General features: G+C 71.2%; 45 protein-coding genes (1 of these 45 only partly in view). 21 read left to right on the forward strand and 24 right to left on the reverse strand.

All coding sequences use genetic code 11. The annotated features are described in order from the left end of the window. The 3 genes from K7472_RS14640 to K7472_RS14650 all read right to left on the reverse strand — a co-directional run. A protein-coding gene (locus K7472_RS14640) for a hypothetical protein (RefSeq protein WP_222977948.1) crosses the window boundary here: on the reverse strand, positions 1 to 119 show its beginning. 280 nt of this gene lie to the left of the window's left edge; 119 of the gene's 399 nt are visible here — the first part of the coding sequence; its start codon is at positions 117 to 119; its stop codon lies beyond the left edge, outside the window. Between the two features lie 433 nt (positions 120 to 552). Next, entirely contained in the window at positions 553 to 1,014 is a 462-nt protein-coding gene (locus K7472_RS14645) for a general stress protein (protein ID WP_308013922.1), read from the reverse strand. A gap of 43 nt (positions 1,015 to 1,057) precedes the next feature. Then, entirely contained in the window at positions 1,058 to 1,834 is a 777-nt protein-coding gene (locus K7472_RS14650; protein ID WP_222977952.1) for an SAM-dependent methyltransferase, read from the reverse strand. Positions 1,835 to 2,191: 357 nt separating this feature from the next. Here K7472_RS14650 and K7472_RS14655 point away from each other — a divergent pair, with 357 nt between their 5' ends. Beyond that, positions 2,192 to 3,175, forward strand: a complete 984-nt coding sequence (locus tag K7472_RS14655) for a phospholipase D-like domain-containing protein (protein ID WP_222977954.1) — start codon at positions 2,192 to 2,194, stop codon at positions 3,173 to 3,175. Here K7472_RS14655 and K7472_RS14660 read toward each other — a convergent pair. Continuing rightward, positions 3,151 to 4,341 (reverse strand): hypothetical protein, encoded by a 1,191-nt coding sequence (locus K7472_RS14660; RefSeq protein ID WP_222977957.1) that lies wholly within the window; start codon positions 4,339 to 4,341, stop codon positions 3,151 to 3,153. The genes K7472_RS14655 and K7472_RS14660 overlap by 25 nt on opposite strands. Before the next feature lie 356 nt (positions 4,342 to 4,697). On the opposite strand from K7472_RS14660, the gene K7472_RS14665 reads away from it, so the two are divergent. Next, entirely contained in the window at positions 4,698 to 4,991 is a 294-nt protein-coding gene (locus K7472_RS14665; protein WP_222978052.1) for an ArsR/SmtB family transcription factor, read from the forward strand. 466 nt (positions 4,992 to 5,457) lie between these two features. Here the strand turns inward: K7472_RS14665 and K7472_RS14670 are convergent, their stop codons facing one another. The 7 genes from K7472_RS14670 to K7472_RS14700 all read right to left on the reverse strand — a co-directional run bounded on the left by K7472_RS14670 (position 5,458) and on the right by K7472_RS14700 (position 12,627). After that, complete coding sequence (locus tag K7472_RS14670) at positions 5,458 to 5,838, reverse strand: ArsR/SmtB family transcription factor (protein WP_222977958.1); 381 nt, start codon at positions 5,836 to 5,838, stop codon at positions 5,458 to 5,460. Between the two features lie 68 nt (positions 5,839 to 5,906). Continuing rightward, positions 5,907 to 7,559, reverse strand: a complete 1,653-nt coding sequence (locus K7472_RS14675; protein WP_222977960.1) for an LCP family protein — start codon at positions 7,557 to 7,559, stop codon at positions 5,907 to 5,909. Between the two features lie 403 nt (positions 7,560 to 7,962). Then, positions 7,963 to 8,112, reverse strand: a complete 150-nt coding sequence (locus K7472_RS14680; protein WP_222977962.1) for a hypothetical protein — start codon at positions 8,110 to 8,112, stop codon at positions 7,963 to 7,965. A 365-nt stretch (positions 8,113 to 8,477) separates the two neighbouring features. Continuing rightward, positions 8,478 to 9,695: a beta-ketoacyl-[acyl-carrier-protein] synthase family protein gene (locus K7472_RS14685; RefSeq protein ID WP_222977964.1), complete on the reverse strand. Its 1,218-nt coding sequence runs from the start codon at positions 9,693 to 9,695 to the stop codon at positions 8,478 to 8,480. Continuing rightward, positions 9,692 to 9,943, reverse strand: coding sequence for an acyl carrier protein (locus tag K7472_RS14690; RefSeq protein WP_222977966.1), 252 nt, complete (start codon positions 9,941 to 9,943; stop codon positions 9,692 to 9,694). Before K7472_RS14690 ends, K7472_RS14685 begins: the two co-directional genes overlap by 4 nt. Next, positions 9,943 to 11,100 carry an SDR family oxidoreductase gene (locus K7472_RS14695; protein ID WP_222977969.1) on the reverse strand — a complete coding sequence of 386 codons (1,158 nt, stop codon included), beginning with the start codon at positions 11,098 to 11,100 and terminating at the stop codon, positions 9,943 to 9,945. The genes K7472_RS14690 and K7472_RS14695 overlap by 1 nt, the downstream gene beginning before the upstream one ends. A 21-nt stretch (positions 11,101 to 11,121) precedes the next feature. Next, the gene (locus K7472_RS14700; protein ID WP_222977970.1) at positions 11,122 to 12,627 is read right to left on the reverse strand and encodes an ABC1 kinase family protein; all 1,506 of its coding nucleotides are present in this window, start codon (positions 12,625 to 12,627) and stop codon (positions 11,122 to 11,124) included. Positions 12,628 to 13,644: 1,017 nt separating this feature from the next. Between K7472_RS14700 and K7472_RS14705 the strand changes: the two genes are divergently transcribed. The 4 genes from K7472_RS14705 (at position 13,645) to K7472_RS14720 (ending at position 19,013) form a co-directional block, all read left to right on the forward strand. Further along, positions 13,645 to 16,587, forward strand: a complete 2,943-nt coding sequence (locus K7472_RS14705) for an aldehyde dehydrogenase family protein (protein WP_222977971.1) — start codon at positions 13,645 to 13,647, stop codon at positions 16,585 to 16,587. A 64-nt stretch (positions 16,588 to 16,651) separates the two neighbouring features. Next, entirely contained in the window at positions 16,652 to 16,960 is a 309-nt protein-coding gene (locus tag K7472_RS14710; RefSeq protein WP_222977973.1) for an acyl carrier protein, read from the forward strand. Beyond that, the gene (locus K7472_RS14715) at positions 16,954 to 18,738 is read left to right on the forward strand and encodes a fatty acyl-AMP ligase (protein WP_222977975.1); all 1,785 of its coding nucleotides are present in this window, start codon (positions 16,954 to 16,956) and stop codon (positions 18,736 to 18,738) included. Before K7472_RS14710 ends, K7472_RS14715 begins: the two co-directional genes overlap by 7 nt. Continuing rightward, entirely contained in the window at positions 18,735 to 19,013 is a 279-nt protein-coding gene (locus K7472_RS14720; protein ID WP_222977976.1) for a hypothetical protein, read from the forward strand. The genes K7472_RS14715 and K7472_RS14720 overlap by 4 nt, the downstream gene beginning before the upstream one ends. A gap of 6 nt (positions 19,014 to 19,019) precedes the next feature. Here the strand turns inward: K7472_RS14720 and K7472_RS14725 are convergent, their stop codons facing one another. Beyond that, positions 19,020 to 19,313, reverse strand: a complete 294-nt coding sequence (locus K7472_RS14725; protein ID WP_222977977.1) for a hypothetical protein — start codon at positions 19,311 to 19,313, stop codon at positions 19,020 to 19,022. A gap of 823 nt (positions 19,314 to 20,136) precedes the next feature. Between K7472_RS14725 and K7472_RS14730 the strand changes: the two genes are divergently transcribed. Genes K7472_RS14730 through K7472_RS14755 form a run of 6 tightly spaced genes read left to right on the forward strand, consistent with a single transcriptional unit; the run spans position 20,137 to position 26,327 of the window. Further along, positions 20,137 to 21,141: a 3-oxoacyl-ACP synthase III family protein gene (locus K7472_RS14730; protein ID WP_308013917.1), complete on the forward strand. Its 1,005-nt coding sequence runs from the start codon at positions 20,137 to 20,139 to the stop codon at positions 21,139 to 21,141. Continuing rightward, positions 21,138 to 22,142, forward strand: a complete 1,005-nt coding sequence (locus tag K7472_RS14735; protein WP_222977979.1) for an alpha/beta fold hydrolase — start codon at positions 21,138 to 21,140, stop codon at positions 22,140 to 22,142. The genes K7472_RS14730 and K7472_RS14735 overlap by 4 nt, the downstream gene beginning before the upstream one ends. Next, positions 22,139 to 23,824 (forward strand): AMP-binding protein, encoded by a 1,686-nt coding sequence (locus K7472_RS14740; RefSeq protein WP_222977980.1) that lies wholly within the window; start codon positions 22,139 to 22,141, stop codon positions 23,822 to 23,824. The genes K7472_RS14735 and K7472_RS14740 overlap by 4 nt, the downstream gene beginning before the upstream one ends. Beyond that, positions 23,821 to 24,774 (forward strand): NAD-dependent epimerase/dehydratase family protein, encoded by a 954-nt coding sequence (locus K7472_RS14745; RefSeq protein WP_252395592.1) that lies wholly within the window; start codon positions 23,821 to 23,823, stop codon positions 24,772 to 24,774. Before K7472_RS14740 ends, K7472_RS14745 begins: the two co-directional genes overlap by 4 nt. A 39-nt stretch (positions 24,775 to 24,813) precedes the next feature. Then, the gene (locus K7472_RS14750; protein ID WP_222977983.1) at positions 24,814 to 25,107 is read left to right on the forward strand and encodes an acyl carrier protein; all 294 of its coding nucleotides are present in this window, start codon (positions 24,814 to 24,816) and stop codon (positions 25,105 to 25,107) included. Beyond that, the gene (locus K7472_RS14755; RefSeq protein ID WP_222977985.1) at positions 25,104 to 26,327 is read left to right on the forward strand and encodes a beta-ketoacyl-[acyl-carrier-protein] synthase family protein; all 1,224 of its coding nucleotides are present in this window, start codon (positions 25,104 to 25,106) and stop codon (positions 26,325 to 26,327) included. Before K7472_RS14750 ends, K7472_RS14755 begins: the two co-directional genes overlap by 4 nt. Before the next feature lie 45 nt (positions 26,328 to 26,372). Here the strand turns inward: K7472_RS14755 and K7472_RS14760 are convergent, their stop codons facing one another. From K7472_RS14760 to K7472_RS14780, 5 genes are all read right to left on the reverse strand, one after another. Beyond that, on the reverse strand, positions 26,373 to 27,695 hold the full coding sequence (locus K7472_RS14760) for an aldehyde dehydrogenase family protein (RefSeq protein WP_222978053.1): 1,323 nt from the start codon (positions 27,693 to 27,695) through the stop codon (positions 26,373 to 26,375). A 14-nt stretch (positions 27,696 to 27,709) separates the two neighbouring features. Next, positions 27,710 to 29,299, reverse strand: a complete 1,590-nt coding sequence (locus K7472_RS14765) for a PfaD family polyunsaturated fatty acid/polyketide biosynthesis protein (RefSeq protein WP_222977987.1) — start codon at positions 29,297 to 29,299, stop codon at positions 27,710 to 27,712. Continuing rightward, entirely contained in the window at positions 29,296 to 31,533 is a 2,238-nt protein-coding gene (locus tag K7472_RS14770; RefSeq protein ID WP_222977989.1) for a hotdog family protein, read from the reverse strand. Before K7472_RS14770 ends, K7472_RS14765 begins: the two co-directional genes overlap by 4 nt. Positions 31,534 to 31,561: 28 nt before the next feature. Further along, complete coding sequence (locus tag K7472_RS14775) at positions 31,562 to 37,582, reverse strand: type I polyketide synthase (protein WP_222977991.1); 6,021 nt, start codon at positions 37,580 to 37,582, stop codon at positions 31,562 to 31,564. 160 nt (positions 37,583 to 37,742) lie between these two features. Beyond that, on the reverse strand, positions 37,743 to 38,000 hold the full coding sequence (locus K7472_RS14780; protein ID WP_252395593.1) for a hypothetical protein: 258 nt from the start codon (positions 37,998 to 38,000) through the stop codon (positions 37,743 to 37,745). A 619-nt stretch (positions 38,001 to 38,619) separates the two neighbouring features. Here K7472_RS14780 and K7472_RS14785 point away from each other — a divergent pair. Continuing rightward, positions 38,620 to 40,164, forward strand: a complete 1,545-nt coding sequence (locus K7472_RS14785) for an ABC1 kinase family protein (RefSeq protein ID WP_252395594.1) — start codon at positions 38,620 to 38,622, stop codon at positions 40,162 to 40,164. 297 nt (positions 40,165 to 40,461) lie between these two features. On the opposite strand, the gene K7472_RS14790 is transcribed toward K7472_RS14785, so the two are convergent. Further along, positions 40,462 to 41,154 (reverse strand): DUF5134 domain-containing protein, encoded by a 693-nt coding sequence (locus tag K7472_RS14790; protein WP_222977994.1) that lies wholly within the window; start codon positions 41,152 to 41,154, stop codon positions 40,462 to 40,464. After that, on the reverse strand, positions 41,151 to 42,590 hold the full coding sequence (locus K7472_RS14795) for a PepSY-associated TM helix domain-containing protein (protein WP_222977997.1): 1,440 nt from the start codon (positions 42,588 to 42,590) through the stop codon (positions 41,151 to 41,153). The genes K7472_RS14790 and K7472_RS14795 overlap by 4 nt, the downstream gene beginning before the upstream one ends. A 298-nt stretch (positions 42,591 to 42,888) precedes the next feature. On the opposite strand from K7472_RS14795, the gene K7472_RS14800 reads away from it, so the two are divergent. The 3 genes from K7472_RS14800 to K7472_RS14810 are packed head-to-tail and all read left to right on the forward strand — an operon-like array spanning position 42,889 to position 45,892. Then, a complete protein-coding gene (locus K7472_RS14800) occupies positions 42,889 to 43,113 on the forward strand; it encodes a hypothetical protein (protein WP_222977999.1) in 225 nt (74 codons plus the stop codon). Further along, positions 43,113 to 45,392, forward strand: coding sequence for a heavy metal translocating P-type ATPase (locus K7472_RS14805; protein ID WP_252395595.1), 2,280 nt, complete (start codon positions 43,113 to 43,115; stop codon positions 45,390 to 45,392). Before K7472_RS14800 ends, K7472_RS14805 begins: the two co-directional genes overlap by 1 nt. Positions 45,393 to 45,394: 2 nt before the next feature. Beyond that, a complete protein-coding gene (locus tag K7472_RS14810) occupies positions 45,395 to 45,892 on the forward strand; it encodes a copper chaperone PCu(A)C (RefSeq protein WP_222978001.1) in 498 nt (165 codons plus the stop codon). A gap of 15 nt (positions 45,893 to 45,907) precedes the next feature. On the opposite strand, the gene K7472_RS14815 is transcribed toward K7472_RS14810, so the two are convergent. Further along, positions 45,908 to 46,123, reverse strand: a complete 216-nt coding sequence (locus tag K7472_RS14815; RefSeq protein WP_109449231.1) for a hypothetical protein — start codon at positions 46,121 to 46,123, stop codon at positions 45,908 to 45,910. Between the two features lie 306 nt (positions 46,124 to 46,429). On the opposite strand from K7472_RS14815, the gene K7472_RS14820 reads away from it, so the two are divergent. Continuing rightward, on the forward strand, positions 46,430 to 47,650 hold the full coding sequence (locus K7472_RS14820) for an MFS transporter (RefSeq protein WP_308013919.1): 1,221 nt from the start codon (positions 46,430 to 46,432) through the stop codon (positions 47,648 to 47,650). After that, positions 47,647 to 48,699: a sugar ABC transporter permease gene (locus K7472_RS14825; RefSeq protein ID WP_222978003.1), complete on the forward strand. Its 1,053-nt coding sequence runs from the start codon at positions 47,647 to 47,649 to the stop codon at positions 48,697 to 48,699. The genes K7472_RS14820 and K7472_RS14825 overlap by 4 nt, the downstream gene beginning before the upstream one ends. Before the next feature lie 2 nt (positions 48,700 to 48,701). Here the strand turns inward: K7472_RS14825 and K7472_RS14830 are convergent, their stop codons facing one another. After that, positions 48,702 to 49,856, reverse strand: coding sequence for an acyl-CoA dehydrogenase family protein (locus K7472_RS14830; protein WP_252395639.1), 1,155 nt, complete (start codon positions 49,854 to 49,856; stop codon positions 48,702 to 48,704). A 260-nt stretch (positions 49,857 to 50,116) separates the two neighbouring features. Between K7472_RS14830 and K7472_RS14835 the strand changes: the two genes are divergently transcribed. Beyond that, entirely contained in the window at positions 50,117 to 51,871 is a 1,755-nt protein-coding gene (locus tag K7472_RS14835; RefSeq protein WP_222978005.1) for a CoA transferase, read from the forward strand. A gap of 50 nt (positions 51,872 to 51,921) precedes the next feature. Then, complete coding sequence (locus K7472_RS14840; RefSeq protein WP_222978058.1) at positions 51,922 to 53,577, forward strand: class I adenylate-forming enzyme family protein; 1,656 nt, start codon at positions 51,922 to 51,924, stop codon at positions 53,575 to 53,577. A 77-nt stretch (positions 53,578 to 53,654) separates the two neighbouring features. Here the strand turns inward: K7472_RS14840 and K7472_RS14845 are convergent, their stop codons facing one another. Genes K7472_RS14845 through K7472_RS14855 form a run of 3 tightly spaced genes read right to left on the reverse strand, consistent with a single transcriptional unit; the run spans position 53,655 to position 55,928 of the window. After that, the gene (locus K7472_RS14845; protein ID WP_222978012.1) at positions 53,655 to 54,452 is read right to left on the reverse strand and encodes a metal ABC transporter substrate-binding protein; all 798 of its coding nucleotides are present in this window, start codon (positions 54,450 to 54,452) and stop codon (positions 53,655 to 53,657) included. Then, the gene (locus K7472_RS14850) at positions 54,410 to 55,273 is read right to left on the reverse strand and encodes a metal ABC transporter permease (RefSeq protein ID WP_222978014.1); all 864 of its coding nucleotides are present in this window, start codon (positions 55,271 to 55,273) and stop codon (positions 54,410 to 54,412) included. Before K7472_RS14850 ends, K7472_RS14845 begins: the two co-directional genes overlap by 43 nt. Positions 55,274 to 55,313: 40 nt before the next feature. Beyond that, positions 55,314 to 55,928, reverse strand: a complete 615-nt coding sequence (locus K7472_RS14855) for an ATP-binding cassette domain-containing protein (protein ID WP_222978016.1) — start codon at positions 55,926 to 55,928, stop codon at positions 55,314 to 55,316. A 156-nt stretch (positions 55,929 to 56,084) separates the two neighbouring features. Between K7472_RS14855 and K7472_RS14860 the strand changes: the two genes are divergently transcribed. Beyond that, on the forward strand, positions 56,085 to 56,906 hold the full coding sequence (locus K7472_RS14860) for a hypothetical protein (RefSeq protein ID WP_252395596.1): 822 nt from the start codon (positions 56,085 to 56,087) through the stop codon (positions 56,904 to 56,906). The last annotated feature ends 21 nt before the right edge of the window (positions 56,907 to 56,927 follow it).

The following is a 56,927-nucleotide window of genomic DNA, read 5'->3' on the forward strand; positions in this document are numbered from 1 at the left end:
AACTCGACGTGGTCCGCGGTGTAGCTGTCCGACGCCGCGTCGGCGGTGCCGGCGGTGCCGACCGTACCGGCCAAGGCGAGCGTCCCGCTCACGGCCAACAGCACAAGAGCCTTCTTCATCTCCGACCTCCTGGTCCACACTTGGGAGATGCCCCTTTGGCTCTTCCCCCTGTTGCCGCTTGGCCCAGATGCGGGCGAAGCGGCGGGACCAGACTGCCCCCGAGGCCCGTGTGGAGTCCCGTTCCCCACACAAACCCACACGGTCCACTCCTGGACTCTCGCTGTGAAGAACACAGTGGTGTGGGGCGGGGCGTAGTGGCCGAGCAGCGGTGCGTGATGTCGGATCGGAACGGCGCTGCCGATCGGCCGAGTTCATCGGCTTACTCAGTGACCTGCCCGGGCAGGCGGCCCCGCCGTCCTGCCGCACTTCGCTCCAACGCGTCGCCGCAGGATGCGGATCACGGTATCGGCCGAGCCTTGACCGATGTTGTCGCGGGGAGCAGACGGACGTCCTTCGGCTCGGGACGGGTCCGGCTTTCGCGCGCAACTGTGGTCAGGCCGTGCCTACCGGGGCCGCTACGAGGTCGCCTTGGTGGTCGACCTCGGTGGCGGCTGTCCGGTCGCGCATCAGGACGGCGTCGGCCTGGGCCGACGATGGGGTGTGACGCAGCACCAGGTACCTTCCTTCCGCCAGGTGGCGGCTGTACTTGGGCACGTGTCGCTTGCTGATGAAACGCCCGAGCGCGGCGCCGATCCCACCGCCGCCGACAGCGCCCTCGGCCGCCGCTACCGCCCCCGCGGCCAAGGGGCCGAGCACCAACAGCGGCCCCACACCAGGGATGAACAACAGGGCGGTCCCCGTCGGCACCCCGAACAGACCGCCGACCCACGCGCCGGTCCTGGCACCGGACTTGGCCACATCACCGGTGGTGACGAAGCCGTGGACCCTGGTCTCGCTGTGCAGATCCTGACCGATGATCGAGATCTGTTCAGCGGGCACCCCACTGTCCAGCAGCTGACTCGACCACGGTGCCGGGAAGCCCCGCGGCCATGGTTCCTCAACTCACGGGGACGAGGGTCAAGTAGGCCAGGCCCATGACGCCGCGATAGCCACGGAGCCACATACGACGATGGCGGTCCACACGGTCGCGGGTCTCCTCCGCGAGGGGGTGATCGGGATGGGCGGCGAGCCATTCCTCGACGTCGGACTGGTAGGTGGACTCGAAGTGATCCCATTCGTCAGGGCTCGCGGACTCGATCCAGGCGGGGCGGAAGCCCGCGGCGACGGCCAGGTCGACGAGGCCGCAGAGGTCGTGGAACTCGGAGGCCGAGGCTTCCGGCCACATGGCCGACAACTCGCCCGGAGCGGGTGGACGCTCCCAGAAGCCCTCGCCGAGAAGGACACGGCCGCCGGGCTTCACCAGGCGGCGAAGGACGTGCAGTGCAGCGGTGGTGTGCTCCGGTGGCCGGGCGTCACTGAGAGCGTGGCTGGCGCCGAAGCACAGAACGATGTCGGCGGGGCCCCGGGCGGTGTCGACAGCGGACTCACGGACGAAGTCGACGCGCTCGGCCAGCCCCCGGGCCTCGGCGCTGGCGCGTCCGCGGGCGAGGTCCTGCTCGTTCAGGTCGATACCGGAGCCGGTCGCGCCGGGCGTGGCATCGAGGAGACGGAGCATGAACTCTCCCCAGCCACAACCTATATCGAGCACCGTAACCGGGGCGCTCGGCCTGACCCCGTCGGTGAGCTGACGGATCAGTCCGGCGGCTCGCTCCTCGGAGAGGGGACCGTGGAAGGTGAGCCGGGTCAGCCGCGGCGGGCCGGTGGTGTCGTCCATGAGCCGGACAGTAGGGACGGCCGGCTGTCGATGCCACCGGTTTACCGTTGGGCTGGGCGGCCGGGTGGCGACAGCCTCGCGCCACCCCACATGACGAGTTCGCATTCAGCAGGTGTTCGCGTCACCGGTGGGACGCTCCGCCGTCGCAACGCGCTCGCCGTTCACCTGTCCGAGGCTGGCTGACCGGGTCGCCCGAAGCCCACTTGGCCGGTGGCTCACCGCGATCGCATTCCCACCCCGTAAAGGGGTGTACATGACAATTTTACCTGCCTGTGCCTTTGGGGTTGTCTACGCGCGTGGTGTCATGACTGACGGGCCATCAAGACCCCATCACCCCCAGACACCAGGGAGACCCCCATGGTTCGCGCTACCTTGCGGCGTGCCGCCCTTTCCGTGACCGCCTGCGCCGCCGCGCTGGCCCTCACCGCCCCCGCACACGCCGCCGACGCGTACTCCGCGTTCACCTTCTCCCTGGGTACCAGCGAGCCGACGATCTACAACTTCATCAACTCCGCCACCAAGACGCTCGACATGACGATGTACGAGCTGAACGACTCCACGGCGGTGTCGGATCTCGTGTCGGCGCAGAAGAGGGGCGTGCAGGTGCGGGTCATCCTGGACGCGAAGGAGACCACGACCAACAAGTCCGCCTACAGCACACTGCAGAAGGCCGGCGTGGGCGTGGTGTGGTCGTCGTCCCAGTACGTCTACACCCACCAGAAGACCATCACGGTCGATGGCGACGAGTCGCTGATCCTCACGGGCAACCTCACCTCGAAGTACTACCCCACCAGCCGCGACTACGGAGTCTTCGACACCGATGCCGCCGACGTGGCGGCGATCGAGCAGGTCTTCGAGGCCGACTACACGGGAGCATCCGTGACGCCGAGCGACGGCGACAACCTGCTGTGGTCTCCCACCGACTCCCGCGACCGGCTGCTGTCGGTCATCAACGGTGCCACGACCTCCCTCGACGTCGAGGAGGAGGAACTCAGCGACAGCGCCGTGGTCGACGCCCTCGCCGCCCAGGCGGAGGCCGGGGTCACCGTGCGCGTGGTCGTCGAGAACCCCTCCTCGTACAGCTCCGAGATAGCGGAGATCGAGCAGGCGGGCGGCACTGTCGTCGGCTACTCGTCGAGCACCGGCTTCTACGTCCACGCCAAGACCATCGTCGCCGACTACGGACTGCCCACCGCGAAGGTCGAGGTGGGATCGATGAACATCAGCTCCAACTCCCTCGACAACAACCGGGAACTGGGCATCATCCTCACCGACAGCGGTGTCGAGTCGGTCGTCGAGAACAGCTTCGACAGCGACTACGCCGGCGGCAACCCCGCCTGACGCGAGCCCCGTCCCTCCGAGCGGTCACCCGGCTGCGTCGGGGACCGCAACGAGGGATCCGGGTTCCGGGCAGCCGCCACACGCGACGCGATCGAGGAAGCCACCGCTACTCCCACAGCCGCTGACAAGGCGTCCGCGGCCACACCCTCGGGCAGACGGGAACCATTGACCCCGAGGTTCAGCAAAGCCACCGTGAAGGGCAAGCACGCACACGTTTCCGGACGGAGCACAAAGGAGCGGGTCAACGGCCGCCTGACAGAAAGGGACTTGGGCCACGAGGCCTGACTGCCCAGTCCGGCCGGCGCCAGAAGCGGAGCCCACATCAGGGCCTGCCAAGAGGGCAAGCCCAGTTCCAGTCCGGTGACCACGCAGGCTACAGAGATCAGCATGCGGCAGATGGCGCTGTCCAGATGGTGATGCGGCGACGTCGCACCGCTGCCGCGGTTCACCTGGGACAACACACCGACAGGGAACGCGGTCCATACGAACGCCGGTCCCATCAGCGGGGTGGCTGCGACGACGAAGGCCAGGGACAGGGCGGACCACCAGGCCGCCCTGTCGCCATCGGCCGACGCCGACGCATCCGGCGACCACTTCACGAGAAGCCCACGCGGACCGCCGCGAAGCGGTAGCAACAAGGCGCCCACGGTAAGGCCGATACTCGCAGCGACGACAGGTACCGACGGCTCGGTGAGAACCTCCGCGAGTAGAACCGCTTCGGCCACGGCCACGAAACACCACGCGGTCCGCTGCCCCTCCGCACGCCCAGAACGCGACAGGCGGCAGCCGAACACCACCGGGCTGAGGGCGAGCGCCAGCAGGACGGCTGATCGCAGTCCCGCCGGAGAGAAGACGATCGCCACCGCGAGGAGGCCGAGCACACCGACGGCCCGAACGACGAGCGAGCGCGGTCGTGGCCGCGAGAGGGGCACTGTTCCGACGTACGCCCGACCTGCCTGGTACGCGATCAACGCCAGACCTGCCTGCGCGGCCAGGTCGAGCAGGTCACCGTCCCAGGCCCATCCGTAAAGCGGGCCGATCACCATTCCGCCGACCGCTTCGAGCACGCCAGGCGGCACGACGACCCACCTTCGGAGAAGTCGAGTGACCGCCGACCCGGCCGCGACCACCGCGAGGACGAGCAGCAGGGAGTGGTCCGACGACATACCGCTACCATCACCCGAGCCGACCCGGCTGAGCCTCGAAATCGTCCTGACCAACCCGGGTGGCCCAATATCGCGCGGGATGTTCCGGGGTGTCGCTTGATCGTCCCCGCAGAGCAGGACATCGCGCGATGCGGCTCACCGTCACCGTCGGGACAGCGGCGGCGGCCCCGGTGCGGATCGCTCGTGCCACGGGCCGGTCCCCGAGGCCGCGGCGGCCTAAGCTTGCGACACCGTGAACCAGGTTGGGCTGCGGTGTCCTTGGCCTGAGAGCAAGGCATGACGAGAAGGTGGACGAGGTGACCCTTCGGGTCGTTGGGGGAGACGATCCCTCTTCCGTGGTGCTGCGACAGGCCGCGATGGGCTTTGGCCTGCTTGCCTCGCCGACCCGTCTGCACATGCTGTGGGTGCTCACACAGGGCGGTTGTGATGTGACGACGCTTGCCGACCGGGTGGGCGGGACGGTGTCATCGGTGAGCCAGCATCTGGCCAAGTTGAAGCTCGGCGGGGTGGTCGAGTCGCGTCGCGAGGGGCGTCGGCAGATCTATCTGGCCAGTGATCCGGCCGTGGTGACGATGGTGCGATTGCTGGTGGGGCGTCACAGGGATGAGTCCTGGAACGCGGTGCGACAAGTCGGCGGTGGAGACGCCTGACGCGGGACGGCGTCAGGCGCACGTGACCCGGTCGACTTTGGCGGGTATCCGACCTCGCGTTTTCCTGGCGGGCCCAGGGGGCATACCCTCGCCACTTGCTGCTTTGCGCAACTGACAGGCACGGCTCGGCGAGGATCCGCCGGGTGGACCTCTGCCCACCTACTGCCGCTTCGAACGGGGGAGTTGTCACAGGTGCCGTATCGGCCCAATCGCCGCTTCGACGAAGCGGACTTACGTATCGGTGCTGTCGTGGCTCAGATCGAGGGCCTGCACGCTGTGCTTGTGCGGACTCGTTCCGCCGAGCGACGCCGGCAGATCCTGGCTGATCTCGCGATCGCCGGTCACCGTTTGAACCAACTCGCCGCCTCCCTGACCGGCGTGTCGCTGCCTGCCCCCGCACCTGGGTCCCGTCGTAGTCGGCGCCGCGCGGTGGCTGCCCGTGGGGCTGCCTGGCTCGAGCGGCGGCTCACCTGTCGGTAGCCCCCTTTTGCCAACCGTTGTTGACGGCCCGCCCGATGCCCGGAGAGTCGTGATGGTCGGGTTCGGTGGTGGTAGCTGTGGTGAGGGCGAGTTCGGCGATGGCTCCTATGCGTCGGTCGGTGAGGGAGTAGACGTGGTGGCGGCCTTGGCGGTGGCGGCGGACGATGCCGGCCAGTTTCAGTTTGGTCAGGTGTTGGCTGACGGTGGGCAAGGTGGCGTCGACCCGGTCGGCGATACGGGAGACATCGAGGTCCGCTTCCAGGAGGCTGTGCACGATGTGCAGCCTGACCGACGCCGCGAGCAGACCGAGCGTCTCGGCTGCCCGCTGCACTGTGTCCGGGTGCAACGTGGTGCGTTGCTGGTGCACGGTCCTCCTCTTTGTCGTCGACGTGTGGTCGCTGTGCCGGACGGCAGGAAGTCGCCCGGCCTGGCGGGTCAGGGGGCCGAGTTGGGGATGTCGGGGCTGTCGGCGTAGGCCTGGCTCGGTGTCATCGGGACGCCGTTGACCTCGACCGTCTTGAACGTGCTGACCTGGGCGCACGAGGAGGAGTTCGCGTTCTGTGCGTTGGCGCCCTGGACGGCGGCCTTGGTGTCGGCGGGGGCGGGTTTTCCTCCGCCTGCGCCGGCGGGGTAGGTGGTGCCGCTGCTCCAGTCGGAGCCGATCAGCACGGTCACCCCGGACGCACCGCTGTCCTGGTGCAGGGCGCTGCTCGGGATGCGCAGCGCGCTCGCCACGGCTTGGGCCTCGGCCTGTTTGCCGGCCGGGTATCGCACGGTGGTGGTGGGTGCGGGGGCGTTGGCGGAGCCGGTCTGGGGGCTGAAGCCGTCGCCCACCAGTGCGGTGGCGATGTCGGAGGCGCGGCCGGTGATGCCGCCGCCGTTCTCCACCGTGACGGCGATCTGTGCGTCGGGTACGGCGGGCGGGGTGGTGGGCGCGGAGGAGTTGGTGGACCCGGCGGCGGCCGACTTGCCACCGCTGCCCGTGGTCAGCGACTGGTCGTTGGCGATGGCACTGAGCAGGTTCTGCGCGGCAGGCGCTATCACCACGCGGTTCTGGTCCGACGGGGACGGCTCGGTCTGCATGGTGGTGAAGGTGATGCGGTCGGAGGGGACTTTGTTGAGGTCGTCGGCGAAACCGAGCAGCTTGGTGATGCTGTCCAGACCGGTGTCCACCGTCAGCGCCTTGGTCGCGGCGTTCGCGAGGCCGTACAGGTCAGAGGGGTTGGTGAGGGTGCCGGCGCTTTTGAGGGTGCGGACCATGGAGGAGAGGAAGATGTGCTGGGCGACGGTGCGGCCCAGGTCGCTGCCGGTGCCGAAGCCGTGGCGGGAGCGCAGGAACTCCAGGGCGGAGACGCCCTTGAGGGTGTGGGTGCCCTTGGCCAGTTTCAGGTGGGAGTAGGTGTCGTAGACGTTGCTGTCGACGCAGACGGGTACGCCGCCGATGGCGTCGGACATGTTCACCACGCCGCCGAAGTCGACCATCATGAAGTGGTCGATGGGTATGCCGGTGAGCTGGTGGACCGCGGCGACCTGGCACGAAGGGCCGTGCTCCAGCGCGCTGTTGATCATTCCGGTCTGCGCCGGGACCTGCTGGCCGGTCTTGGAGTCGGTGCAGGAGGGCAGTTGGGTGACGGTGTCGCGCGGCACGCTCATCACGGTGGCGTTGGAGCGGTCGGCCGACACGTGCAGGACCATTTCGACGTCGGCGTTGGCACCGCCGTCGTTGCAGTCCCCGCCGAGCTTGCAGTCGGCCGCGGTGTCCCGCGCGTCCGAGCCGATCACCAGCACGTTGATGGGGGTGCGGCCGAAGGCGTCGGCCTTCTCCGCGCCGCCGCCGGATATCGCCACGCCCTTGATGTTGCCGTTCAAGTGCTCGTAGAACGCCGCACCGAGACCAGCGACTACCAGGATCAGCGCTGACAGCGTGATCGCCAGACGCCTTGGCCAGGTCCGCCGTCCGGACTTGTCCCGACCGCCTCCCCCGGAGCCGCCCGACCGGTATCCGGACGGCTGGGGCCGCCGCGCCGCGGGAACCGCCGCGCGCCCGCCCTTGCCCGTCGAGCCGCGGCGGTGAGATACCTCGCTCATGCCCCACCCTCACGTGATCAGCGCCGAACCCTGTCGTCCGGCGCCAGCGGATGCCCGCCGCCCGCGCGAAGTGCGCGGTGCTCGCGAGTTCACCCAGGTGGTAGACGACCGCATCGGAGCAAAGGTTGCACGATCGCGCAACTAAATTGAGTATCTGCGCAATCGGCTGTCGCGTACCTGCGGCGGCCCGTTCGGCCGGGCTTCTGAGGCTATGACGTGAGGGCTGCGGTCTTCCGGGGCGTTCTTCGAGAACCGCGGGTGCTTCCCCGGCCTCCGTGAATCCGGTGACAAGGTGGTTGCCGTGCCGTGCCGTGCCGTGCCGTGCCGTGCCGTGCCGTGCCGTGCCGTGCCGTGCCGTGCCGGCCCGGGTCGGCTGGCACCTGCTGCACCGGGCACCGCGTCCTCAAGCCAGTGTGCACAGAGGCAGCGCCTCGTCCTTGCTGCCCGGGGTCTGGGCCGAGCCGGACAGGCACTTGACGCGGTGGAGGGGGAGGCCGATTCCGGCGCACTGGTTGACGGGCGCGGACAGGGGGACGGCGGCGGATCTGTTCAACAGGCCTCCTCCGGAGCTGGTGGTTCCGTGAGCGACGGCAGCACCGGTGTTTTCGCAGTTCTCGCCGGATGTGGTGTTTCCGGTCCCGATGATCGATGTGGCGCAAGCGGTGCTGGCTACTGTCCAGTCGACCGCGAGTACGGCCGCGACGACGGAGCATGCGACGAGGGCACTGCCGGGCTTCATGAGTGGCCTTCCCCTGGGAGACGTTCCGGTCTGTCAACGTCACGAGGCCGACGAGGACACCCTCACCGGATCGCGCCACTCAGCTGTGGGCGCGGCGCCGAGGTGGAAGGCTTGCCATGACGGGTTGCGGCGTCGAGGTGCGACGGGTGTCTCTCGCAAGTGATCTCCCGATGCGGGTCTCAGGCTGAGGTGAGGACGAGGACCGCGTTCTGGCCTCCGAAACCGAAGGAGGTGCTCACGACGGTCTTCAACGAGTCAGCGGTCCGGGGGACGCCGGTGACGAGGTCGATGGCGATGCCGGGGCCGGGACGGTGGTGGTTGGCGGTCGGGGGGATGGTGTGGTGTTTGAGGGTGAGCGCCGCCCCGGCGGCCTCGATGGCGCCGGCGCCGCCGATGGAGTGCCCGATGGTGCCTTTGAACGAGGTGACGGGTGGGTTGTGGGGGAAGAGCTTCTGGAAGACGGATGCTTCGGTCTGGTCGTTGAATTGGGTGCTGGTGCCATGGGCGTTGACGTGGTCGACGTCGCCGGGCTGAAGACCGGCATCGCGCAGCGCGCTTCGGATGGCATTGGTGACGCCGTGGGCCGACAGGGCGGTGATGTGGTGGGCGTCGCAACTGGCTCCGTATCCCGTCAGGTAGGCGTAGGGCGCGTGCCGGCGAGCGGTCGCGTCGGCGGCTCGTTCCAGGACGAGGATGCCCGCGCCCTCGGCGAGGACGAAACCGTCGCGGTCGGCGTCGAAGGGGCGGGAGGCCGTTTCCGGATTCTGGATCCTGGTGGACAGCGCCCCGAGTTGGCAGAAGGCGGCGGACGACATCCGGTTGCAGACGGATTCGGTGCCACCGGCGAGGGCCACGTCGCACTGCCCGGTGTCCAGGAGGGTCTTCGCGGTGCCGATGGCGGTGGCGCCGGACGCGCAGGCGGTGCAGGTGGTGAGACAGGGGCCCTGGGCGTGCAGGTCGATGGCGACTTCACCCGCGCTGATGTTGGGGATGCTGCGCGGTATGCATAACGGTGAGATCTTCCGGTAGTGCCCGTTGAGCAGGTGGCCGTAGTAGCTCTCGTACCGTTCGAGACTCGTGCAGCCGGTTCCGATGACGACAGCGATGCGAGTGGGGTCGTAGCTGGCCGGGCCGAGGTCGGCGTCGTGTGCGGCCTCCCGTGCGGCGATGATGGCCATCTGGGTGAAGCGGTCCAGACGCAGCGCCAGCTTGGGGGTCAGCCGCTTGTTGGCGTCGAGGTCGGGGACGGCGCAGCAGAAGTCGACGGGCAGGCCGGCGAGCCCGGGGTGGCGTCGTGCGGTGGAGCGTCCCGCGAGCAGGCCTCGCCAGGTCGCCCCGGTACCGGTTCCCGCCGGGGTGACCAGGCCGATGCCGGTGATGGCGATGGGATCGTTCATGCGCTGTCCTTGTGCGGTGTGGTGATGGTGTCGAGGAAGGCGCTGACTTCGCCGAGGGAGGAGCCGATGTTGATGTTGTCGTCTCCCACCGGGTGGCCGGTCCGCTCCTCGCAGATGACGGCGAGTTCGGCGAGGGCCAGGGAGTCCAGTTCGAGGTCTTCGAAGGTGGCTTCGGGGGTGATGCTTTCGCTGGGGACGCCGAGGGAGTCGGTGAGGGCCTCTTTGAGCAGGTCGTTGATGTCGCTCATCATGGACTCCTGTGGAGGGGAGGGCTGTTGGTGGTCCGGCAGGCGCAGGGGCTGGCGTGGGTGCCCAGGGCGGCGAGCAGGTAGGGGTGGGTGAGCCGTGGCGGGTCGGGCAGGTGCCACAGGACACGGTGGTAGTTGGTGCGGTCGTAGGTGTGCCGGAGGTGGGTGTAGAGGTGCGCTCCTCGGCTCAGGCGCCGCATGGCGTTCTCCAGCGGAGTGGGGTGGTCGAGGTGCTCGGCCATGGTGAGCCGGACGCACGGCAGTTGCGGGACCAGGGCGTCGAGCAACCGCGGAACGGGCGTCCCACGAGGGTGCACGAGGTGGATGACCTCGGGGCCGGCGCGGTGGGGGAGCGCGGCGTCGGTCAGCTCGACGAGTGCCTGGGCGGCGTGCTCCACCTGGAGGATGTTCAGGCTTGACTCGGGGCTTCCGTGGACGCGTGCGGTGACAGGGTGCGTAGGCGCGAAGGGAGTTGCCTGGGTGCCGCGTGCTGTGGCGAGCTGGAGCTGTCGAGCCGCCGCGCCCAAGGCCTGAAGAGGGTGCCTGGGCGCGCTCGGCTGCCGGAGGCTGTCGGTGGCGAGCACGCTCGGACGGATGATGACGGTCGTCCGGCCCGTGCGCTGGGCGTACCTCCGCACAAGGAGTTCTGCTTCGTGCTTGGTGCGCTCGTACCGGGTCAAGGATGGTCCCGGCGTGGCCTTGACGGCCTCGCGGACGACACCGGTGGTGCCCGCACCCGCGACGTAGGCCGTGCTGATGTGGAGCAGTCGGATATGACGGCCGGCGGCTTCGGCCAGGCGCAGGATGTGGCGTGTGCCGACGACGTTGGTCTCGTTCAGTTCCTCCGGTGATGTGTCGAAGGCCATCAGGCCGGCGAGGTGGGCCAGCCGTGAGGTCTGGGAGGCCAGAGCGGCGTAGACGCGTCCGTCGAGCGCCAGACCCGGATCAGCGAGATCGATCTGGACCGGCTTGACGCGGCGCAGGTGCTGTTCGTCGATGGGCCATCTGGTCGCGGTGAGAGCCGATTTGAGACGTTCGCGAGCCACAGCGGGGCTGTCGCGTCCCAGCGCGACCACGCGGTCGTGGCGGCGCTGGACGAGGTACGCGGCCAGGTAGTGCGAGCCGAAGAAACCTGTGGCTCCGGTGAGGACGAGCATCGTCGGCGGACCCCTTCCGTGTCAGTTGCGGTGAAGGTGACGCCAGACGGCCGCGGCGACGAGCGCGCTCGCGCACATCCGCAGTCGCCGGTCGGTGCGGTGGTCGACCAGGGAGAAGCGCCGTCGCACGGGGAAGTGCTGAAGAGTGAGTTCGCCCGCCGTCAGGCTCCGGCCGAAGGTTCGGGCATCCGCCAGTCCGTTCTCGACGGCTGCGGTCGCGTGCAGCAGGCCGTATCCCAGTCGCGCCGGAGAGATGGTCTCCTCCAGGTAGTGGGCGACGATGCGTGGCGTGTGTCGCACGAGGACATCGGTGACGGAGACCTGCGGGGCGAGGTAGCGGGCGGCTCCCTCGACGTTGGAGAACGACTTGCCCAGCAGGCCGACCATCGGGCTGGTCTGGATGCCGCGTCTGGTGGAGTAGCGCAGGAGAGTCGACAGTGACGCGCCGAAACGCAGGTGCTCGAGGGAGAGACCGTGCAGGGTGGGTACGAGAGAGGCCATGTCCTGTTCGAAGCCCGAGATGTCGGCCCAGGGCGTGGGGCGTCCCATGTCGGTCCATGAGCGGGCGACAGCTCGCGCGTCGTTGTGGGCGAGTCCCAGGAGCGTCATCATCAGGGACATGCTGAGCTGCCGGTCGATGCGGCCCACCATCCCCCAGTCGATCATGGTGGTGGGACCGCCCGGAGTCACGAAGATGTTGCCCGGGTGGGGGTCGGCGTGGAAGAACCGGTGCGTGAAGTAGCCCCGGTACATGAAGGCGATCAGATCCGTCCCGATCCGCTCGCGCTCCTCCTCCTTGAAGTCCGCGGGGTCCGCGTCACGGATGCTGGTACCGGGGGCTCTGGTCTGGATCAGGATGTGGGGGGTCGCGTGGACGACGCGCGGGACCTGGATGTCCGCGGGGGAGCGGACCTCTTCGCGGGCGCGTTCCATGTTGGCGGCCTCGAGGGTGAAGTCGAGCTCGTGTCGCATGGCGTCGAAGATGACCGCCAGCATGGCGTCGAAGTCGATGGTCGCGTTGAGGACGGGGGCACCCCGGGCGAAGAGGCGGGTGATCCGCCGTACCAGCCTCATGTCCGCGGCCATCGTCTGCAGGACACCCGGCCGTTGTACCTTGACGACCACGGGCAGGCCGTCGTGGAGGGTCGCGCCGTAGGCCTGGGCGAGCGACGCGCTCCCGAGAGGGCGCGACGTGTCGAAGTGGGAGAAGCGCTGTGGCCAGCCGGACCCCAACTCGTCGTCGAGTACGGGCCGCAGGCGGGGGAAGGGGATCGCCGGGGCGCTGTCGTGCAGACCTTCCAGTTGCGACGCGACGGCCGGCGGGATGAGGTCCGGACGGGTCGACAGGATCTGTCCCACCTTGATGTACAAGGGCCCGAGGCTCTCCAGGGCGGCACGCAGCCGCGGGCCGCGATCAGCCGCACCAGGTTCCTGGCGCCCCCGCAGAACGCGTAAGCCATCGCTGAGCTCGTCACCGACGAGCTCGGCGAGCACCCGCAGCAGGAGACGACCGCGTCGAGGCAGCACTCTTCCTCCTTCCTGGGCGTAGCCACGTGCTTCCTGGGCGTAGCCACGTGACGGGCGGCCGCAAAGGCGTAGCCACGTGACGGGGCGGCCGCAAAGTCCTTCGGCAGCGGCTTCGATCCGCCGACGCGACCTTCCTCCTGATCTCTTGGTGCCGTTGCCCGAGCCGGTTTTCGTTCTCTGCGCGCCGGAAATCCCAGCGACGTGACACGGCGCAAGGGGATTCATGGCGCCGTCGTTTCCGGTTACCTGTCGGGCGGGGAAGTTCTTCGTCCTCGACCTTCCGGGCGTAATTATCGTCCTCGACTATGCATACCACTCGGGGGCCGGGCCAGCCAGTGGCCAGGGGGCGCACGGAAGCGCTCAAAACAAATACGCGCCTCGGGCGGTAATCCGGCACTACTCGGAAAGAACAAGCGTTCAATTGCCGTATGGCAACATTTGAAAGTCGAGATCATCTGTGCACCGTCCGTCACAACGGTTCCCCGCTCGGACGGCACTGCGGGGGGGGGGCACAACAGGGTGACCGACCCCTCCGAAGGGCCTTCCTCATGGCTGCTGCCTGGCGATGTCCCAGTCCGGTGCTTCCTGAGATGCCGAACGAGCCGGTCTCGCCGCCCGTCTTCTCAAGGCGGGCAGCCCCCGGCCTTCCGTCTCGGTGCCGGTGTCCATCGCCCTCAGTGACACGGATCGGGGAGGTGTTTCTGCGTCGAATGCGAATGGAGTTTCTTCCGTGACGACCAATAGCGTGCACGACATGTCAAACGTTATTTATCGGACATGTTGGTCAAGGTCTTGCCGGGGTGCCTCAGGAAAGCGCACGGTTGAATCTGGCAAACCGGAAAGGGCTCGTGCGGCGACGTATGCCTCCCTGTGTCGCGCGAGCCTTCGGTAACTCCCTCAAAAGGGTCCGCAGCAGTCATGGGCCGCTCTTCGCGTCTCCCCATCGCGTCTTTTCCACGTCGACTTCCGAGTGCGAACCCCCCTTTCTGTCTCTCTTCATTGCCAAGGAGGAAGAGCATGGCTGTGTCCGACGGCTTTCTCACCCGCACGCCGGTGACGGAGGCGATTCCCTACGACTTCGCCTCCTACGTCGCCTGCCGCGAGATGCCGGCCGACGAGGGCTGGGCGTACGCCGTGCGTGCGTCGGCCCTGGTGGACGATCCGCTCGGCGCGACCGCCTATCTGCGCTCCCTCAACGCGGGAAGCATGTCCCCGCAGGAGCTGCCGGAAGTCGTGCTCGGCAGGTGCGCGCTGGCCTCCGGGGCGCAGATGGAACAGGCCCTGCGGGAAGCGTCGCTGGCGGCGCCCACGTGGGCTGCCGTGCCGTTCGAGGAACGGTCGCGCTTCGCGGCCCTGTTCAGGAAGGCCTTCACGGAGCACGCGCCCGAACTGGTCCGCCTGCTCGTCGGAGAGGGGCACCCCCTGCGGCTGGCCATGTCGGAGGTCTCCAACATCCTCGCGTTCTTCAGTCCGGAGACGACCGGCTGGTGCGCCCGCCAGATGCACACGGAGATCGCGGACGGACGGCGGCGTCTGGTACTCCGACGGCAGCCGGACGGAGTGGTGTGCGTTCAGCCTCCCCAGAACACCCCGCTGGTGAGCGTGGCGGCCGCCCTGCAAGCGGTGATCGCGGGCAACTGCCTGGTCTTCCGCCTCTCCCGGCAAGCTCCGTTGGCGGCCATGTACCTCGTCCAACGCGTCGCAGGCCCGGTGCTGGCCGCTCTCGGCGCGCCCGCCGGGGTGCTGTCGGCGCTGTGCGGTGAACCCGCAGCCACCTTGCGGACCTGGCTGGACAGTCCGCTGGTCGACGACCTCTTCTACTTCGGGGACAGCACCCGCGGCCTGCGGCTGGAGGCGGACTGCCTGGCACGGGGGAAGAAGCCCGTCCTCGAACTCGCCGGCAACGACGTGGTGGTGGTGTGGCGCGACGCCGACCTGGACCGTGCGGTCGAGGCCTTGAGCGAGTCCTTCTACGCGGCCGGCCAGATCTGCTGCGCGCCCAACCTGGTCGTGGTGCACCCCGCCGTGGCCGACGTCCTGCTGCACCGCCTGCTCCAGGCCGTCAGCGGCATCCGCCCCGGATACCCGGAGGACCCGGAGGTGGTGCTGGTTCCCTCGTTCAGCAGCGCGGGATACGACCGCGCGCTGGCCGATGCCCGAGGGCAGGGCGCCCACGTGCTGTGCGGAGGACGCCACCTCGACGTCCACGGCGAGGAGCGGGACACGGGGGTCTTCCTGGAACCTGCCCTGGTGCGGGTGGACGGCTTCGAGAAGGCGGGACGGCTGCGGTCCGTCCAGGACGAGACCTTCTTCCCCCTCCTGACCGTCATCGTCCCCGACCCCCGCGGTGACGGCTCTGCGCTCGACGGCGTCCTCGCCTTCGCCGGGGCCAACCCGCACGGCCTGCGCTGCTCCCTGTGGAGCGCGGACGCACAGGTCCACGAGCAGTTCATGCGGCGAGTGACCCGCTACGGCCAACTGCGGATCAACGACTCGCACCTGGTGTGCGGCCCCTACCTGTCCAACCACGGCGGCACGGGCCGCAGCGGCGGAGCCTTCGGCGAGGCCAACTACCCGATGCTGCGCACCAGTCACCTGCAGACCGTCTCCGTCGCCGACGACGTCTCACCGCTGGCGGCTCTGACCGAGGCCTTCGACAAGGAGATCGGCGTCGCCCGCGCGCAGTGCGGACCGCGCGCCGCGGGGCGCGCCACCCACAACCACCCCCGGGGCTGGCCGCCCGAGGACCTGCCCGGAGGACTGCCCGCCCCCTTCACCGAGCGATTCCAGCAGGACCCGCACCCCACGCTGCGCTGGTTCCGCGAGAACCGCCCCGTCAGCCGGATCGCCACCCCCGACGGGCCCGGGTGGCTGCTGACGCGCTACGACGACGTACGCCAGGCCCACCGCGATCCGCGGGTCAGCTGCGACAGCAAACGAACGCCGGCCGGCATCCTGTGGGGCGGCGAATGGCCCGAGGAGCTACGGCAACGCCTCTTCACCCACCTGCTGGACACCGACGATCCCCGGCACGGCGAACTGCGCCGCCTCATGGCGCCTTTGTTCACCCCGAAGCGTCAGACGGAGTGGCAGCGGCACATCGCCCGGATCGTCAACGAGCGCATCGACGCGATGGCTCCCCGGGGCCGGGCGGACCTGCTGGCCGAAGTCGCCTATCCCCTCGGCGCGAACGTGCTCTTCTCCGTCCTGGGCGCACCCGTCCCCGACCTCGTCCAGCTTCGCTCCGTCACCTGGCGCCTGGTGGACTGGAACACCACCGTCCCCTACTTCCGCGCCATGGCGTACCAAGCGGCGGCCATGATCGGCGAGGTCATCGCCGACAAACGGCTGCGTCCCGGCGAGGACCTGCTCTCCCTGCTGGTGCGCGCCCGCGACGACGAGCACCTCATCACCGAGGACGAACTGCACGGCATGTTCCTGTTGATGCTGGTCGCCGGACAGGATCCCAGCATCAACAGCGTCGGGAACAGCATGCTCACCCTGCTGACCCACCCCGAACAGGCCGCCGCGTTGCGTGCGGAACCGGAACTCATCTTCTCCGGAGTCAACGAGCTGCTGCGCTACAACAGCCCTCTGACGTTCACCAGTTGGCGGGGCACCCTGGAGCCGGTCGAATTCAGCGGCGTCACCGTGCCCGCCAACGAATCCCTGATCGTCTCCCTGGGATCCGCGAACCGCGACGCCGCGCAGTTCCACGACCCCGACGCCATCGACCTGCGGCGCAGCCCCAACCACCACGTGGCGTACGGCCATGGAGCCCACTACTGCCTGGGCGCGCAGATCGGCCGGCTCACCGCCGAGACCGCCATCGCGACGCTGCTGCGTCGTCTGCCCGACCTGCGCCTGAACGGTCCGGTGCGCTTCCGGCCCGGCCAGTTCGAACGCGGTCTGGAAGCCCTGCCCGTCGCCTGGGACCCGACCGCCGTCCAGCCCGGCTGACAGCGGACGCCCACCCCGGTGACGGACAGAGGATCGCGTGAACGTCCAGCGAAGGAGACAGGCCGTGGACCGGGAAACCATCCTCACCGAACTGACCGAGATCGTGCGCGACACCCTCGACCTGGCTGTTCCCGAGATCTCCGAAGGCATGTCCCTCGAACGCGACCTGGAACTGGACTCCTTGCGGATGGTCCAGCTCGCCGTGGCCGCTGAGGACCGCTTCGGTGTGATCATCGCCGAGGAGGAGACCTGGGACCTGCACACCATCGCCGACGCCGTCACGCTGATCCAGCGTGCCCTCAGGCGGCAGCGGCCCGCAGCCCCTGACCACGCCGGCGGGCAGACCCGGGCCGAGGACGGGGTGCGATGGTGAGGACCTTCGTGGACTGTCTGCACGAGCAAGCCGCACGCTACGGCCGCACCCGTTGGTACGCGTACGTGGAGGACCACCGCGGGGTCCTGACCGAGACCGGTCGCGTCACCTACCGGGAGCTCGACGGGCGCGCCCTGCACCTCGGCTCGGCGCTCACCGCGAACGACGCGACGGACCGCGCGGTACTCCTGCTCTACCCGGCGGGCCCGCAGTTCCTGACCGCCTTCTTCGGATGCCTCTACGCACGGGCCATCGCCGTCCCCGCGCCCCTGCCCGCCACGGACCCCCGGGCTCTGGAGCGGGCCGAACGCATCATCCACGACGCCGACGTCCGGCTCATCCTGACCGACGCCGCACACCGGGACCGTATCCGGCGCTGGCTGCGGGCAACGGGCCTGCACCACACGGTGCGGTGTCTCGCCACCGACGCCGCGCATCTGCCGCCCCCGCGTCCCCGGACCGCCTTACCCGCGGTGACGCCGGCCACCACCGCGTACCTCCAGTACACCTCCGGCTCCACCAGCGAGCCGCGAGGAGTGGTCGTCTCCCACGGCAACCTCACGCACAATTCCACCCAGATCAACGAACTCATCCGCGCACCCCATGAAGGCACGGGAGCCGGGTGGCTGCCCCACTACCACGACATGGGTCTGGTCGGTCAGCTCCTCCAGCCGCTCTACACCGGCGGCAACATGGTGATCGCGTCCCCGCTGGCCTTCGTCGTCCGCCCGCGCCTCTGGCTCGAGATGATCAACCGGTACCGGGCTCGCGCCACCATGGCACCCAACTTCGCCTACGAGTGGCTCCTTCGCTCCCTGCGGGACGACGATCTGAAAGACCTCGACCTGTCGTGCCTGGAGTGGGCGCTCAACGGTGCCGAGCCGGTACGCCCGAACACCATGCGCCGACTCACCGAGCTCCTCGAGCCCCGGGGCCTCGACCCCCGGGTGTGGGCCCCCGCCTACGGCATGGCCGAAGCCACGCTCCTGGTGACCGGCACGCCGCGGGACGCCGGATCCCATCTCCAACGCTTCGACATCGCCCGACTCGAGCACCACCACGCCGTACCGGCGAGTGGAGCCCACACCACGGAACTCGCCTCCAGCGGCCGTCCGGTGGGCAACGACGTACGCATCGTCGACACCACCACAAGGGCACCCCTGCCCGACGGCCGCGTGGGCGAGATCTGGGTGGCGAGCGCCAGCATCGCCCAGGGCTACTGGCGCTCACCCGAAGCGACCCGACAGACCTTCCACGGCCGACTGGCCGACGGCAGCGGCCCCTACCTGCGCACCGGCGACCTCGGTTTCAGCCTGAAGGGAGAGCTCTACGTCACCGGACGACTCAAAGAAGTGATCATCGTCCACGGACGCAACCTGTACCCGCACGACATCGAGGAAGCCGCCCGGCACGCACACCCGGCAGCCGGCACCGCGGCAGCCTTCGGCCTCCAGGCGGACGGCGAACACATCGTCGTCATCCAGGAGATCCGTGACCAGGACCTCGGCGCGCTCACCGAGTCCGAACTGGCGCAACGCGTCAAGAAGGCCGTCGCCCGGTCCACCGGGGTCCACCCCAGCGTCCTGCTCGTGCCCCGCAACACCATCCCCCGCACGACCAGTGGCAAGATCCGCCGCTCACACCTGAAATCCCTCGTCCTTGCGGGGGAGGCCGCCATCCGTCACGCGGACACCCATCCCCGCGTCGCGGCGGCCCTCACCCCGCAGAACCCTCAAGGCCACATCACACAACCTCAACCGAACGGACGAACGCCATGACCCTGCACAGGATCCACCTGGGACGTTTCCTGCACGAGATCGTCGACGACACCAAGGAGTTCCTGGACGACATCATCGACGCCTTCCAGGACCTCGACCACGACGGACCCGGGCGCAACGGCCTGCGGAGCGGCTCCGCCGGCGAGCGGACCAGGACCGCGCGGCGAGCCGACAGGACCGAGGACGAACCCCTCGAAGCCCAGCTCCAGGAGATCCGCGGCCAACTCCAGCAGATCAGCCGGGCTCTGCCGAAGGCACCCGCCAAGCCCGCCTGAGCGGACTCAGGACCGTCTGCGGCGCGGCTGCACGATGAGCCCTCCGGCGTCGGCGGGCCGCTCGTTCCCCACCACCGACGGGTACGGGGGACACGCCGAGCGGCGGTCAGTGGGAAACGCTCCTGGGGACAGCGCGGCGACTACCCGGGCCCCTTCCGCGCCCACCCGCGCAGGGGCCCACATGCCGACGACGTACAGGGTTCCCCTCTCGGTCCAGACCTCGGCCATCGCGGCGGCGTCATTTTCCGCGGTCTTCATCAGGCCGAGCATGAGGGCCCATGCTGACGTGTCGATCGACATTCCTCGCCATTCCTCAGTCGATGAGCCGTGATCCTGAACCCGGGGCCACGAATGTGTTTCCCGAATGAGGATCGGCGTGAAAGGCCCGGTCGGCGGAATATCCGCGACGCGTGAACGCGAGGACGTCTCTTCCGGTGGCCGGGCGTTCTTCGGCGGTGAAGTCACCGCGGGAAGCATTCACGAATGCTCACACCGGGATCCGCTTCCTGCACCAGAAACGCGCGGGGGCGCGGAGGCGACTTTTGCTACCGACGGTTCGGGAAATCGTTGCGACCGGGTCCGCCCTCTCGCCATGTTTTCGGCCTCGCCGGTGAAATTCGGTTCTGATGTGACCGTATTGAACGGAACGCGGAGTCGGCGGCTCCAGGCCGCTGGACCTTGACCGCCACGGGTTTGCCGCACGGAAGCCGGGCGGCGTACAGAAATCCGACCGCGTCGGTCGCGGGCTGAAGAACGCGGAATGTTGGTGAATTCGGTGAGTAGCGGGCTGCCCCGCCTTGATTACTTGCGGCACCCGGGCGGTCTCCGCGTTCACAGCGGACCTCCAGTAATCCTTCGAGGGTGGATGTGAATGTATGATTTAGCGATTCAATTCCTTCCGGTTTGCGATGTGAGCGACTGCTGAAACATGTGGTGCTGATTTTCCGAACACGCACACGGTGTATCTGTTTTTACCTCGCCGATGGATTCAGGATCTGCGCCGCCGGGCACCCCACCTCCAGCCGACCGACAGGAAATTTCTGCTCGTACAGCGGCATGTGATTATCGGAGGTGGCCGATGACTGCCAGAATTCCTCGATCGGATGGGCCGGGTATTCGTGCCGTGCTGGAGTCGGTCGCGGCCCACCTTCCCGACCGCTACCTGTCCGACGTCGAGATCGAAGAGGCGATCAGCAAGGCGAGCTGTGGGTTCAAGCCCCCTTCCGGCATCCTTCGCCAACTCACCGGAGTACGGGGCGTACACGTGTCGCCGGATGGTCAACAAGCCTCCGATCTCGCCGTCATGGCGGCCAGGAAGACTCTGGACGAGTGCGGCGTCCGGCCTGGTGACGTGGACTTGCTGATCTTCGCCGCCTCCAGCCAGGACATGGTGGAGCCCGCCACCGGGCACATCGTGGCCGCCAAACTCGGCCTGGAATGCCCGGCGTTCGACGTCAAGAACGCCTGCAACAGCGTTCTCAACGCGATGGAGATCACTCAGGCGCTGATCGCCACAGGCGGCTACCGCCGAGTGCTGGTGGCCTGTGGCGAGGCTCCCTCGCGGTGTGTGCGATGGTCGGTCAGCGACGCGGCCGCCTTCGCCCGGTCGTTCGCCTCCTACGGGTTCTCCGACGCCGGCGCGGCGTTGCTGTGGAGGGCCTCAAGCGTGGGGGAGCCGCCCGGTCGCGGATTCCTGGGCACTGAGTTCGCGGCCGTGTCGTCCGCGTGGTCGGCGGCGGTGGTCGAGGGTGGCGGAACGGTGCACCCCGATGGTGGCGAGCACCGCTTCTTCCGGATGGACGGTGTCAGGATGCGCCAGGCGCTCCGGCGTCTCGACGCGCACCCCTGGCGGCTGCTCGATCAACTCGGCCTGCGATGGGACGACTTCGCCGTGGTGGGGATCCACCAGGTGTCGGTGTCCGACATCGACGAGGTGTGTTCGCGCCGGGGCATCCCCCGGGACAGGGTGATCGACACCGTGTCCGTCGAGGGCAATGTGGCTTCCGCGTCCCTTCCCCTGCAGTTGGCGCGGGCCATGGAAAGGGGCCGGGCGGCGCCCGGGGACCTCGTCGCGCTGGTCGGTCTGGCGGCGGGTGCGAGCGCCGGAATGGCGGTGATCCGGCTGTGAGCGCGACACCATCGCTGCGCGAGGACGAGGCACGACGACTGCCGGGCTACCCGTTCCGCGGCCACTGGTTCGACCACGGGAACTGGCGTCAGCACTACGTGGACGAGGGCAGGGGTGCCCCGGTGCTGTTCGTCCACGGCAACCCCGCCTGGAGTTACCTGTGGAGGGGCCTGATCCAGGGGCTGCGTGGAGGCTACCGATGCGTCGCCCCGGACCACATGGGCCTGGGCCTGTCCGACCGCGCGCGCGAACACGAGGGGTCCCTGTGCGCCGAACGGCGCGCGGAGGACCTGGCCCGACTGGTGGAGCACCTTGTGGCGAACGAGGGCGCCCCCGAGCGCGGATGGACCCTCGTCGTCCACGACTGGGGAGGTCCCATCGGACTCATGTGGGCCCGATCGCATCCGGGCATGGTCGATCGCCTGGTGGTGCTGAACACCGCGGCCTTCCCCTGGCCGGCCGAATACCGGCTGCCGCTGGGCCTGCGGGCGATGCGTCACTGGCCGGCCGGCCCTCTTGCCCACTACGGCAACGTGATGGCTCACGCCGCCGTACGAGTGGGCGTGTGCCGTCGGCTGCCTCAGGCCGTGCGCGCCGCGTACCTGGCACCGTACCGGCGGCCACGGGACCGGCGCGCTGTCGGCCGGTTCGTGCGGGAGATCCCCCTGCGGCCCTCGGATCCGGGCTGGGCGCGCGCTCAGTGGCTGGCGGAAGGCCTGCACGCCTTCGAAGACCTGCCGTGCTTCGTCGGCTGGGGCATGCGTGACCCGGTCTTCAACGACGTGGTCCTCGCCGAATGGACCCAGCGGCTGCCGCAAGGGCGGTTCCACCTCTACCCGTTCGCCGGGCACTACGTCATGGAGGATGCCGCCGACCAACTGCTGAGTGACCTCACGTCCTTTCTCTCCGCCACCGACCGGGCCGTCGATCGCACGGCGCCGCCGAGATCCCGTCGCACGTATCCGTTCCCGTCCGTGGGGAAGGAGGGGGAGAGCCGGTGAAGAGCGTCACTCAGGCCTTTCTCGATACCGCCTCCGAGCGATCCGATCGGGTCGCCGTGCTGCGGTACGCATCCGCAGGACGCGCGAGGCCGCTCTCGTTCCGCCAACTCGAAGAGCGGACCCGGCGACAGGCCGTCCACCTGGCCGCCAGGGGAGTCGTCCCAGGAACACGCTGCGCGATCTTCGTCCGTGACCCCGTCAACATGCTCACCAGCCTCTACGCGACAGTGCGGCTGGGCGCTGTCCCGGTACTGATCGACGGCCGACTGCCACGTGCCACCGTCGCGCGAGCCCTCGACGCGGCCGAGCCGGCGGCCTTCATCGGCGACCCCCTGACGCTCGCGGCCCGCATCGCCTACGGCTGGGGTCGCGACAGCGTCACCACCCGCGTATGTGCGACCCGCCTCACCGATGGGACAAGGCCCGGGGGAGCGCGATCCGATTTCGCACGGGACGCGTTCGTCCCGCGGCTGGACCATCCCGCGCTGATCGCCTTCACCTCCGGGTCCACCGGGCCCGCGAAGGGCGCGATCTACGATCACCGTCACCTCAGTGCGCACATCGAATCGCTCCGAGGGGAACTCGGCATCACGCCCGGCGCGGTGACCGTGTCGGCCTTCCTCCCGTTCGCTCTCTTCGGGCCCTTGCTGGGTCTGACCACCGTGCTGCCCGACATGGACTTCACCCGGCCGGCGCGGTCCAACCCGCACCGCCTGGCCGAAGCCGTCCGCCTCAGCGGGGCGAGCGTGCTGGTGGCTTCCCCCGCCGTCCTGCGAACCCTGGCGGCTGCGGCCGTCTCCCGAGGCGGAGACGGCCTGCGGACGCTGCGCGCGCTGTACTGCTTCGGCGCCACCCCTCCCCACGATGTCCTCACCACCCTGCACCGCGCGCTGCCCGATGCCCGCATCCACTCCGTCTACGGCGCGACCGAATGCCTGCCGGTGAGTGTGATCGACAGCCGGGAGCTCGTCGGACCTGCCGGTACGGCCACCGAGCAAGGCGCCGGCACATGCCTCGGCCGCCCCTTGCCCTCGGTTCGCGTAACGGTGGTCGCCGCCCTCGAACAACCGGTACCGCGGTGGTCCGACGACTGGCCGGTCGAATCCGGATCCATCGGGGAGATCACCGTGAGCGGCCCCAACGTCAGCCCCGACTACGTCGGAGCGCCGGACGCCACCGCGCGCGCCAAGGTCAGCGACGGCTCCCGCCGCGTGCACCGGACCGGCGACCTGGGACGGATCGACGCCGAGGGCCGCCTCTGGTTCTGCGGACGTGTCGCCCACCGCGTCAGCACCCCTTCGGGAACGACGCCGGCCGAACCCGTGGAAGCCGCCCTGGACCGCGTCCCCGGTGTGCGCCGAACCGCACTTGTGGGACTCGGGGTGCCGGGGGCGCAGGTTCCGGTCCTGTGTGTGGAACCCGAACCGGGCACCAGGCGCGCGGCCCGCCACGAACTCACCATGAGGCTGCTGGCCGCGGCCTCGTCGCTGCCCGAGAGCGTATGGATCGGACCAGTGCTCTTCCGCAAGCGGTTCCCGACGGACGTCCGGCACAACTCCAAGATCGACCGAGCGGCACTCTCCACCTGGGCGGAACGCGCCCTCCGCCTTCACGGGCGACGGCGCCGAAGGGCACTGCCGTCGGGAGGCCCTCTTCCTCCCGGACCGGAGGGCGGCCGATGAACGTCCTGGTGACCGGAGGCACAGGGTTTCTCGGACGCGCCGTGTGCCGCGCACTGGTCGAACGCGGCCATCGCGTCAGGTCCTTCGCCCGAAACACGCACTACCGCCTGGACGCCTACGGTGTGGAGCAGTTCCGCGGCGACATCCGCGACGTCGCAGCCGTTCGCCGGGCCACCGCCGCATGCGACGCCGTCGTCCACTGCGCGGCCATGGCCGCCCATTGGGGGTCCTGGACGGAATTCTGGCAGATCAACGTCACGGGCACGGCGAACGTGGTGGCGGCGTGCAGGACGCAAGGGGTACCGCGACTCGTCCACACCTCGACCGCGAGTGTGGTCTTCGACGGCAGGAGCATCGAGGGAGCCGGGGAGTCGCTTCCCTACGGCCGCTGCCTCGACCGTTACCCGGACACCAAGAAGGCGGCGGAGCAGATCGCACTGCGCGCGAACGACAAGACGCTGGCCACGACAGCCCTGCGCCCCCACCTCGTGTGGGGGCACGGCGACCCGCACTTCGCGCCCGTGCTCGCGGGCCAGGTGCGCGGCAGTTCCATCGTGCTGCCGGGCGACGGACGCAACCTCATCGACACCGTGCACGTCGTCGACGCCGCGAACGCCCACGCGCTCGCCGTGGAGAGGCTGACGTCGTCGAGCCCCCTGGCCGGACGGCCGTACTTCATCACCCAAGGCTCGCCGCGGCCGCGCGACCAGGCCGTGGCCGAGTTGCTGGCCGCGCAGCTCGGACGACCGGTCCGCGTGCGTCACCTTCCCCGTACTCCCGTGATGCTCATGGCAACCGCAGGGGAATTCCTCCACCGGCGCCTCGTGACATCGAAGGAGCCGGCTCTCACCCGTTTCATCGTCGCGGAGTTGACGACCTCGCACTGGTTCGACATCTCCGCGGCCCGACGCGACCTGGGCTACAACCCCCGCCCCACACCGACGTTCTGACAAGCGCCGTCCCACGGGCCAGGCGAATCCGGAGGAGCTGTGACGAAACTCTACGACGAGGTCAAGGGCTGTGTGGCCCGGCACTTCAACCTCGATCCCGAACGCATCAGGCCGGACACCACCTTGGACGAACTGGAGCTGGACTCCCTGGCGCAGGTGGAACTCACCTGCATCCTTCAGGACGAACTGGGCCTGACCGTCCCGCAGGACACCAAGCTCGCACCCGGTACCGCCACCTTCAGCGAACTCGTCACCCTCGTGTCAGGTAACGCGGCACCACGGGAGCCGGAGAGGTCACCAGCCACCCCAGGACCGTCCGGAAACAGCACATGACCGGCCAGCGGATCGCCGTCACCGGAATCGGGCTGCTCACGCCCTGCGGAATGGGAACTCAGCCGTCATGGGACGGGGTCTGCCGCGGCGTGTCCGCCGCGGCGAAGGACCCGGAACTCACGGGCGTGCCCACGGACTTCTCGTGCCGCGTCCCGGAGTTCGACCCCCTCGCGCAGCTGGGGCGCCAGGTGTGGCGCATGGACCGATTCGTGCAACTGGCCTTGGCGGCCGCCCGTGAAGCCGTCCACGACGCCGGGCTCACCTCGACCTCCTGGGACCGCACGAGAACCGCAGCGGTCATGGGCGTGGGATCCGAGAGCCGGGCCGCCCTCATGGAAGCCACTCACCGGTACTTCCAGGGGACGACCGACACCATCTCGCCACTGACGATCCCCCGCATCACCACCAACATGGCAGCCGGCGAAATCGCCATCGACCAGGGTCTTCTCGGCCCGACCCTGGCGGTGAGCACCGCCTGCGCCTCGGGTGCCACCGCACTGGGAACCGCCCGGGACCTGCTGCTCACCAAAAGGTGCGACGTCGTCCTCGCCGGTGGCACGGAGGCACCGTGTCATCCCCTGACGTCCCTGGCGTTCTCCCGGATGAAGGCCCTCTCCCGCAGGGCCGACGACCCCCGGCACGCGAGCCGCCCCTTCGACCGCGACCGTGACGGATTCGTCCTCGGGGAAGCCGCGGGAGTCCTGGTCCTGGAACGGGAAGCGGATGCGCGGGCCAGGGGGGCGTCCGTACACGCCTACCTCGCCGGATACGGCACCGCCACCGACGCCTACCACTACGCCGCGTCCCACCCACAGGGGCGGGGCATCATCCAGGCGTTTCGCACGGCCTTGGCCGATGCCGATCTGGCGCCGGACGACATCCACCACGTCAACGCCCACGGCACATCGACACCGATGAACGACCTGCTGGAAGCGCGAGCCCTCAACCACCTCTTCCCCACGGGCCCACCGCCCGTCACCTCCACCAAGGGCGTCACCGGACACACCATCGGCGCCGCCGGGGCCATCGAAGCCGCCTTCTGCGTCCTGACCCTGCGGGACCAGCGAATCCCACCCACGGCGAACCACGAGCGAACCGATCCCGAGATCGATCTCGACGTCGTGACCGGCGCACCGCGCGAACACCGGATGCGGACGGTCGCCAGCAATTCGATCGGCTTCGGCGGCCACAACGCGGTCGTCGTCTTCCAGGCCCCCTGAGACCCGCCGCGCTCGTCGGGCATCGGATCCCGGTTCGGGGCCGTTTCACAGCGAGCGAAGAGCCGCCAAGGGCAGGCCAGGTGGCAGGCCTGCGCCGGACGGCCGGTTGAGAGCGATGTGGGCTGCGGGCAGGCTCGCGAACTGAGGCCACAACTGGCCGCGCGACGTGCGGGTGTAGACGCTCAGGTGCGGGCCTCCCCGTCGCATGACGTCCAGGGCTTCCGACCAGGCCGAGAAGCGGACGACCAGGGAAGCGGGTCCGGTGGGAGGAGTCGGTGGCGACGCCGCGTGCCCGGGGGCCAGAAGCAGAAGAGGGCGCGGGACGCCGATCACAAGCGCAGGGTGCGGAGCCCTGGGCCAGACGACGTCGGCACCGCCGTCGATGACGCCTCGCGTCCAGGACGCGAGGCGCTCCGACTGTCCGCGTTCCGGCAACGCGGACACGGGCGTGAAGCAGGCCAGTCGACGGCTCAGGTCGGCCAGGAACGCGGGCAGAAGGCTGGTGTGCACCAGGACCAAAGGGGTCGCCGCGCATCCGCGTCCGGCTCGCCCGAAGCACGCGGTGAGCGCCCCTCGTGCGGCCGCTCGCACGTTCCCGTCATGGCGCAGTACGAGGAGCCCGGGCGCCCGACGGCGAGGAGATACGAGGTCCTGGCAGCACTGCGGGACCGCGCCCTGCGTGTGCTCGGCCAGGACCGAGCGAAGGGCTGCCAGGTCCTCGTCCTCAGGGCCGCAGATCGACAGTTGCCACACGTGACGTGGGAGCCCGGCCCCGCGAGCCGCCATGACCGCCGCCAGAGCAGGCACGGCGCTGCGGTGGTCGACGACCGTGACGACCGCGACGCCGCTCAACAGGGCGGGAAGCGCTCCTTCCAGGAGCGAAGCCAGCGGACGCGCTGCGTCGACGGACGAGAACACGACGAAAGGCTGCCCGGCCCGTCGAAGGAGGCTGAGACATGAAGCGTCGGGAGCGGAGCGTGGACCGAGCAGGGCGGCCCGCGCGTGAGCCCGTGGGATCCGGGAGGCGTGCAGGCACTCCGCGTGAGCGTCGGCGGGACCGAGACCGCAGCTCTCCGTGAGAACCGCCACCAGGGCGGTGCGGTGGACACCGAGTGCTCTGCCGAGGCACCGCACCCAGCGCAGCCGTTCGTGGACGGACGTGGCGCCCCACCACCACGACGCCCCTTCGGCCCGGGAGACGGTGGCCCGTACGTCGCGAGGCCCGCAGACCGGTACGGAGACCAGGGGCCGACCGGAGAAGACCCCGGTCACCGGCGTGAACGTTCCGCGCGCGTCCTCGACTCCGGCTTGGGCCAGAGCTCGGGCCAGGGACCTGCCGAGGAGGACCCGGACGCACGGGTCCGGCATCGCCGTTCCGGGGCTCACAGCGCGTGTTCCAGGGCAGGTGGCGCCTCCTGGGAGGCGATCACCGCGTCGAGGGAGGACGCGGCACACCACGACGGGAGCCGCACGCCGGCCAGGCGCAGCTGGGCCAGGCGACCGTGGTGAGCGGCACCGGAGAGGAGGGCTTCGGCCACCATGGCGGCGTGCCGGTTGTCCGGTGTGCTCCACGGTGTTCCGCGCACCCACGCGTTGAAGGCCCCCATCGCGGGCCCGCACCAGATCTGGAAGTCACCTTGCCGGTCCCTGTCGCCGGCCACCGCCCAGCGTGACGACGACCCGAGGTACCAGCGGAAGACCAGGGCCATCCGCAGGCGTGGGTCGTCCCGTGCCCTCTCGGCGCGCTCCGGATCGTGACGGCCGAGGTACGCGGCGACCTGCGACCACACCGCCTCCAGCGGTCGGTGGAAGAGTTCCCCCTCCAGCCGGGCGCGGTCACCGGCGCACAGGTCGTCGAGGCCTCCGTGCTCGCGGTAGAGCCGGTACAGCCAGGCCGCCCGGCCGGCGAACAGCGTGCCGCGCTTGAGCACTTGTACGTCGACGCCCATCTCGAACATGTCGGCGGCCGGTGCCATGGCGCAGTCGCCGATGTCGGCCTGGGCCAGGAGCGCCTTGACCGCCGCGGAGGTGCCGGCCTCGACGCAGGACTGGTTGACCGAGCCGGTGACCACGTAGTCGGCTCCCATGGCGAATGCCCCGAAGGCCGCCTGCGGCGTGCCGATCCCGCCGGCCGCCCCGATCCCTACCACCCCGCCGGGGCGCCCGTCGAGGGCCTCGCGGTCCCGCAGCGCCAGCAGCAGCGGCAACTGCGTGACCAGCGGACGGCGGTCCGTGTGACCCGCGGAATCCGCCTCGACGGTGATGTCGTCGGCCAGGGCCACCATCCCCGCCAGCCGGGCTTGTTCCTCCGTCAGCGCGTCCTGCCGGAGCAACCGTGTGATCAGCTCCGGCGGGGCCGGCCGCAGGAAGAACCGGGCGGTTCCGGCCTGGGAGACCTTGGCGACGACCCGGTGATCGCACACGACGTTCCCGTCCCGCGCGCGGCGCAGTCCGGTGGCCCGGTAGCGGACCAGGTCCACGGTGGGGGCGAGGAAGGCGGACGCCTCGACGCAGGACACACCGTGCCGGAGGTAGAGGTCGACGGCGTCCTTCTCGTTCCGCGGCCGGGCGGGGTCGTGGATGAGGTTGCACGCCCAGGACGCGGTGGGAAGTTTCGTACGCAGTTCGCGCACCGCTCGCTCGATCCGTTCGGAAGGCAGACCGGCGGCGCCGAAGGAGGCAAGGAGTCCCCGGCGGGCGAGGGTGACCACGAGGTCCACGGAGGAGATCCCACCCGCCATGGATCCCGCCATGTAGGCGGCCTTCAGTCCGTGCCGCCGGACGAAGGCCCTCGACCCCAGTTGCCGCGGCCCGGCCGGCGGGGCGACGGCGACCACTTCGTGGCCCGTCCCGGGCTCCGGAGGCTCGTTGCCCGCCCCCACCCGCCCGGCGCGACGGACCACGAAACACGGCCGGTCCAGGTCGGCGATGGCGTCGCGGACGCCTGCCCGGTCGAAGCGCACCGTGCTCATCGTCGTCCCCGTCCACCGGTGAGGCCACTGCTGCGCAGCGCGATGCCGTCCACCGCGTAGATGCGCAGCCCGTCACGCCAGACACTGCCGTCGGCCACGCAGAGCACGTGCTCCCGCTCTCGGCGTACGTCCCTGACGTGGACTTCGGCCTGGATCCGCTGGTGGCACGGCAGGATCTGCCCCCGATAGGCCCACCGCAGCTCCTGTTCGGGTGCCGGGACCAAGGCCCGCACCGTGTCCTCGGGGAGCGCGCCGCTGTGGAGCAGATGCGAGCGGAGCGCCTGGAAGAGCAACTCGACACCGCACGATCCCGGCAGGACCGGATCGTCCAGGAAATGCCGTCCGAAGAACCAGTCGTCCTGCTGAACCCGCTTGCTCAGCAGGAGATATCCCTTCCGGTGCTGGCCGCCGTCCGGGACGCTGAGGCACTCGGTCTCCCTCAGCAGGGCCAGGCGGCCTTCCGCGAACAGGGCTTCGTCCTCGGGGTGGAAGCGGTCTGCTGCCGACGCTCGTTCGGGCTGCTCGAAGAGCCAGGGCAGCACGTGGCGCCCGCCGTCGAGTCCCCGTTGCTGAGCGAGTACCGGCTGGGTGAAGAACCCGTGGACCGTCTCACCGCGCTGGAAGACCTCGTCGTCCACGGCCAGTTCGAACCGGTAGCGCTGGAGCAGGGCTCCCGGCAACGGGGTGTGCGAGAGCAGCGTCGTGCGTTGCCGGACCGTCCGGCCCTCCAGGGGCAACGGGTGCAGGAGCTCGGCGTGCCCTTCCAGGTTGCGGACGGTGAGGTTCTCCCCGGGGTGTTCGAGACTGCTGCCGAGCGCGGCGCCGACGAACGCGGCGGCCTGCAGGGCCATCTCCAGGCGGGCGAACCACGGCACGACGCCGGCGTTGTCGCGCACGTACCACGGGTCCTGCGGGACGTCGTACTCGGTGAGGTACGTCGTGCCGATCGGGTAGCCGCGCCTGGGCGTGGTGACCAGGCGGTTCAGCATCAGCAGGTCTCCCCGGGGCAGCCGTGGACGCACCGCGGCCGCGGTCGCGTGCGCGGCGGGACCGTAGGTGACGGCCAGGTCGCCCTCGCAGGCGTGGGCCATGTGGAGTTCGTTGGCGTAAACCGGCTCGCCGCGGCTGGAACGTCGCCCGGGGCCGTTCTGTCCCGGCATGACGGACGAGTCCGCGGTCTCCTGGAAGACGACTTCCACGCCGCGCAGCCATCCCACCGGTCCGCTCCCGTCCAGCACCTCGACGTCCGCGCGTACGCGTGGACGGGGCACGAGCGTGGAGGCCGTCACCTCGGCCCGCAGGGTCAACTCGCGGGCGAGCCGGCCGGCTCCGGCCAGGCGCACGGCGACCGGGCGGCCCACGGCCGGACGGGCGCAGGCATCGGGAAGGCACAAGTGCAGGCCGTCGTGGAGGACTCGGATCGCCAGGAGCTGCCAGGCGGCACGTACGACCTCCGTCCACGATCTGTCGCCCTCGGACGCCGCCCGCAATCGGCCGGTGGCCGCCCCCGTGTCGGACAGTGCCACTTCTTCGAGCAGATCGGCACCGATGAGGCCGGACCACGTGGCGAAGGCGCCCGGGTCCTCGGGTCCGTTCGCGGCGGCGAAGACGTGATCGATCCTTCCGAGGGAGAGCGCGTCGAGGTCGTCGCGGGAAAGGACGTGGCGTTCGGGGCGCCACAGCGCCTCTCGCCTGATGCTGTCGCCCGGTGTCGGCGAGCCTTCCTCCTCGCCCGGTCGGGAGGTTTCGCGGCGGGCCTCGGCCAGGAGCCGCCCGTTGTGCCGGACCGACCAACCGGGCCTACCGGGTGCGCAGTTCCCATGACCTCGGAGGTCGTCGGCCCGGCGGGGCGGGGCATGGTGCCAGACCAGGGAGACGTTCATCGCTCCGGTCGTGTCGTCCGCCGCGCTGCCGGTGCTCTCGCCGACGGCATGCACCTTTGCCACGACGGCAGCCCCGGTGGAGCCCTCGACGGCATCACCGTTCACGGCCGGGTCACGACCGGCGCCCCGGAGCGCCTGGGCGATGAGCAGGTTCTGGAGCGCGGCATGGGTGCGCAGTACGGCTTCGTGCGCGGTCACCGCCCACTCGGCGAACCCGGCAGGGGGAGCGTCGGCACCGGCGCGGGTCCCGGCCGGGCCGGGGTGCGGTGTCGTCGGCTCCGCGCGGGGTGGATTTCGCGGCGGCCACCACTGGGCGAGGGGGACGGGGTGATCGAATGCGAGGTCTTCCATGGTCACGCTCCGTTCCGGAGGGCGTGGATCACACGTCGGCGGCGGAGGCCGGCCAGGCGGCGCGGCTGCCGAGCTGCGGGGCGGCCACGATGCCCTTGAGCCGGATCCAGCGCTGCAGGACCGTGCCGTCGGGCTCGGTGGCCGTCACCGTGCAGATCAGTTCCAGCAGGTTGTGGTCGTGGAGTTCCACGGTGATGACGAACGGCTTGCCGTCGGGGAGGGCACGGAGAAGTTCGACCTTCTCCACCGCGACGGGCAGACACCGGTGACCGGTGATCCGCCGTCCCAGCAGTGCCGCGGCCTGTAGCAGCAGATCGGCGAGGGCGGGGCTGAACTCCGTGCCCGCGTAGGCTCCACGGGCCACCGTGGGATCGGGCAGGAGAGCCTGGACGACGAGCCGGGTGCCGTCCTCCTGGAGCACCTGTCCGAGGCCCCGCAACGAGGGGCCGTGGAAGAGGAACCCGTCGTCGTAGGCGGGGTGGAGATCGTGGGCGGGCGGTGGCGTGGTGGAAGTGCTCGCGGGGCGGGGTACGCCGTCCGTCGCCGGCCCGGTGACGAAGCTTCCCTCGTACCAGGGGGCGAGGCCGGTCCCGTCGCCGTGGACGGCCACCGCGACGCGTCCGTCGGGACGGGGCCGGACGGAGACACGCGCGCCCTCGGGGTGGCCGTCGTCGAGGACCAGGCCCTTGCGCACCTGGAATGCGTGGACTTCCGTGACCTTCCGGCCGGGGGACGTCTCTTCGACGGTGAAGACGCACCATCCGATCGCCGCCGTCATCGGAAGGACCGGCTGCCCGGCGATGGTGTGGTCACGCAGCACCGGTTCGGCGCCGAGCCCCGTCAGGTCCCGCCGGACCACGACTCCGTCCGGCGGCACGGGGGCCGGACTGAAGACGGAGGCGAGAGGCCCGATGACGCGGACCACGTCCTCCTGACGAGGGGCGGAGAACTGCTCGACGAAGTAGGCGCAGCCCTCTTCCCGGCTGAGCAGCGGAACTCCGAGCTGCTGGAAGAACCGCTGGGTGTCCTCGGTCGCCATCCCTCCGCGCCACGGCCCCCAGGCGAGCGCCGCCACGTGGGTGTGCGGATGGGCTGCCTTCCACGCGCAGGCGAAGCGGTTGAGGGCTTCGTTGGCCATGGCGTAGTCGGTCTGTCGTCCGTTGCCGTAGACGCCCGAGACGGAGGTGAAGACGATCAGGTGACGCAGCCGCTCGGGTTCGAGATGCCGCAGGACGTTGGTCAGTCCCGTCAGCTTGGTGGTGGCGACCCGCTCGATGTCTTCCGGTGTCTTCGCCGACAGCGGCTGGTCGGCCAGGACTCCGGCGCCGTGGACGACACCCGTGATCCGCCCGGCGTACGGGGCCAGCGCCGTACGTACCGCCTCGGCGTCGCCGATGTCCGCGGCGACGTACTCGACCCGGGCGCCCGACTTCCGCAGGACGTCGAGGGTTTCGTGCAACTCCTGGCGTTGGTGGACTTCGTGCGCCCGGGCAGGCGTCCCGGTGAGGCGTGTCCGGCCCAGCAGGACGAACCGGCAGGGGTGGTGTGCCGCGAGGGCGGTCACGCACCAGGCCGTGATGCCACGGGCGCCACCGGTGACGAGCAACACGTCATCCTGGCCGGGGTCGTTCACCGGGGTCCCGGAAGGCGGCACCCCCCTGGACAGCACCGGTGTCCGGCGCCGGGCACCGTCCCAGGCGACTTCGGGCACCCTGGCCACATCGTTGATCTCGTCCATCACCTGTTCCGCCGCCTCGCCCGATTCGCTGTCGGGCGCGATGTCGACGGTCCGGCAGAACAGGTCCGGCTCCTCCACACCCAGGGCCTTGGTCAAGCCGCCGAGACCGCCGAGCAGGGCCGGTCCGAGGCGGCCGTGGGATCCTGCCAGGCCCAGAGCGCCGTCGAGTTGGGTGACGGCGACGAAGGCGCCCCTGCGCCCGCGGGCGACGGCCTCCTTCAGCGTCGGCGCCGTGTGTTTGGCGACGAGTACGGCGTGGCGGAGTCGTGTGACGGCTCTGTCCCCGTCAGCCGCCGTGTGCCGGCCCTCGACCAGCAGACACAGGTCGAGCCTGCCGCCTTCCGACAGGGCATGGCCGATCTCGGCACGCAGCGACTCCTCCCGCCAGTCGCGAAGTCGCCGGGCGCCGGTGGGAGTCGTGTCCGGGCCGGGGGTGATGACGCGGTGCACCTTCCAACCGCGCACTGCGAGCGCGTCGGCCAGGGCGTTCGCCAGAGGGCCGCCGTCCTCCACGAGCACCGCCACCGGGCTGTCGCCGTACGCGCCGAGGAGGGTGTCGACCGCGGCCAGGGGCCTCAGCCCGAGGGAGGCCTGACCCTTGGGCACGTGAGCGGGCACCGCGTCCCCCGAGGTCCTGGGCGCCTTCGTGGTCAGCAGTTCGGCCAGTTCGGAGACCGTGCGGGCCTGGGCGAAACGGTAGATCTCCTCGCGGGGGAGGGACGGGTACCTGCGCCACGCCTCCGAGGCGATCTCCACCTGCTTCAGTGAGTCGATGCCCAGCTCGGTCTGGATGTCGCGTGCCGGATCGACCATCTCGACGGTGTAGCCGGTCTTCTCGGCGATCAGTTCCCGGAGGGCACGTTCGATCTCGGAACGGTCGAGGGGCAGGACACCGGCTCCGTCAAGTCCGGCATCCACGGAGATGCCGGTCAGCGCCTCGGCCGCGGTGTCCTCCTCGATGGCCGGGGACGCGGGTGGCTGCGCGCGGTCGCTGTCGACGAGCGTCTCCGAGGCGTCGAGAACCGCGGAAGGGACCAGAGCTGCCTGGGCGTTCGCCACCCGTGGCAAGGAGACGGGGACTTCTCGCCGTGTCCGGGGGAGGACATCGGCGGCCGCGGCGTCCGCCCCCGCGGTCGTCTCCTCGTCCGTGCCGTCACGGGACATCCGGAGGATGACCTCCTGGCTGCGGACATGGGTGTCGAAGAGCGCACGGCTGTGGTCCCGGACCGCTTCGACGCAGGTCACCAGGGCCGCGTCGGGGGCCCCACCGGCTCGGTCCAGGGCCTGCGCGAGAGAACGGGCGGTCTCCAACTGGCCGGACAGGAAACGGCTGTGCAGTTCCAGTTGGGTCGCCGCGGCACGCATCAGCCTCGCCGAGTCGTCCCTGGCCACGGGAGTCCCGCCGTCGTCTGCCGCGGACATGGGAACCTCGTCTGCCGCGGACGTGGGCACCTCCCGTGCGGACCGACCGGACGGTTCCGCGGTGGCGCGGCGGTAGGGGATTCGCAGTCGGGCCTCGTACGTGTCGCGGCGGGCCAGCACGGCGAAGGACGGTCCTTCGAGGGTCCGGGCCACCGGTGAGGGAGCAGCGGGCGGGGGTGGCGGTTCGGCGGCGTAGCGGTTGATGTCCCTGACGTCGAATCCCAGAACGGCCAGTCGTAGGGCGGCGCTCGTCAAGGTGATCGCGCCGTCCGTGCCCGGACCCGCATCGGTGGCGATGACCTCCACGGACTCGTCGGGAAGGATGCGGCGGACGAGCCGACCGAGAATCTGCCCCGGTCCGCACTCGACGAACACCCGCACCCCCTCCTCGTACAGCTCCCGCACACGGGCCATGAAGTCCACAGGCCTCACGATCTGGCGGGCCAGCACCTCCCGGTTCTCCCGCGGGTCGGCCCCGTACCGTGCTCCCGGGCTGTCGGCCTTGACACGGCAGGCGGGTGGGCGGAACTCGGCGGTGGCCAGGACGTCCGCGAACGGGGAGACGGCGTGGGCGACGCACGACGTGTGAAAGGCCGCCGCCACCGGGAGACGCGTCGCCGCCGGGCCACCGTCGCGCAGGCATTCCGCCACCAGGGCCTCGACGGCGGCGGTGGGGCCGCCCACGACGATCTCGTCCGGCGCGTTGACGTTGCACAGCGTCAGATCACCGTGCCGCTCCGCCCACGTCGACCACTGCCGTTCGGGCATCCGCAGGGCGGCCATCGCTCCGGGGTCGGCCACCTCCGGCGGCGGCCGCATCGCGCGTCCCCGCGCCCGGGCGACACGCAGGCAGTCCTGGTCGGACAGGCAGCCGGCGGCCCACACTGCCGTGACCTCACCGGAACTGTGGCCGAGCACCGCGTCCGGGCGGAAGCCGAGTTCGCGAAGGTAGGTGTACTGACCCATGGCCAGCGCGCCGACGGCGGCCTGGGCGTAGGCGGTGTTCCGCAGGCTCTCCCCGGGCGGCGCGTCGCCGTACCGCGGTTCCGGATACACGACGTGGGCCAACGAGGTGTCCTCGTCCTCCCAGAGGGCGTTGGCCGCGTCGAACGCCCTGCGCACCGGGGGGAGATCCAGGAGGGCGGTGACCCCCATCCAGGGGTACTGGCTGCCCTGTCCGGCGAAGAGGGCCGCGCTGGCCGTCCCGGGAGGAAGCCCCGAGCGCCGGTAGCGCACTCGGTCCTCCAGCGTCCACGCGCCCGCGTCCGTGTCGTCGCTCAGCCGGTCCACGGCCGCGGCGAGGAGACGTTCGCGTTCCGCCGGATCACGCGCGACGAGACCGAGGCGGGCGTGGTCCGGCGGCACGGCCCGGCCGGTGACGGCAGGAGCCCCTTCCCGCAACAGTGCCAGCAACGCGACGGGATCGGGGGCGTGCCACAGAAGGGCCCGCGGCGTCCTGTGCAGTGTCCGCAGCTCCGTCTCCGCGGGCTGGTACTCCTCGAGAACGGCATGGTAGTTCACCCCGCCGAAGCCGAAGGAGGACACACCGCCACGACGCACCCCGTGCCGCGGATCCCGCAGCCAGGGGCGGGCACGGGTGTTGATGTAGAGACCCGTGTCCCGTACGGCTTCGTTCGGAGCGCCGACGTTGATGGTGGGTGGCAGGATCCGGTGGTGGAGGGCCAGCGCGGTCTTGATCAACCCGGCCGCCCCGGCCGCTGCCTTGGTGTGACCGATCTGGGACTTCACACTCCCGACCGCGACGGACGCGGCCTTGCCACCCGAGGTCAGGGCGGTGCTCAGCGCTTCGAGCTCGACCGTGTCCCCGACTCGCGTGCCCGTCCCGTGGGCTTCGACGAACTGGACGGTCTCCGGGGCCACTTCGGCGTCGGCGTAAGCGCGTCGCAGGGCGGACAGCTGCCCCTTGGGGTTCGGAGCGTAGATGCTGCCGCTCCGTCCGTCGCTGGAGCCGCCCAGCCCACGCAGGACCGCGTAGACGCGGTCACCATCACGTTCCGCGTCGGCGAGCCGCTTGATCGCCAGCATGGCGATCCCCTCACCGAGCAGGGTGCCGTCGGCCTCGCTGTCGAACGGCCGTACCGACCCGGACGGCGAGAGCGCCGGGGTCTTGCTGAAGCACAGGAACGTGCTGACCGAGTTGTCGGCGTCGCACCCGCCGGTGATCATCAAGTCGGCACGGCGCTCGACCAGTTCACTCACCGCCATGCGCAAGGCCGCGAGGGAGCTGGCGCAGGCCGCGTCGACGGTGCAGTTGGCGGCACCGAAGTCGAATCTGTTGGCGATGCGTCCGGCCACGACGTTCGCCAGGACACCGGGAAAACTGTCCTCGGTCCACTCGGGGGATTCCTCGGCGAACCGGCGGGCGATCTCCTCGGCAGCACGCTCGTCGACCCCGCAACTGAGCGCCGCGCGCTTGACGGCGGGGGCCCGCAGGCGGGAGGACAAAGGGAACATGGTGGTGTTCTGGCCGCACACCCCGAGAATGACGCCCGTTCGGCTAGGGTCGTACCAGGAGGACTCCGGGCACCGCGCGTCCCTCAGTACCTCGCCGGCGACACGAAGACTCAACAGCTGCACCAGGCCGATGGAGTCCACCACCGACGGGGGAACGGCGAACTCCACGGGATCGAAAAGGACGGGGGGAAGGAAACCTCCTCGGCGCGCGTAGGTCTTGTCCTTCGCCCGCATATCCGCATCGTAGTGGTCCGGCACGCTCCAATGGGCGGCCGGGACGTCAGTGATGCAGTCACGACCGGCGACCACGTTGTGCCAGAATTCACGGACATCGCAGGCCTGGGGGAAAACGCCCGCCACTCCGATGATCGCGATGGGATTCTGTGCCAGTCGGGAACGAGAAGGAGCCGTCACGGGAAACCTCGAATCCGGGCCGAATGACTGCGGGAGGGAAAGGTGCGTCCGCGGGCTCGCCGGGCAGGTGAACCCCGAGAGACGGCCGTGAGCTGGGTCGGGCCCGGCGGGGGAGCAGGACCACCGGGCCGTCGGCTCCGTCGGCGGAGAGGGGGGCGTGTCAGGAAGCCGGTGCTCCGGACCGGGAGGGTTTGTCGCCGCCGTCGAGAATCTCCCGGAGGCGGTTCAGCTCGTTCCGGAGCGCGCTGATCTCGGCCGCCTGGTCCCACCTTCCGGGCTCGGCCGATCCGCTCTTCGGGGTGGTGGGGCGTGAGGCACGCTCCGTGTCCGGTTCGGCCTCCCCGACGCTGTGCTGCGCGAGCACTGCCGAACGGCCGGCACCCTCGACCATCTCGAAGGCGTCGATGACGTCGTCCATGTACTCCTTGAGGTCGGCGACGAGTCCGTGCAGGAGGCGTGCCAGATGGAACCGGTGAGGGGGCATGAAGGTGTCCTTTCCGTTGTCGGGGAGAGGCGTTCAGACTTCCGGGCCCTGAGGAATGGCCACCGATGCGGTTCACGCCGACGATTCTTTCGGGCCTGCCGAACCCGGTCGACCAGCGCCGTGGGACAGTCCAGGGGCCATTTCATGCGAGCAGAGTGATATTCGTGCCGAGACGGGACGCCTACGCGCCTGGTCCGTCGACAACGAAGGCGACGGACGTATCATCGTTTGAACGGAGTTGAGCGTCGAACCTCAGTGGAAGGAAGTCCACGTAAAGGCGGATTCGGCTCCTCTGTCACATTCCTACGGTGAATTGCCGTGCACAAGTCCCCCGATCCGCGTACGCCGTGCACGTGTGTTCCATGCCTCCACGATTCCTGTTGTCCGGGCGGCGCGGAGGCCGCGCGGCAACCGCGGTGAGCTTTTCCGCGGCGCGGGGTTTATGCCCCCTGCGTGCGGGTCATCTCCATAAGGCGCGACATGAAGTGGCCGTTGTGGCATTCACAAGGCGATCCGCCGCCATCTCTCGCCCCGCCCTTCCCGTTGCACCCCCATGGAGGTGCTGGTGATTCCCGAACGTGGTCGGCTACTGCTCGTCGTCGGGAGCGAGTTGCTCGCCGGTGAGCTGCGCGCGGCCGTCGGCCACAGAGGCACCGACGCAGGCGCCGACAGCGAGCTCGGCGCGAGTCGGGAGCGCGCGCGACGCGTTCGGGCCGCTCTGGAACGTCTCGGTCCGCTGTACGTGAAGGTCGGTCAGGTCCTCTCCACACGCGAGGACCTCGTACCGCCCGCTCTGGCCTCGGAGTTCGAGCGGCTGCACGACCAGGCGACCCCGTACCCGTTCGATCGCATGTCCACCGTGCTGGAGCAGGACCTCGGAAGCCACTGGCGCGAGCGCTTCAAGGACTTCGACACGCTACGCCCCCTCGGCTGCGCCTCGCTGGCGCAAGCCTATGCGGCGACGTTGAGTGACGGCAGGCCGGTGGTGGTCAAGGTGCAGCGGCCGGGCATCGCCAGGCTCATGGCCTCCGACATGCGCCTGCTGCGGCTCGTGACACGAGGCGTGTCGAAGCGGTTCCCCTTGATGAGCGAGACCATCGACCTCAACGCGATGTTGAGTGTCATCTTCGAGGCGATGCGGCACGAACTCGACCTGACGCTGGAAGCGGCGAACATGGACGAGGCCCGTACAACAGTGGGCGACATCGCAGGTATTCAGGTGCCGGACGTCGTGCATGCCACGCCGAGAGTGCTGATCCAGCAGCGTGCCCCCGGCACCAGTGTCCGCGACGCCGACCCGTCCGCCTTCGCGGTCGAGGAGCGCGAACGTATCGGGACCAGTCTTCTGGCGTTCATGTACCAGGGCTACTTCATCGACCACCGCTTCCACGCGGATCCCCATCCCGGGAATGTCTTCGTGTGCCCGGGCGGTCCGACCACCTTGATCGACTGGGGCATGGTCGGCCGGATCGACCGCCACTTGAGCAGCAGCCTGATGATGACGTTGCTGGGACTCGCCAACAACGACGCCCATGCGGTGGCGCGCTCCTGGGCGGAGATGGGCCGCCCGACACCATGGGCCGACCTCAGCGGATTCGAACAGGACATGGCCACCGTCGTCCCCAAGCTCGCGTCGATCCCTCTGAACCGTCTCCGCTTCGGCGCCTCGCTGGCCGCACTGCTGCGCCACTCCACACGACGCGGGATCCAGACGAACCCGATGATCGGATTGCTGGGCAAGTCCTTCGCCAACATCGAGGGGACCGTGCGGTACATCGCTCCGCAGTTGAGCGCCACCGACGTCCTGGTGGACCAGGCGGACAGGGTGCTGGCCGCACACGCGCTCCGGTCGCTGTCCCAGCAGCAGCTGAGCTACACGGCCCTGCAGATCCTTTCCGGACTCGAAACCCTCCTGCCACACGCCCGCGCCGTCACCCGAAGCCTGTCCAGCGGCGAGCTGACGGTCCAACAAGCGCCTGTCACACGGGCGTTCTCCCTGGTCGGTCACCGCACGAGCACGCGCGTGAAGCGGGCTGAGCGCCACCTTCTGGGCGCGGCCGCCCTGGCTTGGTACTTCAGCCGGACCGGCCGCCGATGACGGGTGGCAGCCGCGGATTCCGGACGAGTCGTCGCTTGCTCGGACAGCGGGCGGGGCCAGCGCCGACGATGGCCGTCCGGTCCGCCCACAACGACGGTGATTCCCGAGGCCGCAGACGCGCCGGGCACCCTTCGCTCGTCGCTGCGAAGGCGAGGCGTAGGCCAGTGCGCAGGCCGGCGACCAGTGACGAGCCCTGAGGACATGGCCGGTGAGTACCTTCAGCCCGGTCCGCGGCCGGCGGCCGCGGCGCGCGCCGTACGCACCCAGACGTCAGCGCTCGCCGCGCGAACCCACCTCTCACGTCATCGCGAGGAGCATGACCGCCATCCCCAGGGCCATCGCGCCGTGGCATCCGGAGTCCAGGGCGGTGGCCAGGGCTCCGGGATCCGCGGCGGGGGAGCGGGTGCCCGGCGCGGTCGCGCGGGCCGTGTCGAAGGCGCGGGAGAGCCACCACAGGGTCATCGCCACGAAGACGGCCAACAGGGCGACGCAGACGGTGTGTTCCGCACCGCGCAACGACATCGTCATCCCGCCGCCCGAGCCGGACATGGCCATCCCCGGCATGTCCGCCATCGAGCCCGTCCCGCCCCCGGCGGAGGGATGTCCGCCTTTCATCGCGTCCGGCATGACGGCCACCATCCACGCCATCGCGCCCATCATCACGGCGTGCAGGAAACCGTGCAGGCGGGGATGGCCGCCCCCGTCGTGCGCCCACATCCGACGGTCGTTCAGGGCCACCGATGCAACGAACCACACGGCGGCCAGGGAGAAGAGGGCCACCTGCGGTGCCACCGGAAGCCGCGTTCCCCACGGCCACACCATCGCGATCATCGCAAGGCCCATCAGCGCGTGCAGGGTGTGCGTCACCCGTTGCGAGTTCGCCGAGCCACCGTGCCCGGCGCCCGGTCGCACCGCCCGCGACACGCTGAACGCGGTCACCAGCGCGAACACCAGCGTGAGGATCCAGCGCAGTCCCGTCGCCGCGATCACCGCGCCACCTCCGCCGTCGTCGCGCGCCGCCGGACCGCCGCGCCGACGACGAGGTCGGTGGCGAGGAAGACCAGCAGGGGGATGCCGAGCAGCGGCAGGTAGTAGCCGAGCACGGCGACGACCAGGACCGCCGGGGCCAGTACGCGGCCGGGCACCCGCCGCCAGGCGCCACGTGCCGGTGCCCGGCCGAAGGCGGCCGCCCCCGACCGCGTCGGCCTGCGCAGCCACCACATGCGGTACCCCATGAGGATCATGGTGATGAGGCCGAGGGCGAGCAGCGCCAGGGCGATCTGGTTGGCCAGGCCGAACAGCAGGCCCATGTGGGCGTCGATGCCCCAGCGGGTGAGCTTGGCCAGGAGCGGATAGTCGGCGAACCGCAGCTTCGCGGTCACCTTGCCATTGGCAGGGTCGACGGCCACCGAGTCCTGGCGTTCCGGCCAGTGACGGGTGTTCTCCTTGACGACCCACGCCGTGCCCGCAGTAGTGGGCGGCGCGACGACCAGGATTCCGCTCAGCCCTGCGTCGTGCGCGGAGCGGACCACGGCGTCGATGCCGATGCCACCACTCCCGGAGTGTGGCGTCTGGGGCAGCGCGGTCGAGACCGACGGCGTACCGCCGGACAACTGCGAGCGGAACTTGTCGATGTTGGCACCCGCGTGGTCGGACCAGGTCAGACCGGTGGCGGACAGGCCGAGCAGGCCGAGCGAGAGCCACAGGCCCACCACCGCGTGCCACGACAGCAGCCGCCCACGTCCGGCGCCGCGCAGGCGTGGCAGCAACGTGCGGCGTACGCGGTCACGACGGCGGCGTGCGCCCAGCCACAGGGCCAGTCCGCCCAGCACCTCCACCCACAGCCAACTCGCCGCCAACTCACTGTAGTTGCGGCCGAACGTGCCGAGGTGCAGTGTGCGGTGCAGGGTGTCGAGCCAGGCACGCACCGGCAGCCACTGGCCGTCGGTGGTCAGCACTCCGAGCACCTTGCCGGTGTACGGGTTCACGAAGGCGGTGCGGCTGTAGCCCTGCGGCACGCCCTTCGCGGCGAGCAGCACACGGGTGGTGTCCGTGGGGCCGGTGGCCGGACTGACCGACTGGAGGGTGCCACCGGGCACCGCCTTCTCGCCCGCCGCGACCTGGGCCGCCAGCGGCACCGCGTGCGCCGAGGCGGGTGCGGTCACGTGCAACTCGTGCCGGTACAGGGCCTGTTCGAGCTGCGGCGAGGTGGTGTAGATCAGGCCTGTGGTCGCCGCGACCAGCAGGAACGGGCCGATGAGGATGCCGACGTAGAAGTGCAGGCGTATCAGCAGCGGCCGCACGGCCGCCCACCCGCCGGGCGGGGCTGCGGACTCCCGGCCCGCCGCGGCCGGACCGCTCGCAGGGTCGAGGGTGCCCTCGGGCTCGCGCCGCTCCGTCTCCAGGGTGGTGTCACCCAACGCCATCTTCGTTCTCCTGCCGTACGAGCGCGTGGGCGCCGGTTGCGTCGCGCCCGTTGATTCGTCGTGGCGTGGACGTCCTGAGTTCCCGGCGCTTCGGTGACGCGTGCCACAACGGACCGGAACGCCGGAGTGCGCGGGCCGCGACGGCCGGACATGCGCCGGAGAGCCGCACGGCCGCCGAAGCGGATCCTCACGAATTCCGGTATGGCGGGAACCGGAGGCCCCCGTGATGCGACCACCTGGTCCCGTCCGCAGTGGCGGGACAGCATCTGCCCGGTACCGACTCCAGCGGAGCAGCGCCATGCCCCTGTCCTCCAGCCCTCCCCGCCCGGCGCGTCCGCCGGTCGTCGCCCCGGCCGTCCTGGGCTTCGCCGTCCTGCTCGCAGCGCTGTTCGGCCTGTCCTACGCGGTCGGTTCACTGGCCGGCCCCGTCGCCCCCGGCATGCACGCGCCGGGCGTGCCGGGCGGTACCGGAGGATCCAGAACGGGTGAATCCGGCGGCGGTATGAGCGGAATGGGGATGTGATGGGATCGCGGCACCCGGCGGACGGCCGGGAGCAGGCGTCCACGACGACCGACCTGGTCGTCGGCGGGATGACTTGCGCGGCCTGCGTGGCCCGCGTCGAGAAGCGGTTGCGCCGCCTCGACGGAGTCGACGCCACGGTGAACCTGGCGACCGGACGGGCCCGGATCGAGCATCCCGGCTCCCTCACCCCGCAGGACCTGGTGGCCGCCGTGGAGGCGGCTGGATACACCGCGACCCTCCCGGAACCGACGGCGCCCACCCCCGCGTCGGAGCCGGAGCGACTCGCCGAGGCGGACCGCGCCCGCCTGCTGCTGACGGGCGCGCTCGCGGTGCCGGTGATCGCGTTGTCGATGGTGCCGTCCTGGCAGTTCCGCGACTGGCAGTGGCTGTGCTTCGTGCTGGCCGCTCCCGTGGCGACGTGGGGCGCCTGGCCGTTCCACGCGCGCGCCCTGCGGGGGCTGCGGCACGGCGCGGCGACCATGGACACCCTGGTCTCCCTCGGCACCGCGGCGTCCTTCCTGTGGTCGGTGTACGCGCTCTTCCTCACCCCGGCCGGCGACCCGGGCATGCGGATGCCGTTCACGCTGATCCCGGCGCAGACCGTGCCGCACGTCTACCTGGAAGCCGCCGTCGGCGTGCCGTTGTTCGTGCTGACCGGCCGCCTGCTGGAGGCACGCGCGCGGCGCGCCACCGGCTCCGCGCTGCGGGCGCTGGCCGAACTGGCCGCCAAGGAGGTGTCGGTGCGTGAGGGGGGCGTCGAACGCCGCCTTCCCGTAGAGGAGCTGAAAGCAGGAACCCACTTCCTTGTGCGCCCCGGCGAACGGGTGGCCACCGATGGCGTGGTGGTCGAGGGCGGCTCCGCGCTGGACCTGTCGCTGGTGACCGGCGAGAGCGCACCGGTCGAGGTGGTGCCGGGCACCGCGGTGCCCGGCGGCGCGGTCAACGCGGGAGGCGTGCTGGTCGTGCGGGCCACCGCCGTCGGCGCGGACACCCAACTCGCCCGCGTCACACGGCTGGTGGAGGAGGCCCAGGCCGGGAAGGCGCGCGCGCAACGGCTGGCGGACGCCGTGGCGGCGGTCTTCGTGCCCGTGGTGCTGGCGATCGCGGTGACCGTCCTGGGCTTCTGGCTGGGCGCCGGCGCCGATCCGCAGACGGCGGTGACCGCGGCCGTCGCGGTGCTGGTGGTCGCCTGCCCGTGTGCGCTGGGCCTGGCGACGCCGACCGCCCTGCTGGCGGCCACCGGGCGCGGCGCCCAACTCGGCATCCTCGTCAGCGGCCCCCGGGCACTGGAGCGGTTGCGCCGGATCGACACGGTCGTCCTGGACAAGACCGGAACCCTCACCACTGGCCGGATGAGCGTCGAGGCGGTGACCGCGCGCGAGGAGGGTCTCGACGTGGTGGAAGCGGCGCGGCTGGCCGGAGCGGTCGAGACCGCCTCGGAACACCCCCTCGGCCGGGCTCTTACCGCCCACGCCCACCGGGTGTGCGGCGAGACGCCGCCGCCGGTGCGGGACTTCCGCGCAGAGGCGGGGCACGGCGTCACCGGCCGTGTGGGCGACCGAGCGGTGTCGGTCGGCCGCCCGCTGGACGTGGACGGCCTGCCGGAGGAACTGACGCAAGCCATCGCGCAGGCCGAGGCGGCGGGCCGCACCGCCGTCCTGCTGCGGGTGGACGGCCGCCCCGAGGCGGTGTTCGCGCTGGGCGACAGCCTGCGCTCCGGCTGCTACCGCGCGGTCGAGCACCTGCGCAGGCTCGGCGTCCGCCCGGTGCTGGCCACCGGGGACCGGCAGGTCACCGCCCAAGCCGTCGCCGCACACCTGCGGATGACGGAGGTCCACGCGGAGGCCGGCCCTCGCGACAAGGCGGACCTTGTACGGGAGTTGCGCGCCCGGGGGCACCGGGTCGCCGTGATCGGCGACGGCGTCAACGACGCGGCGGCACTGGCGGCGGCCGACCTGGGCATCGCCATGGGCGGCGGCACCGACGCGGCGATCGGCGCGGCGGACGTCACGCTCGTGCGCGACGACGTGCAGGCGCTCGCCGACGCCGTGCGGCTCGCCCGCCGCACCCTCGGCACCGTCCGCGCCAACCTGGTCTGGGCGTTCGGGTACAACCTGATCACCCTCCCGTTGGCCGCGCTCGGCCTGCTCGACCCCATGCTCGCGGCGGCCGCCATGTCGGTCAGCTCGCTGCTGGTGGTCGGCAACAGCCTGCGGCTGCGCACCTGGCGACCTGTCGCCGCGAGCCGCGCCGCCCGACCCGAGTCCTGGGAGCGATGACGATGCCGACGAAGAGCGCGGCAGCGGTGGCGACGAGCCTGCGCTCCGCACTGCCCGCCGTGGCCGCCTGCGCGGTGACGCTCGGCGGGCTCACGGCCTGGACGACGCTCGGCGGCGCCGGGAGCCCGGCGGCCGTCGGCGTCACCGACGCCCGGCTGATCATGCCCGCGGACCCGGGCGGCCAGACGGCGGTCGTCTTCCAACTGCGCAACACCGGGGGCGCGGACGACGACCTGGTGTCGGTCACCTCGCCCCGCACGGGCCCGGTCCGGCTCGCCCACACCGTCGTACGGGACGGGGCCGGGTCGATGGCCATGGTGGACGCCGCGACCGTACCGGCCCACGGCACGCTGACCATGTCGCCGTTCGGCCTGGACGCCATGGTGGACGCGCCGCACGGCCTGAGCCTCGGCCAACTCGTCCCGTTCGTCCTGCACTTCCGCGACAGTCCGCCGCAGCGGGTCGCCGCGGTGGTGGTCCGGCCACAGGACGCCACCTGACACCCGCCGGTCGGCTCAGGCGCGGATCACCGCGTCGAGCCGCCCGGCCTTGGCGTCCTCGACGAGCGACGAGAACTGGTCGGCGCTCATCTGCACGCGCTGGCCGAAGTCGTCGGTGAGGACCACCCTGCGCTCCACCGGCGCGGAGCCGTCCACGAACAACTGCGGGCAGCCGCAGTTGCACTTCCCGCAGAACGACGCGATCGGCTCCAGATTCGTGAACTCCGTCATGTCCTCACACTCCCCGACGTGCCGGCTGGCTCTGTCGGGGAGGAGATACCCCGTGTCCGGAGACGGCACCCCGCCGCCGACGCGCGGGCGGAGGCACGCGGCGCACCGTCCGTGCTCCCACGAGACCGTGTGACGCACCATCAGGAACCGGGGCGGCGGGAACCCCGTCGACGCGTCCCGCGACTTCCTGCGGTGTGGCCGAACGGCTGGCCCGCGACAGGGCGTTCGCGGGAACCCCGGGACGCTCGTACGCGACCGACTGCACGGACGCGTCCGCATCCGAGCGGACGAACAGGGAGGTGCGGAGTGCGCACGGAGAGCGGCACGGATTCCCGGGACATGACGGCGACGGATCCCGAGGCGGGCGGCACGGGAGCGCACCGGACGGTGACGGTCCTCCTGACCGCGGCGATGGCATTCTCGATGCTCCAGCTCTACCTACTGGGAGCGTTGGGGCCTCGGCTCGTGGCCACTCTGGGCCTGTCGCGTACGGTGCTGGGACTGACCACCACCACCGGCTTCGGCCTGGCCGCCCTGCTGTCGCCCGTCGCGGGCCGGCTGGTGGACCGCGCGGGGCCGCGCAGGTGTCTGGTCGCCCTGCTCGCATTGGCGGCGGTGGCACTCGCGTTGATAGCCGCCGCGCCTGGGACCGGGGTGCTGTTGTGTGCCGTGGCGCTCGGCGGCGTACCCCAGGCGCTGGCGAACCCCGCGACGAACAAGGTGATCCTCGCGGTCGTCCCGGCGGCGCGCCGGGGAGCGGTCACCGGGTTCAAGCAGTCGGGTGTGCAGTTCGGCGCGTTCGCCGCCGGGCTGCCGCTGTCGCTGGTGGCGGCGGAATTCGGCTGGCGCGGGGCGGTGTGGCTGGCGGCCGGGCTCGCGGCACTGACGGCCGCCTGGGCGGCCAGGTCGCTGCCGGACGACGTGCGCGTGACGCGCGGCGGGCAGGTCGCGGGGCGCCGGGGCTCCGCCGTGGGCAGGCTCGCGTGCTTCTCGCTGTTGTTGGGCTGCGGTATCGCCTCGGTCAACACCTACGTGGCCCTGTTCGGCACCCAGCGGCTCGGGCTCGGTCCGACCGCCGCGGCGGCTCTGGTGGCGGCCCTGGGGCTCGCGGGCATCGCGGGGCGGGTCGGCTGGGGGCGGGTGGCCGGGCGGCCCGGGCGGGCGGAGGGACTGCCCGCTCTGCTGTGCGCCCTCGCGGTGTGCGCGTCCCTGCTGCTCGTGGCGGCGGTCGCGGTGCCGTTCGCCGTGTGGCCCGGCGTCGTCGCGGTCGGTACGTTCGCGGTCTCGGCGAACGCGGTGTCCATGGTCGTGGTGATGCAGCGTGCCGCTCCCGGTCGAGCCGGGTCCGACTCCGCCCTGGTGTCGGCGGGCTTCTTCGCCGGATTCGCCGTCGGCCCACCGCTGTTCGGGACGCTGGTGTCGGTGGCCGGGTACGCCCCGGGCTGGTCTTTGGTCGCGGCCGAGTTCGGCGCGGCGGCCGTGGTGGCACTGCCGGGCTTCCTGCGCGGGCCGGTGGGGGAGGCGTGAACGCGCGCGCCGACCAGGGCCGTTGGGCGGACGCCGCATTGACCGCCGTACTGGAGCGGGCCGGAGCCACCGCCGAGGAGGTCGGTGACCGCTTCCCGCTGTACGCCGGCCCCGGCGGTCCGTGGACCACCACGGCCCGCGGCTCGTGGACCGGTGGCTGCTGGGCCGGGCTGTTGTGGTTGCGGGCGCTCGCCACCGGAGCTCGGGAGGACGAGGCGCGGGCGCGCGCCTGCACCGGTCGGCTTGAGGCGTGGGTGGACGAGGACACCGCCACCAGGGGCCTGATCTTCTGGTACGGGACCGCTTTGGGCGCGGACGTCGCGGGCGACCCCGGCTCGGCGGCGCTGCGGGAGCGCGCCGCGCGTGCCTGCCTGGCGGCCTACGACGAGGGGGCGGGCGTCGTCCCCTGGGGCGCGGCGTTCGGTGGTGAACGGCTGCTCGCGCGGGCCGACTCCGTACCCGGGCTGGTGCCGCTGCTGTCCTCGACCGAGGACGGGGCCCGCGCGGCACTCGCCCATCTCCGTACCCACCTGCGGCTGTGCGGGGCTGCGGATCCGGCTCCCCCACAACCGGCCTGGCGCCGGGCGGGGGAAGGGTGGCGGCCGTGCGCCGTGCCACCGCAGGGCTGGAGCCGCACCGAGGGCTGGCTGCTGCTGGGCGCGGCCGACGCGTCGCACCACGTGCCGGACGCGGCCGACGACGCGACGTGGGCCGCGGTCGAACGGTTCGCCGGACGGCGGCTCGCGCACGGCGCGCCGCTCGTGCCGCGCGACGCCGGCGGGCCACCGGACACCTCCGCCGCGGCGATCGAGGCGGTGGCCGCGCTCAAACTGGCCCGGCTGCGCGGCGAGACGTGGCTCCTGCGGAGGGCCGACGCCGCCCTGCGTGAACTGACGCTGCGTCATGTCGATGACCGGGCGGCCCTGCTGGACGGCTGCTACGACACGCACGCGGGGATCGCCACACGACACGAACTGATCTGGGGCGACTTCTTCCTCGCCCTCGGACTCGCCGTCCTCACCGGTCTGGTGGACCCGTTCGCCACGTGATCTCAGCCGTCGCGCAGGACCCTGCGGGCCACCGAGGTGATGTGGAGTTCGTCAGGCCCGTCCAGCAGCCGCGCTGCGCGTCCTGAGCGCAGCAGTGCGGGCAACGCGGTGTCGGGCCCGAGACCGGCCGCGCCGTACACCTGGATCGCCGCGTCGGCGACCTGCTGGAGCGTCCTGGCCGCCGCGACCTTCGCCAGACCGGTCTCCACGCGGGCGTCCTGGCCGGCCGCGATCCTCGCCACCGCCTCGTGCACGAGCGGGCGGGTGGTACGGATGGCCAGCAGGGACTCGAAGACGAGACGCTGCACCAGTTGGTGCTCGCCCAGCGGTCCCCGCCCGCCAACGCGGGAGACGGCGCGCTCGCGCATCAACTCGTAGGCCCGACAGGCCTGTCCGAGCCAGCGCAGGCTGCGCAGCACCCGGCCCAGGCGTACGCGCTCACCGGCGATCCGCAATCCCGCGCCGCGCGGCCCGACGAGGTGATCGGCGTCCACCCGCACGCCGTCGAGCGCGATCTCCCACTGGCCGCCCGCGCCCAGCACCGGAAGCTCCCGCACCACCCGGAACCCGGGGGCGTCCGTCGGCACCGCCAGCAGGGACAGGCCGTCGGTGGACGGGCCCTCGCCTTCGGTCCTGACCAGTACCGTGACCAGGTCGGCGGTTCCCGCGCCGGACACGAACCACTTGTGGCCGGTCAGCGTCCACGACCCGTCAGGTTCCTCGACCGCCCGGCAGGCGGTGAGCGCGGGTTCGGTGCCGGGCGAGTCGGGTTCGGTCATCGCGTAGCAGGCCCGTGCCTCGCCGCCGGCGACGGCCCGCAGATACCTGCGGCGCAGTGCGGGGCGCGCGTGCCGGTCGAGCATGAGGACGTCGAGCAACGCGGCGGAGCCGAGCGCGGCGGGGCCGTGGTCGCTGGCACCCTCGGCCTCGGCGAGGTGGGCGTAGTGCTCCAACGGCAGCCCCGCGCCACCGAGTTCGCCGGGCAGGGGCAGTCCCCACAGGCCCTCGTCGCGCGCCTGGGAGCGCAACATCCGCCACCGTTCGGCGGCCTGCGGGCCGTTCGCGTCGAGCACGGGCTCGTACGGCATCACGTGGTCGCGGACAAAGACGCCGACGCGTTCGCGCAGCGCCGCGACGGCGGGTGGACAGACCGGCAGACCATGACCAGTGCCCTGAGCCGGCCGTGCCGTGCCGCTCGTCGGCCCCGGCGACGGTACCGGCGCCTCGGCCGGGGCACCGGGGGTCGCTGCAATGTTATCCACCGTTTCCTCCGCTTATGACGGGAACTTGGCGAACACCTGATCCGACTGTCTCGCCGAGGAAGGGGTCGGCCGACGGGGCCGACCGGTTCCCGATCGGACACACGAGCCGCCGGTGCCCTCCGGACGGGCCCGGTGCCCCCCGGCGAAGGAGTCTCATGGCAGTACTCGATCCCCTGACGACCGACCGCCCCCTGGACGCGGCCACCCTGCGGATCGCCGGGCCCGGACCGCTGACCGGTCCGGCGGCACGGCACCTGGCGGCACTCGGCACCACGTGCACCTCGTCGGACGTCCGACGAGGCACCGGCCTTCTGGCCCTGGAGGTCCCCGGGCTGGGCGCCGTCGAAGCGGACGTGCGCTGGGCGGACGTCCTCCCGCGGGAGGACGCCGCCGACGAGGCGACCACACAGGCGGCCTGCGGCACCATGGCCGTGCACGGCAGGCGTGACGGAGCGCCCCGCGGGCTCGCCGTGGACTACTCGGCCGTCTGCGCCTCGGCACTCGCGGTGCAGGGCATGCTGGCCGCGCTGCTCGGTCTGGCCCGCGGCGGCGCCCGTACCGAGTACGTGACGTGTGCGGCCGACCGGGCAGCCCTGCTCACGGCCTCCCAGTACCTGGCCGCCGCGGGTGCGCCGGAGGCGGAGGCGGTGCCGCAAGGACCGGGCGGCCCTCCGTTCGTCTCGGCCGACGGCGTGCGCTTCGAACTGGAGTCCCTGGAACCCGGGCCCTGGGCGGGCTTCTGGCGTGAACTGGGCGCACCGCGCGAGGCGATCGGCGCGGGCTGGCAGCCGTTCCAGTTCCGCTACGCCACCGCCTGCGCGCCCCTGCCCGGCGCTCTGCACACCACCACGCGGTCCGCCACCTGGGACCGCATACGCGAGGCCGCCCGGCGTTCCGGTGCGCAGGTCTGCGCGCTGGCCGGCCCGTGCGACGCGGGCACGAGCGCGCCGTGGACGTTCCGGGCGCACGAGCGGCCCGCGCCGACGTGCGCGACGCCGCCGGTCACCGGGGCCGGACTTCCGCTGAGCGGCCTGACCGTCCTGGAGGCGGGGCGCCGTGTGCAGGCACCGATGGCCGCACATCTGCTGCGTCTGCTCGGGGCTGACGTGGTACGGATCGAGCCGCCGGGCGGCGACCCGCTGCGGGGCATGCCGCCGTGCTGCGGTGAGGTCTCGGCGCGCTGGCTCGCGCTCAACCGGGGCAAGCGGGCGATCCAGGCCGACGTCAAGTCCGCCGCGGGACAGGCCGAGGTGCGTGAACTGGCCTTTGGCGCGGATGTGTTCCTGCACAACTGGGCGCCGGGCAAGGCCGAGGGATTCGGCCTCGACGCCGCCTCCCTGGTCCGGGTCAACCCCCAACTGGTGTACCTGCACACCAGCGGCTGGGCCGGACGGCTCGCGGAGGCGCCCGTCGGAACCGACTTCATGGTGCAGGCGCGGACGGGCCTGGGCGCGCTGGTACGGCCACGGGACGAGCCGCCCGCCCCCTCGCTGATGACCCTGGTGGACGTGCTCGGCGGGTTGCTCGGCACCCAGGCCGCACTGGCCGCGCTGCTGTTGCGCGAACGCACCGGCCGGGGAGTGGTGGCGGAGTCGTCGCTGCTGGGGGCCGCCGAGACGCTCGTCGCCGCCGGAGGCGTCCGGCGTCCGGCGGGATTCCGCAGACCGCTGCCGACGGCTGACGGCTGGGTCGCGCTGAGCGACGCGTCGGCCGCGGCGGTCCAGCACGCCCTGCCGGTCCGGGAGATGGCCACGGACCAGGCGGTACGACTGCTGCGGGAGCGCGGGCTGACCGCCACCGAGGTCACAGCCGACCTGGCCCGGCTGCCGCGTGACCCACGGCTGCGCGGCGTGCTGACGCATGACGCCCACGGTGCCGTGACCGTTCCCTCGCCGTGGAGGTTCCGTTGACGACCACCGCCTCCGGCACCCCGGACCCTGCCGCCGTCCCGGTCACCACGGTGCCCTCACCCGGTGCGGGGTTCCACGACCTGGTCCCGGCCCGGCTGCGCCGCGCGTGGGCCGCGCGGGGCCACTGCCCCGACCTCGGTCTGTACGCGCTGTTCCGCGCGCACCGATGTTCCGGTCCCGGCGCGGCCGCTGTCATCGACGCCGAGGGCGTCGTCGGCTACGCCGACCTCGACGACCGCGTACGCCGTCTCGCCGCCGGGCTGGCACGGCGGGGGGTGCGGCCCGGCGAGGTAGTCGGCGTCCAACTGCCCAACAGCCGCGACGCGGTGGCGGCCGACCTCGCGGTGGCCGCGCTCGGCGCCGTGGCGCTGCCGTTCCCGGCCGGACGCGGCGCCCGCGAGGCGGCGTTTCTGCTGGGTCGCTCCGGGGCCGTGGCGGTGATCGCGGCGACCGAGCACCGAGGCGAGCGCCACGCGGAGGAACTGGCCGCGCTCAGGAGTGAGCTGCCCGCACTGCGCACCGTGGTGGCCGTGGGCGACACGCCCGTGCCGCCGGGCTGTCTGCCGCTCGGTGAACTCCTCTCTCACGACGACGCGTTCGCTCCCGCGCGCCCGGACCCCGACGCGGCGGCGCGCATCCTGGTCTCGTCGGGTTCCGAGGCGGAGCCGAAGATGATCGCCTACTCGCACAACGCGCTCGCCGGAGGACGCGGGAACTTCCTCGCCAGACTGCTGCCCGACGGGACGCGCCCGCGCTGCCTGTTCCTGACCCCGCTGGGATCGGCCTTCGGCAGCAGCGGCACCGCCGTGACCCTGGCACGCCACGGCGGCACCCTGATCCTGCTGGACCACTTCACCCCCGAAGCGGCACTGGAGGCGATGCGGGCCCATCGGCCGACGCACGTACTGGGCGTGCCGACGATGATCCGCATGATGCTCGCGGCCCTCGACGGAACGCGGGACGCGCCGCGCGGGACGACCGCGCTGGTCCTGGGCGGCTCCGCGCTCGACGACGCCACCCGTGACGAGGCCGCCGCCGTGTTCGGCTGCGCGGTGGTCAACCTCTACGGCTCGGCCGACGGAGTCAACTGCCACTCGGGACTGGCCGGACGCTCCCACGACCGCGGCGCCGCCGGTGTCGCGGTGGGCCGCCCCGACCCGGCGGTCTGCGATCTGCGGCTCGACCCGGCGGCCGGAGGCGACTCGGTCGCGGGTACTGGTGAGATCCTCGCCCGCGGTCCCATGACACCACTGTGCTACGTCGGAGCGCCCGAGCTGGACGCCCGGTACCGGACGCCGGACGGCTGGGTGCGCACCGGTGACCTGGGCGCCTTCGACCTGGACGGAACCCTGCGGGTGGTCGGCCGGCTCAAGGACGTCGTCATCCGCGGCGGCCTCAACATCAGCCCCGCGGAGGTCGAACGGGAGCTCGCCACCCATCCCGCCGTCCGCGACGTGGTGTGCGTCGGGGTTCCCGACCCGATGATGGGCGAGCGGCTGGCCGCCTGCGTCGTACCGAGGAAGGGCGAGCAGCCCACCCTCGACGGGCTCCGCGCCCACCTGCGGGCCCGCGGGCTGGAACGGCACAAGCACCCTGAGCACCTGATCGCGCTCCCGGGGCTCGCGCTGACCCCGGCGGGCAAGCCGGACCGTGCCACCATCCGGGCGCTCGCCGCCCGGGCGGTGAGCGCCGCCACGTCCGGGTGAGCCGAGAGGGTCCGTGTCCACGCGGGCACGGACCCCTCGTCGCGGGGGCGCACGTCCTGCCGCGGTCGCGCCGCGCGTCAGGAGGTGGCGAACGCCTTCTTCATCTGCTCGGCCGCCCGCTCGTAGACGCCCAGCAGGTTGAGGTCCGCCCCGGGGTAGTTGACGATCTCCAGCTGTTCGGCACCCGAGCCGGGCAGCACGGTACCGGTGGACATGTTCTCGTTGTCCAGCACGAACTGGGGCTTCTTCGCCGACAGGGTGCGCAGTTGCTGCGGAGTCACCGCGTCGGGGCCGTAGGTGCCGACCTGCCGTGCGCCGGCGAGCTTCGCCGCCCAGGTGCTGAACTCCTCGGACACCACGGCCGGTTGACCGCCGTGCGGCCAGGCGGCCTTGACCTGCCGGGTGAGGGTGTTCCACTCCTGGGCGAAGGACGCGTTCCAGGCGGCGGCCTGCCGCTCGGTGCCGAACGCCCTGCCCAGCTGAGTGACGTCGGCGGTGGTCACCGAAGGGCTGTTGTCGAGGTTCAGCTCGATCATCTTCGCCTTGGAGCCCGCCGCGTCCTTCACCCGTCCGGCGAACGGTTCGAACGAGGTGTAGAGCACGTAGTCCGCTCCGGTGACCTTCGTCAGGTCGGTCGGCTTGAGGTCGTAGTCGGGGGCGTGCCGGATCGAGGCGGGGACGATGTAGGTCACGTCGGTCGCACCGGCCGCCTTCGCCAGCGCCGCCTCCCAGGTGGACGTGGCCACGACGGCCGGCCCGGAGGCCTTGTCGGAACCTGTGGTCTTGGCACCGCCCGAGCTTCCGCAGCCGGTGAGCAGGAGCAGGCCCGCGGTCAGTGCGACGAGGTGGCGGAACGGGACGCGGATGCGCGCCATGAGGTGGTTCTCCGTTCAGGGATGAGATGGGTGGCGAGCGCGACCGCGCCCGCCACGAGCACGAGGATCGGCCCGGGCGGCAGGTCCCAGGCCAGGGAGATCAGAAAGCCGACGGTGTTGACCGCGGCGCCGACGATCACTGCCCAGGCGGTGATCGAACCGAGCGAGTGGCCCAACCGGCGGGCGGTCAGCGCGGGCAGCAGCGTGAGCGCGTCGACCAACAGGGCACCGGTCAGCCGGATGCCACCGGCGACCGCGACAGCCACCAGTACCAGCAGCAACGTGGTCAGGCGGCCGACCGGCACGCCCGAGCACAACGCCATCTCGCGGTCGTGCAGCAGCAGCGCCAGATCGCGCCGACGCCACACGAACAGGCCCGGCACCACGACCGCCAGCGCCCCGATGACCGCGAGGTCGGCCGGACGCACGGCGAGGATCGATCCCCACAGCAGGGCGAAGGCGCCGTTGGCGTTCACCCCGGACAGCGCGAGCATGAGCAGCGCGGCGGCGATCGCGATGCTCATCAGCAGCCCCATCGCGCCGGACAGTGCCTCGGTGGTCCGGGCCAGCGGGGAGACGCCGGCTCCCGCCAGTCCGCAGGCCACCAGCGCGCACAACACCGTGTCGAGCCCCGCCAGCTGGCCGACCGCGATGCCGAAGAGCGCGACATGCATCATCGCGAACCGCACCGGCATGATGTCGAGCCCGACGATGACCACCCCGACGATCGGCAGCCCCAGGGCGGCGAGCAGCAGTCCGATCCCGGCACGCTGGACGGGGACGAGCTGGAGGAGGGCGTACACCTGGTCCAGGGTGTTCACCGGTGCCTCCCGGCGCGGAGGACGGAGGCGTCGGCGTGCCTCACGACACCTCCCGCAGACGCCCGGCCGCCATCTCCAGCACCCGGTCGCAGCGTCCGGCCATCGCCCGGTCGTGGGTGACCACCAGCAGCGTCACCGGCAGCCCGGTCAGCACCGCGGCGGCCTCCTCCTGCCCGGCGAAGTCCAGCGCCGCGGTCGGCTCGTCCGCCAGCACCACACCCGCCCCGGCCGTCACGCACCCCACCGCGCGGGCCAGGTGCATCCGTTGCAACTGGCCGCCCGACAGGCTGTCCAGCGGGCGTTCCAGCAACCCGCCGACACCGAGGCGTTCGGCGGCGGCCAGCGCGCCGCCGAAGTCGCCGCCACTCGCCAGCAGTTCCCGGGCGAGCAGCGGGAACCGGCCGGCGGCCGGACGCTGCGGTATCCACGCGCACGCCTTTCGGCGCCAGGCCCACTCCGCCGCGGTACGGCAGCCTCTGCCGCCCACCGTGATCTCGCCGGTGACCTGACGGTGCAGGCCGACCACCGCGCGCAGCATCGTCGTCTTGCCCGATCCGTTGGTGCCGGTCAAGGCGATCCGCTCGCCGGGCGCCGCGTCCAGGCCGACGCCGCTGACGGCCTCGAGTCCGCCGTGGCGGCACACCACGTCCCGCATCCGCACAGCCAGCCCGCCCCCCAGGCCGGGTGACCTCGTGACGAGGCCCGGCGCACTCTCGCTCTGTTCCACGGACCGGTAGTCGGGCGGGCACCGCGAGCGGTTCCCGCCGCCCCCCTGTTCGTCCGGAAAGCGTGGATGGGACGATGTGGCGCTATGACGACAGGGCGGGGTTCCCGGGCGGTGCGGGCGGCGATGTTCGCCGCCGTCTGCGTGCCCTTCGCCGCCCTCGGCCACATCCTGATGTCCGGGGTCGGCATTCCCGGCTGGATGCTGCTGTGCGCGGGTGCTTCGACCGGTGCGGCCGGCTGGGCGTTCGCCGGACGTGAGCGCGGCCGGGGCTTCGTCACCGGCGTGACCGTCGTCGTCCAGCTCGCGCTGCACTCGCTGTTCTCCCTCGGGCAGGCGGTCGCCGCGCCCAGGGGCGCCGGTTCGCTGGCTCAGCAGTGGGCGGCCGTCCTGCTGTGCGGGCCGGGAGCCGCCGCCGGGATCTCCCCGGCCGACGCGGAACGCGTCGTGCGCACGGCGGGACTCGGCGGCCACCTCAACGCATCGCCGTCCGGCATGAGTTCGATGCCGGGAATGCGTGACATGGCCGGGATGGCGAACATGCCGGGTATGCCTGGCGGACACGGTGCCTCGGCGGCACATGCCGCGGCGTCGATGGGCATGTCCGGCATGGGCGCGATGTCGCACGGCTACGGCCTGGTCGGCATGGTGGCCGTCCACGTGCTGGCCGCCGCGCTCTGCGGTGTCTGGCTGGCCTATGGGGAGCGTGCCGCGTTCCAGCTCGGCCGGGCGGTCGCCGTCCGGCTGTTCTCGCCGCTCGTGCTGCTGCTGTGGACGCCGCCGACGGCGCTTCGGCCGTTGCCGCGATGCGGCGGGACGCGGGCGCGCAGGCGTGCCCGGTCGCTGCTGCTCGCCCACGCCATCGTCTCCAGGGGGCCGCCGCGGGCGGCGGTCGTGCTGCCCGCCTGACGTCCCTCCTCGCTTTCCGGC

This window comes from Streptantibioticus parmotrematis (assembly GCF_019890615.1).
Lineage (GTDB): Bacteria > Actinomycetota > Actinomycetes > Streptomycetales > Streptomycetaceae > Streptantibioticus_D > Streptantibioticus_D parmotrematis.

What these genes read in the sequence shown, in the direction of transcription:
- K7472_RS14760 (WP_222978053.1), bottom strand. Translation starts at nt 27,695, where the DNA reads ATGCCGGACCCGTGCGTCCGGGTCCTCCTCGGCAGGTCCCTGGCCCGA.
- K7472_RS14675 (WP_222977960.1), bottom strand. Translation starts at nt 7,559, where the DNA reads ATGAGCGAGGTATCTCACCGCCGCGGCTCGACGGGCAAGGGCGGGCGC.
- K7472_RS14765 (WP_222977987.1), bottom strand. Translation starts at nt 29,299, where the DNA reads ATGAGCACGGTGCGCTTCGACCGGGCAGGCGTCCGCGACGCCATCGCC.
- K7472_RS14665 (WP_222978052.1), top strand. Translation starts at nt 4,698, where the DNA reads ATGGGCTTTGGCCTGCTTGCCTCGCCGACCCGTCTGCACATGCTGTGG.
- K7472_RS14835 (WP_222978005.1), top strand. Translation starts at nt 50,117, where the DNA reads ATGGCAGTACTCGATCCCCTGACGACCGACCGCCCCCTGGACGCGGCC.
- K7472_RS14815 (WP_109449231.1), bottom strand. Translation starts at nt 46,123, where the DNA reads ATGACGGAGTTCACGAATCTGGAGCCGATCGCGTCGTTCTGCGGGAAG.
- K7472_RS14745 (WP_252395592.1), top strand. Translation starts at nt 23,821, where the DNA reads ATGAACGTCCTGGTGACCGGAGGCACAGGGTTTCTCGGACGCGCCGTG.
- K7472_RS14855 (WP_222978016.1), bottom strand. Translation starts at nt 55,928, where the DNA reads ATGCGGGACGTGGTGTGCCGCCACGGCGGACTCGAGGCCGTCAGCGGC.
- K7472_RS14650 (WP_222977952.1), bottom strand. Translation starts at nt 1,834, where the DNA reads ATGGACGACACCACCGGCCCGCCGCGGCTGACCCGGCTCACCTTCCAC.
- K7472_RS14805 (WP_252395595.1), top strand. Translation starts at nt 43,113, where the DNA reads ATGGGATCGCGGCACCCGGCGGACGGCCGGGAGCAGGCGTCCACGACG.
- K7472_RS14755 (WP_222977985.1), top strand. Translation starts at nt 25,104, where the DNA reads ATGACCGGCCAGCGGATCGCCGTCACCGGAATCGGGCTGCTCACGCCC.
- K7472_RS14655 (WP_222977954.1), top strand. Translation starts at nt 2,192, where the DNA reads ATGGTTCGCGCTACCTTGCGGCGTGCCGCCCTTTCCGTGACCGCCTGC.
- K7472_RS14720 (WP_222977976.1), top strand. Translation starts at nt 18,735, where the DNA reads ATGACCCTGCACAGGATCCACCTGGGACGTTTCCTGCACGAGATCGTC.
- K7472_RS14725 (WP_222977977.1), bottom strand. Translation starts at nt 19,313, where the DNA reads ATGTCGATCGACACGTCAGCATGGGCCCTCATGCTCGGCCTGATGAAG.
- K7472_RS14685 (WP_222977964.1), bottom strand. Translation starts at nt 9,695, where the DNA reads ATGAACGATCCCATCGCCATCACCGGCATCGGCCTGGTCACCCCGGCG.
- K7472_RS14715 (WP_222977975.1), top strand. Translation starts at nt 16,954, where the DNA reads ATGGTGAGGACCTTCGTGGACTGTCTGCACGAGCAAGCCGCACGCTAC.
- K7472_RS14770 (WP_222977989.1), bottom strand. Translation starts at nt 31,533, where the DNA reads ATGGAAGACCTCGCATTCGATCACCCCGTCCCCCTCGCCCAGTGGTGG.
- K7472_RS14695 (WP_222977969.1), bottom strand. Translation starts at nt 11,100, where the DNA reads ATGCTCGTCCTCACCGGAGCCACAGGTTTCTTCGGCTCGCACTACCTG.
- K7472_RS14705 (WP_222977971.1), top strand. Translation starts at nt 13,645, where the DNA reads ATGGCTGTGTCCGACGGCTTTCTCACCCGCACGCCGGTGACGGAGGCG.
- K7472_RS14690 (WP_222977966.1), bottom strand. Translation starts at nt 9,943, where the DNA reads ATGAGCGACATCAACGACCTGCTCAAAGAGGCCCTCACCGACTCCCTC.
- K7472_RS14795 (WP_222977997.1), bottom strand. Translation starts at nt 42,590, where the DNA reads ATGGCGTTGGGTGACACCACCCTGGAGACGGAGCGGCGCGAGCCCGAG.
- K7472_RS14780 (WP_252395593.1), bottom strand. Translation starts at nt 38,000, where the DNA reads ATGGACGACGTCATCGACGCCTTCGAGATGGTCGAGGGTGCCGGCCGT.
- K7472_RS14660 (WP_222977957.1), bottom strand. Translation starts at nt 4,341, where the DNA reads ATGTCGTCGGACCACTCCCTGCTGCTCGTCCTCGCGGTGGTCGCGGCC.
- K7472_RS14810 (WP_222978001.1), top strand. Translation starts at nt 45,395, where the DNA reads ATGCCGACGAAGAGCGCGGCAGCGGTGGCGACGAGCCTGCGCTCCGCA.
- K7472_RS14785 (WP_252395594.1), top strand. Translation starts at nt 38,620, where the DNA reads ATGGAGGTGCTGGTGATTCCCGAACGTGGTCGGCTACTGCTCGTCGTC.
- K7472_RS14860 (WP_252395596.1), top strand. Translation starts at nt 56,085, where the DNA reads ATGACGACAGGGCGGGGTTCCCGGGCGGTGCGGGCGGCGATGTTCGCC.
- K7472_RS14845 (WP_222978012.1), bottom strand. Translation starts at nt 54,452, where the DNA reads ATGGCGCGCATCCGCGTCCCGTTCCGCCACCTCGTCGCACTGACCGCG.
- K7472_RS14800 (WP_222977999.1), top strand. Translation starts at nt 42,889, where the DNA reads ATGCCCCTGTCCTCCAGCCCTCCCCGCCCGGCGCGTCCGCCGGTCGTC.